Here is a 50,865-nt window from a genome sequence, read left to right on the forward strand (position 1 = left end):
CCAGGTCACCACCGCGGTGGCCAAGGGCGACCTGACCCAGAAGATCACCGTGGACGCCCGCGGCGAGATCCTCGAACTCAAGAACACCGTCAACACGATGGTCGACCAGCTCTCCTCCTTCGCCGACGAGGTCACCCGAGTCGCCCGCGAAGTGGGCACCGAAGGGAAACTGGGCGGCCAGGCCAAGGTCCGTGGCGTCTCCGGCACCTGGCAGGAACTGACCGACAACGTGAACTCGCTGGCCGGGAACCTCACCGGTCAGGTGCGGAACATCGCCCAGGTCACCACCGCCGTCGCCCGCGGTGACCTCACCCAGAAGATCACCGTCGATGCCCGCGGCGAGATCCTGGAGCTCAAGAACACCGTCAACACGATGGTCGACCAGCTCTCGTCCTTCGCCGACGAGGTCACGCGGGTGGCCCGCGAGGTGGGGACGGACGGCAAGCTCGGTGGTCAGGCGCAGGTGCGCGGCGTCTCGGGCACCTGGCAGGAGCTCACGAACAACGTGAACCAACTGGCCGGGAACCTCACCAGCCAGGTGCGGAACATCGCCCAGGTCACGACCGCGGTCGCGAAGGGTGACCTGACCCAGAAGATCACGGTCGACGCCCAGGGCGAGATCCTCGAGCTCAAGAACACCGTCAACACGATGGTCGACCAGCTCTCGTCCTTCGCCGACGAGGTCACGCGAGTCGCCCGCGAGGTGGGTTCCGAAGGACGGCTGGGTGGCCAGGCCACGGTGCGTGGCGTCTCCGGTACCTGGCGAGAGCTGACCGACAACGTCAACTCGATGGCCGGCAACCTGACCAGCCAGGTCCGCAACATCGCCCAGGTCACCACCGCGGTCGCCAAGGGTGACCTCGGGCAGAAGATCACGGTCGACGCCCAGGGCGAGATCCTCGAACTCAAGAACACCGTCAACACGATGGTCGACCAGCTCTCGTCGTTCGCCAACGAGGTGACGCGAGTCGCCCGCGAAGTGGGCACCGAAGGCAAGCTCGGCGGTCAGGCCGAGGTCCGCGACGTCTCCGGCACCTGGCGTGACCTCACCCAGAGCGTGAACATCCTGGCCGGCAACCTCACCACGCAGGTCCGCGCGATTGCCGAGGTCGCAACCGCGGTGACCCGCGGCGACCTGTCCCAGGCGATCGCCGTCGAGACGCAGGGTGAGCTCGCCGAGCTCAAAGACAACATCAACCAGATGATCGGCAACCTCAAGGACACGACCACCAAGAACGCCGAGCAGGACTGGCTCAAGTCCAACCTCGCGCGGATCGGTGCTCAGCTCCAGGGGCAGCGCGACCTGCGTCAGGTCTGCCAGATGATCATGAGCGAGATCACCCCGGTGGTCGACGCCCAGCAAGGTGCGTTCTTCCTGCTGGAGGCCACCCGCGAAGGGCTGCGGCTGCGGCTGGCGTCGTCCTACGGGTACGCGCCGAAGCGGGGCGAGTCGGTGCTCTCGCTGGGTGAGGGCCTGGTCGGCCAGGCGGCGGTGGAGCGGCGCTCGATCCGCGTCTCGGAGACACCGGCGGGGTACCTGACGATCGGCTCCGGTCTCGGCGAAGCGCCCCCTGCCGACCTGGTGATCGTCCCGGTGCTGTTCGAGGAGCGGGTGCTCGGTGTGATCGAGCTGGCCAGCTTCAAGAGCTTCTCCGACCTGCACATGAGCTTCCTGCAGCAGCTGGTCGACACGCTCGGCGTCGTGTTGAACACGATCATCGCGAACGCCCGCACCGAGGAGCTGCTGGCCCAGTCGCAGCGGCTCACCCAGGAGCTCCAGGCGCAGTCGATGGAGCTCCAGCGCACCAACGCCGAGCTGCAGGAGAAAGCCGCGCTGCTGTCCGAGCAGAACCGGAACATCGAGATCAAGAACCGCGAGATCGAGATGGCCCGGCTGGGTCTTGAAGAAAAAGCTGAACAACTCGCGCTGTCGTCGCAGTACAAGACCGAGTTCATGGCGAACATGAGCCACGAGCTGCGGACGCCGCTCAACTCGCTGCTCGTGCTCGCCCGGCTACTCGCGGAGAACACCGAGTCGAACCTGACCGGACGGCAGATCGAGTTCGCCCGGACGATCCACGACGCCGGCTGGGACCTGCTGACGCTGATCAACGACATCCTGGACCTGTCCAAGGTCGAGGCCGGAAAGATGGACGTGCACGCTGGCCGGGTGGCCCTGGACGACGTCTGCGGGTACGTGGAGCAGACGTTCCGCGCCCAGTCGGAGCTGAAGGGCCTGCGGTTCGCAGTGGATCGCGGGCCGGGCGTCCCGGACTACCTGTTCACCGACGAGCAGCGGCTGCAGCAGATCCTCAAGAACCTGCTGTCGAACGCCGTGAAGTTCACCGACGCCGGAACGGTCACGCTCTCCATCCACGTCGGCCCGGAGGACATGCTGTTCGCCAGCCCGACGCTGAACGCGGCGGACCGGGTGGTGGCGTTCGCGGTCAGCGACACCGGCATCGGCGTCGCCGCCGACAAGCTCAAGCTGATCTTCGACCCGTTCCAGCAGGCCGACGGCTCGACGAGCCGGAAGTACGGCGGTACCGGGCTGGGTCTGTCGATCTCGCGGGAGATCGCGCGGGTGCTCGGTGGGTCGATCACCGTGCAGAGCGACGTCGGGCGGGGCAGCACGTTCACGCTGTACCTGCCGGAGCGGTACCCCGGCGAGGTCGCCGACCCCGGCAGTGGCCTGGAGCGGCTCCACGAGGACGAGAACCAGATCTTCTCCGGCTCGACGTACTCCGGTCCGCTGCGCGCCTCACTGTCCGGCCCCACCAGCGCGCGGCCCAGCAGCATCGTCGACGCCGAGGAGATCGGCGCCGCGATCATCAGTCAGGGCGCGAGCGCTGCCCGGCCGACACCCCCGGAAGAGATCACCCGTCCCTCGACGCCCGCACCGCGTCAGGTGGAGCAGGCCCGGCCGATGCGCGGCAAGACCGGCCCGACCGTCGACACTTCGGTGCTCGCCGGACGAACCGTCCTGATCGTCGACGACGACGTACGGAACGTCTTCGCGCTGACGTCGGCGCTGGAGTTGCACGGCCTCACCGTGCTCTACGCCGACAACGGCGCGGCCGGCATCGCGACGCTCCAGGCGCACCCGGAGGTGGACCTCGTCCTGATGGACGTCATGATGCCGGACATGGACGGTAACGAGACGACAGCGGCGATCCGGAAGATGCCCGGCTTCAGCGAGCTGCCGATCCTGTTCCTCACCGCGAAGGCGATGCCCGGCGACCGGGACAAGAGCCTCGCGGCGGGCGCGAGCGACTACATCACGAAGCCGGTCGATCTCGATCGGCTGCTCCGGCTGATGGCCGGATGGTGCACGCGCGACGCGGGCGCGCCCGGACCTGCCGCGTGAGCACTGAACGCAAGCGGGCGAAGGTGCTGCTCGTCGACGACCGCCCGGAGAACTTGCTCGTCCTGGAAGCGATCCTGCAAGGGCTCGATCACGACCTGGTGACCGCACCGTCCGGTGAGGAGGCCCTGAAGCGCCTGCTCACCGACGACTTTGCAGTGATCCTGCTCGACGTCCAGATGCCCGGAATGGACGGTTTCGAGACCGCCGAACACATCAAGCGGCGGGAACGGACCCGGCACATCCCGATCGTGTTCCTGACCGCGATAGACCGGAAGCCGCACCACGCGTTCCGGGGGTACGCGACCGGGGCGGTCGACTACCTGGCGAAGCCGTTCGACCCGTGGGTGCTGCGGGCGAAGGTCAGCGTGTTCATCGACCTGTGGGAGAAGAACCGGCTGCTGCTGGAGCGGACCGAACTGCTCCAGCAGCGGGTGCACTCGACCGAGGTGGCGACCACCGAGCGGACGTCGGCGCTGGACCGAGCGCGGCTGCGCGTGCAGGAGGCGCTGGCCCGTTGCGAGGCGACCGACCCGGAGACGGCAGAGCTGCTCCGAGCGGCGCTGCACGACCTAGACAGCATCTGACCCCCGGGGCTCCGCGGGGCGCGCGGGGCGCATTTTCGGGAAGTCCGCCCTGCGGGCCGCCCGTGAGGTGGTTTTCGGGAAGGCCACCTCTGCGGGCCTTCTGAGGGGTGGCCTTCCGGGAAATCCGCCACGCGGCATGCCTGAGCGCGCCCGGTGAGACGGCGGGAGGTGGCGGGCGCGGCGTTGGGCCGGCCCGCCACCTGCGCTCAGCGGATCGTGATCGTGCGCGTCACGCTGTACTGGTCGATGTCGGACGTCCGCAGCGTGAACGTGAACTTCCAATCACCGACCAGCGGTAGATCCACCTGCCCCACCGCGTGGTTCTCGGTCAGCGGCAGCGCGACGACGTCCGTCGAGACGTTGCCGCTCGGCAGTTCAGCGGAGCCGCCCCACTCCTCCACCTTGACCGGCAACCCGTTCTTGTCGAACGCGGTCAGGTGCAGCTCGTTGGTGCCGATCCGGGCCGGGCTCAGGTCGATCTGCAGCACGTTCGGGCCGACGTTCACCTGGGCGGTGTACGGCAGGTTCGCGGCGGCTTCGGCGGCGTCGTCGGCGCTACGAGCGGGCGCGACCTGGACGAGCGCGGTGGCCAGCGCGAGCACGACCGCGCCGAGCAGCACCTCGATGCCGACTCGCGTCCGGAGCCTGCGCACCTCGTCGGCGGCGCGACCGGCGGCCGAGAAGTCGGCGGTCTCCGGCTCGGGCTCCCGCCCCTTCCGCGGCGCCTTCGAGGCGGTGGCGGTCGCCGCTCCCCCACGCTTCTTCGGCGCCGTCTCACCGCCGTCCTCGGCGGGCTTGGCCGGCGCCTTCTTGGCGGGGGCGCGCTTCGCCCCCTTCGGGCCGCCGTCCGGCGCCTCGTCGCCCGCCGTCTCAGCGGCATCGGCGTCGTCGGCGTCGCCCGCCGCCTTCGCCTGCTGCTTCTTCGGCGAACGCTTCCCCGCCGACGCCTTGCCCGCTTCCGCCTTGCCCGCGGTCGCCTTACTCGCGGCTGCCTTGCCCGACTCAGCCGCCTTGCCAGACCCGGGCTTCTTGCCCGACTCAGCCGCCTTGCCAGACCCGGGCTTCTTGCCCGGCTCCTCGGCGGCGAGCGCATACGCGACCGGCACCCCGAAGCGACGTCGGATCCACGCGCGCGCGTTGGAGGCGACCACCATGATCGCGCCGAGCCAGATCACCTTCGTCAGCACCAGCTGGCCGTAGGTCGTGTTGACCAGGCGGTCGAGCCCGGAGAACCCGCCGATCTCCAGGAACGTCTCGATCAAGCCGCTGAACACCAGCGCACCCACTGCCCAGAACGCCCAGCGCGACCAGACCGGCAGGATCACCTCCAGCTCCCGGTACCGCGCCCGCGGCAGCAGGTACCGGGCCAGCACGGCCAGCCCGCCGAGCCACACCGCCATCGCGCCGACGTGCAGCGTGATCGCCGGAATCGAGAGCAGGGGCGCGGGAGACTGCGCTGCGTGCCCCGCGTACGGGAACGTGATCAGCACCGCGACGCCGAGCACCGCCACCAGCGCGCGGTCGATCGGACCGGCCCAGCGCGGGTCACCGCCGTCCGCCGGTGCCGCCGGGCGCAGTACGCGGATCAGCACCGGGATCGCGGCGATCAGCAGGCCCAGCCGGGTCAGCAGCGCACGCCCCACGGTCTCGTCGAGCGTTCCGCCGATGCCGCTGAGCGTGACGTCGGCGAGCGTTCCGCCGCCCGCGTAGGGCTGTTGCAGGATCAGCGTCCCGAGCGTGCCGCCGACGAGCAGTCCCCACCCGGCCCAGGCCAGGCGTCGCGGGCCCAACGTGGCGAGGCGGCGCGGCCAGAGCCCGAGAAGGATCACCAGCGGACCGGCGAGCAGCGAGAGGCCCGCGTAGGCGGCGTACCGGCTGACCGACTGCGCCGCGCGGACACCGCCGTCGACCGATGCCGACTCGGCGCCCGCGCTGAGGTCCGCGGCGTTCGCGCCCAGCGCGGAGGGTACCCGCACGCTGAACGTGTAGCCACCGGAGATCGGGTGCCCGTCGGCGGAGATGACGCGATAGCTGACCAGGTACGTACCGTCGGCCAGATCTTTCTGCACCGGGATGCGCAGCCGGGTGCCGTTGTTCACGGTGGTCGGCTCGCCCTGCGCGACGTTCTTCCCGTCCGGAGCGACCACCTTGATCCGGCCGTCGACCGGCACGACCCGCTCACTGAAGTTCATCGTGATGACGGTCGGCGCGGTGTCTGCGATCGACCCCCGGGGCGGATCGGTGCCTTCGAGCGAGGCGTGTGCCCGGGCCGGAGAGGCGCCGAAACCGACCGCAACCAAGACGAACAGCCCGACGACGAGCACCCGCCTGATCACCCGGTGCAGCGGCTGGTGGCGCTGGACCTTCGGCACGCTTCTCCCCATCCTGTCGTTCGTCCTGCTCACTCGGTCACACCTGACCCGGCACGGTGCGGTCGGGCCCGCCTCCGGGGCCCTGCATCCTTAGTACGGTCTCCGGCGCCGATGGCGTTCGATCCGCGCGCGCCAGCAGCCAGACCAGAACCGCCTGCACACCCGCCAGCAGGTGGTTCAGCTCGTGCCCGACTTGCGCGACTCCCTCGACGACGTCGATCGAACTCGTCAGCAACAGACAACCAGCCAGCGCCACCGCGACCGGCACCAGGGCCCTGGCCCAGGCCGGACGCCCGGCGACGAAAAGGAATCCGATCGCGACTGCGACGTCGAACGACGCCATCTCGCGGCCGGTGTGCAGGGCCGCGTCGCTGGTGCCGGGGTCGGCGATCAGCCCCGGGAGCGCGAGCAGCAGCTGGGCCACCGCGGACAGGCCCAGGGCCCAGCGCAGGACGCCGGCGTGCACGAGCGGGCGCCTCTCCGGACTGCGGTGGTCACTGGCCGGGCGGGGAGCACCCCGGTCGGCGGCTACGGCGGCCAGCACCTGGGCGGTGAGGTCCGGCACGTCCGCCGCACTCCGCCAGCCCTCCCTGGCCACCGCGGTGGCGTCGGCGGCCGTCGCCTGCCACGCCCGGCACTCGGCACAGCCGGCGAGGTGGGCGTCGACGTCGGCCCGGTCCGTTCCGGGGTCCTCGCCGTCCACGAGCGCGGAGAGGGCGACCCTGATCTGAGCGCACTGCATATCGGGATAGTCGTCCGACGAGCGGCGATGGTTCCCGGCGGGTCGGAGGTTCCGCTCCACGCGGCCGTACGCTGGGTGCGTGCAGCCCTTCGACGACGTCAGTAACGACGACGTCACCGAGTGGGCGCTCCGGGCCCAACGGGGCGACACGCTGGCCACCGCCGCGTTCGTCCGGGCAACCCAGCCGGACGTCTGGCGGTTCTGCGCCTCGCTGGTCGACGTGGACGCGGCCGATGACCTCACCCAGGAAACGTATCTGAGGGCGTTCCGCGCGCTGCCCGGGTTCGCCGCGCGGGCCAGCGTCCGGACGTGGTTGCTCGGCATCGCGCGCCGGACCTGCGCCGACCACCTGCGCACGGTCGTCCGGAGGCGCCGGCTCGACGAGATGCTGCGGGCTCGGCTGGCGACCGGGTCCCCGATGCCGGACCCCTCGGCGACGTCGGGCGCCACCGACCTGCTGGCGCGGTTGCCCGCGGACCGGCGGTCGGCGTTCGTCCTCACCCAGTTGGTCGGCCTCTCCTACCAGGAGGCCGCGACCGTCGAGGGCGTGCCGATCGGCACGATCCGGTCCCGCGTAGCGAGAGCCCGCGACGACCTGATCGCCGCTCTCCACCAGGCTGCCGCGTCCTGATACCGAGAAAAGGCTGCCTGGGAGAGGGGCGTCTCCCAGGCAGCCTCGGACCTGCGGGACCGAAGTCACGCCGGTCGATCTGATCGCGGTACCTCGGGTATCGGGCTACTCCGAGGGTTTCAGCCGCGACCCGGGTCCCCTGTCTCCCAACCCGGGCCGCGGCCGCCACCGCTCCCACCCGCCATCCCGGGTCGCCCACCTCCGACGGACCGGTCTCGCGCTGCGGTGAACTCAGTTCACCAGCCCAGTGCCCCGATCGACACGGGATGCGGGCACCATTACGCACCGCTTAATGTCGGCTTGAGAGATCTCAGCCGCCGTCCGCACGGAAGTCGGAAACGGTCACAGAACACCCTCTCCCCACCGGACACAAGGGCCTCGTTCCGGCACATTTTTCCGCCCGGACGGGAACCGGCCGCGATCGCCGAACGACTAATGACCGATGTCCACGCCGCGAAGCGATCTCCCCCGCGAAGCCCAGGGCCGTGCTGCCCGTGGCTCGGTTGCCCTCCGCCGGAGAGCCCCCGCCTGGTGGCCGACCGCCCGGCCCTGGCTACCGCTCGTCGCCCGGCTGGTGCTCGGCGGCGTCTGGCTCTGGGCAGGCGGCGCGAAAGCCACCGACCTGGCCGCCTCGGTACGGGCGGTGCGCGCGTACCGCCTGCTGCCGGAGGGGGTCGCGACCGTGGTCGGCGCGGGTCTGCCGTGGCTGGAGATCGCGCTCGGCCTGCTGATCGTCGCCGGGGTCGCGGTGCGGTTCGGCGGCTTGTTCTCCGCAGCCCTGCTGGTGGTCTTCCTGATCGGCATCGTCTCCGCCGCGGCACGCGGACTCCGGATCGACTGCGGCTGCTTCGGCAGCGGCGGTGAGCTCGACGCCGGACAGAGCACCGCCTACACCACCGAGATCCTCCGGGACGGCGCGCTGCTGATCGTCGCGCTCGCGCTGGCCCGATGGCCGCGCGGCCGTCTCGCGGTCGACAACTGGATCTCTGATCCGGCCCCCCGCCCCGTCCAGGCTCGAGGAACGGAACGCCCCAGATGAGTGGAGAGTCGTCGAAGCGTGCCCGGCGCATCGCCGCCGAGCAGCTGGCCAAGCAGCGCGCCGCCGAGCGCCGCCGACGCACGCTGATCGTGTCGATCATCGCGCTGGTGGCCCTTGTCGTCGCGGCCGGTGTCGGCGTGACGTTCTACCTGTCCAATCAGCCGGAGAACGCCGCGCTGCCGAAGAACGCCACCCGCTCGGCCGTCATGATCGGGCAGACCGACGCGCCGGTCACGGTCGACGTCTACCTCGACTTCCAGTGCCCGGCCTGCAAGGCGTTCGAGGAGCAGAGCGGCGCCACGCTGCAGAAGTACGTGGACGACGGCACGGTGAAGATCCGCTACCACCCGGTGGCGTACCTCGACCGGTTCTCCTCCGGCACCGAGTACTCCAGCCGATCGTCAGCGGCGTCGGGATGCGCGTCGGACGCCGGGAAGTTCACCGAGTTCCTGGCCGCGCTCTACGACAACCAGCCCGAAGAGGGCGGCACCGGCCTCACCGACGAGACGATGATCAGCCTGGCGAACAAGGCCGGTATCACCGGGGAGGAGTTCGCCACCTGCGTCACCGACGAGAAGTACGCGGACTGGACGAAGGCGGTCACCGACGAGGCGTCGAAGGCCGGCGTGACCGGCACGCCGACGGTCGAAGTCGACGGTACGGCGCTGGAGAACCCCACCGCCGCCGCCCTCACCGAGGCCATCGAGGCGGCGAAGGGCTGAGGTCAGAGGGCGACCGACGGGTCGAAGCCGTAGGGCAGTTCGAGGCGGTGCTGCCGCATCAGGTCGGCGTCGAGCAGCAGCTCCGGCGTCGGTGCGTCCGCCACGACGACACCGCCGTCGAGCAGCACCGAGCGAGGACAGAGCTCCAGCGCGTACGGCAGGTCGTGGGTGACCATCAGCAGCGTCACGTCGAGGCTCCGCAGGATGTCGGCGAGCTCGCGGCGGCTGGCCGGGTCGAGGTTGCTCGAGGGCTCGTCGAGCACCAGGATCTCCGGCCGCATCGCCAGCACCGTCGCCACGGCCACCCGCCGACGCTGACCGAACGAGAGGTGGTGCGGCGTCCGGTCGCGGAACTCCGCCATGCCGACCGCGGTCAGCGCCTCGGTGACCCTTTCTTGGAGTGCGGTGCCGCGTAGGCCCAGATTCGCCGGCCCGAACGCGACGTCCTCGGCGACCGTGGGCATGAACAGCTGGTCGTCCGGGTCCTGGAAGACGATCCCCACCCGCCGCCGGATCTCGGCGAGGTTCTTCTTGGCCACCGGCAACCCGGCCACCCGGACGCTGCCCGCGCCGGCCGTGTGGATGCCGTTGAGGTGCAGCACCAGCGTCGTCTTACCGGCGCCGTTCGGGCCGAGCAGCGCGACCCGCTCCCCCTTCTGCACCGTGAGATCGACGCCGAACAGCGCCTGCCGACCGTCCGGGTAGGCGAACGCGAGGCCCTGCACTTCCAGGGAGGGGACTCCGGTTACGTGGTCAGCCACGCCGTAACGCTAACCGCCGCGGCCGCCGCCGGAATCGTCAGCGCGGCCGCCCACTGCTGCGCGGGCGGACGGGACGAAGCGGCCATCGGCAGCGCGCCGGTGTAACCGCGGGAGAGCATCGCCACGTAGACCCGCTCGCCCCGCTCGTACGAACGCAAGAACAGGCTGCCGATCGACGTCGCGAACGCCCGGACCTGCCAGAGGAAGCGCGGGTCGTGGCAGCGGGAGAGCCGGGCGATGCGCATCGCACGGGCGTTGCCGAGGATCACGTCCGCGTACCGGAGCATGAACGTCGCGATCTGGACGATCGGCGCCGGCGTCCGGAGCCGCTGCAGCCCGAGGAGCAGATCACGCCCGTTGGTCGTCGCGGCCAGCAGCAGCGACGCGAAGACGCCGAGCGTCCCCTTCGCGACGATGTTCCAGCCGGCCCACAGCCCCGCCTCGCTCAGCGCCAGCCCGCCGACGTGGACGACCGGTCCGCCCTCGAGGAACGGCAGCAGGAACGCGAGCACCACGAACGGCGTCTCGATCAAGCCGCGAGTGGCCAACCAGCCGGGCGGAATCGCCGCCACCGCGGCGACCGCAGCGAGCAGGGCCGCGTACAGGCCGAACGCCCAGACGGCTTCCCGCGGGGTGGCGACGACGCTGAGAACGAACGCCAGCGCGGCGACGATCTTCACCTCGCCCGGGAGCCGGTGGACCGGAGAGGTTCCGGGCCGGTGCAGCGCGTGGGTGTGGCCGGCCCCCATGCCTACCGCGCCCGAGCCGCGTCGGCGGCCTCGGTATCGACGTCGACGTCGACGTCGACCTCGGCCGCGCCGGGGGACCGTCGGCGCAGCGCCCAGAACATCCCGCCGCCGATCGCCGCGACCAGCAGGACACCCGCCACCCCGGACAAGCCGGTGGAGACGAACGAGTTGTCGATGCCGCGGATGCCGTAGTCGGCCAGCGGGGAGTCGCCCAGGTCGTGCTCCTTCGCGGACTTCGCCACGCAGTTGCCGCCGGTGATCTCGTCGTCGGCGTTGAACGTGCAGCCTTCGCGGGCGGTCGCGTCCAAGCCGTCTGGCTGTGAACTGGCAGCGGAGCTGACCACCCCGGCCAGCAGCAGCGACACCAGCAGACCGAGGACGAGGAAGACCGCGAGGCGGACCCGGCCCCGCCCGCCGGTGGTGGTGGGCGTGTCGTTGCTCATGCGTTGCTCCCCGCGATGGGCGCAGCCGTGTCGCTCGTCGACGGCGGGACGGTGGCGGCCGCTGTCACCAACAGCGGCTGACGGCGGTAGCGGCGCAGCGCGTAGACCAGGTCCGGTCGGACAGCGGCCACCGTCGCCACGGTCGTCGCGGTGATCAGGCCCTCGCCGATGCCGATCAGCAGATGGACGCCGGCCATGGTGAGCGAGATCTCCCCGAGCGCCTTGTCGACCTCCCCGCCGAGGGCGTACTGCGCGACGAACCCCTGCGACGCGACGACGACCGACACCGTCGCGGCGAGGAACGACGCGAGGACGATGCCCAGGCGGTTCTTCGGCAGCACCCGCAGCGCCAGCGCGACGACGCCGTACGCGACCAGCGTCGTGAGGATCGCCATGTTCGTGATGTTGAGGCCCAGCGCGGAGAGCCCTCCGTCGGCGAAGAGCAGAGCCTGGACGAGGAGCACGGTCGCGACGCAGAGCGTGCCCACCCAGGGGCCCACCAGGATCACCGCGAGCGCGCCACCCAGCAGGTGACCGCTGACGCCGGGCAGCACCGGGAAGTTCAGCATCTGGACCGCGAAGATGAACGCGGCGACCAGGCCGGCCATCGGCGCGAGCCGATCGTCGAGGTCGCGGCGGGCCCTGGCCAGGCTCAAAGCGATCCAGGTCACGGCTACGACGCCGAAGACGGCCGAGACCGGAAGATTGACGATGCCATCGGAGACGTGCATCGCGACGGGCGTACCCGTGGGCTCCACCGCTCCCCCTCGTTGTCGATCACGTGATGCGCGCTCGCATCATTGCTGTTGTTGCAACTTACCTGCAATAGCAGGAGAGCTGCGTTGGGTGGACGACACAGTCCACGGCGCACCTGCGGCACGTGACCTACGCTCGGGGCATGACTGCCGCGCCCCGACTCGCCCCCGGCGATCCCGCTCCCGACTTCGAGCTGTCCGACGACTCCGGCAACACCGTGCACCTCGCCGACCTGCGCGGACAGCGCGTCGTGCTGTACGCATACCCGTCCGCGATGACGCCCGGCTGCACCAAACAGGCCTGCGACTTCCGGGACTCGCTCGATGCGCTCAAGGCGGCCGGGCTCACGGTCATCGGCATCTCCCCGGACAAGCCGGAGAAGCTCGCCAAGTTCCGGGACAAGGAGTCGCTCACGTTCCCGCTGGTCTCCGACCCGGACAAGAGCGTGCTCTCCGCGTACGGCGCGTACGGCGAGAAGACGATGTACGGCAAGACGGTCACCGGCGTGATCCGCTCGACGTTCGTCATCGACGCCGACGGCAAGGTGGAGAAGGCTCAGTACAACGTCAAGGCCACCGGCCACGTCGCCAAGCTCCGCCGCGACCTGGGCCTCGACTGAGGTTCATTTCAGCTGGCCTCGACGCGCCGGGGCGGCGTACCCCTGCGTACGATGTCAGCCGAGCGGGAGTGGCGGAAAGGCTAGACGCGCCGGGTTTAGGTCCCGGTGTCCTCACGGACATGTGGGTTCGACTCCCACCTCCCGCACCGAAAATTCCCACACCGAGGGCTGCCGTCCGACGCGCGGCATGCCAGGTCACTGCGGCGGGTGCGGCCAGATCCAGGCGGTGGCGCCGAGCGTGGCGGCGGCGGCCAGCAGGAGGATCGCGATCGCGAGCACCCGCATCGGGGTCGTCTCGCGCACCCGGGTCTTCAGCCGGCTCTGCACCAGCGCGACCAGCAGCAGCACGAGGCCGAACGCTCCCAGGGCCGAGCTGAGCCAGTACAACGCCGTCCGCAGGGCGTCTGACATCGGGGTCCTCCTCCGCAGCCGGTGCTCATTCTGACGGCACCCCCGGACGCGCGAACGGGCGCCCTCCCCGCTCGAAGGGCGCCCGACGCACGACCGGTCAGGTTCGGTCGGCCTCCTCGGAGGGACCGGCGAACGCGGCGCTCCGCTCACGCCCATCGGCGGAGCCGCTGAACACACGCGCGTCGCGGCCGGCGTCCGGAACGTCGCCGGAGGCGCTGGCGCGACCCGCGACGCCGGCACCGGGCACCCGCCCGTCGCGCCCGTCACCGTCGACCTGCTCCGGAATCGAGCGGCCGTTGAGCCCTTCGACCTTGTCGATCCGCAGACCGGGAATGCCGGTGACGTCCGCGCGGGACCGGGGCAGCGCCTGCGGGTAGCTCTCCCGCAACCACTGGACCAACCGCTCCCGGACGTGACACCGCAGGTCGAAAAGCGTCGGCGCATCCTTCGCGGTGACCAGCGCCCGCACCCGGACCAAGCCGCCGATCGCGTCGGTCACCTGGAAGACGCAGGCACGGCCGTCCCACAGATCGGTGCCCTCGCAGATGTGGCGGAGCTCCCGACGCATCTCCTCGGTCGGCACCGCCCAGTCGACGTCGATCTCGACGGCCCCGAGCAGCGCCGACTCGTTCCGCGTCCAGTTCTGGAACGGCTTGGTGGTGAAGTACGACGTCGGAAGCGTCAGGCGCCGGTCGTCCCAGAGGTGCAGAACGACGTAGCTCAGCGTGATGTCCTCGACGCGTCCCCACTCGTTCTCGACCACGACGACGTCGTCGAGCCGCAGCTCGTCGCTGAACGCGAGCTGGATGCCGGCGAAGCAGTTGCTCAACACCGACTGGGCGGCCAGCGCGGCGACCACACCGACGATTCCGGCGGACGCCAGCAGGCTGGCTCCGGCGGCGCGGGCGGCCGGGAAGGTCACCAGCACCGCGCCGATCGCGACCACCACCACGACCGCGACCGTGACCCGCCGCACCACCATGATCTGGGTGTGCACCCGGCGGGCGGTCTTGTTGTTCTCCACGTCGGTGCGGAACCGGGAGAGCGCCGCGTCCTCCAGCACCAGCAGTAACGCGCCGACGACCCATGCGCTGGCCGCGATCACCGAAATCGTGACCCCGTGCAGCAACGGGCCGCGCCAGTCACCGGTGGCGGTCGTGGCGTGCAGAGTGCCTTGAACGGCTACCACCACCGCCAGGCACTGCACCGGCCGGTGCAGACGAGTGGCCAGCAGGTCGAAGAGCGGTGCGCGACGACCGATGCGCCGCACGACGACATGCACGATCTGGACGACGACGAGCGCGATGAAGGCGCTCACGGCCGCTATCGCCAGCGTCTTGACGACATCGGGCAGCTCGTCGAACACGAAGGACTCCTCACGAGGTCGGGTTCGGCTGCAGCTTCATGCATAGCCCCGTTACCCCGTGCTGAAAAGCGGAGAGCACTTCACATTCGTCATCACGAGGTGACAAGGGTTACAAATACGGTCGCGACGCGCGAGCAAGCGGCCGCAGACGGCTACATCCCCAGGCCTCCACGTGCCACTAAGCGGTCGTGAGGGTGGTCGCGAGGACCTCGGCCAGCGCTCGGAACGCCTTACCGCGGTGGCTGATCGCGTCCTTGTCGGCCGCGGTCATCTCGGCGGACGTCAGGACCGAACCCGACGGCAGGAAGATCGGGTCGTAGCCGAAGCCGTTCGTCCCGCGGGGATCCCGGACCAGCGAGCCCTCCATCCGTCCCTCGACGACGTGGGTCGCACCCGACGGCAGCACCAGCGCGGCCGCACACACGAACGCCGCGCCCAGCCGGGTGTCCGGCACGTCCGCCACCTGCTCCAGCACCAGCCGCAGGTTCGCCTCGTCGTCCTTGGCCCGGCCGGCCCAGCGCGCGGACAGCACGCCCGGCATGCCGTTGAGCGCGTCGACGGCGATCCCGGAGTCGTCGGCGATCGCAGGCAGCCCGGAGATCTCCGCCGCCTCCCGCGCTTTGAGCACCGCGTTCTCCGCGAACGTCGCGCCGTCCTCGACGGTGTCGGGGTAGGGCGGCACCTCGTCCAGCCCGACGACCTCGATCTGCGGCACCGCCACCGCGAGGATCCGCCGCAGCTCGGCGATCTTCTTCGCATTGCGGCTCGCCAGCACCACCCGGGTGAGGCTCACGATTCGAGCGCCTTCTGCTGCAACGTCGCCAGCTCCGCGCAGCCGGCGGTGGCCAGGTCGAGCAGCGCGTCCAGCGTCTCCCGCCCGAACGTGATCGCCTCGCCGGTGCCCTGCACCTCGACGAACTCGCCCGAGCCGGTACAGACGACGTTCATGTCGACGCCGGCCTTGACGTCCTCGTCGTAGTTGAGGTCGAGCCGGGGCTCGCCGTCGATGACGCCGACGCTGACCGCGGCGACCGAGTTCTTCAGCGCCTTCTTCGGGGACGCCGCCAGCGCGTGCCGGGACGCCAGCCACTGCACGGCGTCCGCCAGCGCCACGTAGGCGCCGGTGATCGCGGCGGTACGGGTACCGCCGTCGGCCTGCAGCACGTCGCAGTCGAGCGTGATCGTGTTCTCGCCCAGCGCCTTGAGGTCGAGGCAGGCCCGCAGGCTGCGCCCGATCAGCCGGGAGATCTCGTGGGTGCGACCGCCGATCCGGCCCTTCACCGACTCCCGGTCGCCGCGGGTGTGGGTGGCCCGCGGCAGCATCGCGTACTCGGCGGTCACCCAGCCCAGGCCACTGCCCTTGCGCCACCGCGGCACGCCCTCGACGACGCTCGCGGTGCAGAGCACCCGGGTCCGGCCGAACTCGACGAGCACCGAGCCTTCGGCGTGGTCGGACCAGCCGCGTTCGAACGAGACAGGGCGGAGCTGGTCGGCGACCCGACCGTCGGGCCGGTGACCGATCGTGAGCACGGTGGAGGAGTCCGTCATGGGCGGCAGCCTATCCCCCTCTGCGACCCCGTCGACGCGGGCGGATCGCCGCCCAGAACTCACGCGCCGCCAAACCCGCCAGGTACGGCACCAGGTCGGTGCCCCGATCGATGACCCAGCCGGTGCCCTTGGTCGCCAGCCACCAGACGTGCTCGAACGGACGCGTCGCCCGGCCACCGCTCGGCTCGGCCGACGGCATCCGCGGTACCGGGACACCACGGGCGGCGAGCGCTCCGGCGAACTCCCTGGCCATCACGCGGTGCCCGCGCTCGTTCGGGTGGAGTCGGTCGACGTGCCAGGCCGAACGGTCGGCGACGGCCGGGTGGCCGGCCAGGTCCACGTGGACGGTGCGGTGCCGGTCGGCCACCGCCTGGACGGCCGTGTTCAGGTCGTCGGTGCGGCGGCCGAGCGGGCGACGGAGCGCACCGGGCAGGCGCAGCATCCGGCCGGGGTCGGGCATGCGCGCGGTGAGCACGATCGCACCGGACGCGCACAGCGAGCCGACGACGCGGTCCAGCCGGTCTTCGATCTGAGCCGGGTCGAACCCAGGGCGCAGGACGTCGTTGACGCCGACGACCACGCTCGCCACCGTCGGCGCGAGACGTAACGCGGACGGCAGCTGCTCGTCGAGGACCCTGGCGGTGGTGGCTCCGCTGCTCGCGTAGTTGACGAACTCGACGCCCGGCCGCACGAGTGACATCGTGGGCGCGCCGACGGCCGACGCCTCCGCACCCGCTGCGAGCGGCAGGGACACCAGCGGCGGCGCGCGCCTCACGTCCGCCGAAGGCTGTTCGAACGCCTCGGCGAGCAACGCCGCCCACCCGCGCCAGCCACCGCCGGGCAGCGGATCACCCAAGCCCTCGGTCACCGAATCCCCGAGCGCCGCGAAGCGGACGCTCGCACGGTCGATCCCGGCCACGAGGCCACCTCCTCGAACGTCTCCAACGGCTCCAGGTTGTGCGCGGCGAGCATCCCGCTCACCGCCGTCGGCCAGTCGAAACGCTGCGCGCGCTGCCGCGCGGCCGACCGCCGGTCCGCCTCCGGACGCGCAGCCAGCTCCAGCACCGCCTCCGCGAACCGGATGCCTGCCGTGCCGGAGCTCGCAGTTCCCGGCACCGCGACCCCGGCGTCACCGATCACCTCACCGAGCGCGCCGTCCCCGGCCGCGACCACCGGCGTTCCGCAGGCCATCGCCTCCAGCGCGGCCAGCCCGAACGTCTCCGCCGGGCCGGGGGCGAGCACGGCGTCCGCGGTCGCCAGCAATCGGGCCACCAGGCCGCGGTCGGGGACGAAGCCCAGGAATCGCACCGGGAGGCCCCGGGCGCGCCGCTCCAGCGCCGGACGCCGCGGCCCGTCGCCGACCACGACGAGCACCGCGGCCACTCCCCGGGCGCGCAGCGCCGCCAGCGCGTCCACCGACCGCTCGACGCGCTTCTCCGGCGACAGTCGGCCACAGTGGACCAGCAGCAGTTCGCTCGGCCGGGCCAGCGTGCCCCGCAGCGCGACGTCGCGCAGCCCCGGGTGGAACCGCGACAGGTCGACGCCGAGCGGCACCTTGACCAGGCCCGCCGCGCCGATCCGGCGGAACTCCCCAGCGGCGAACTCGGTGGTCGCGACCACGGCGTCGAACGACGCGGCGGTGCGCTGGTTCAGCTGGTCGGCGACCCGCCGCGTCGGAGCCCAGGGCGGCAGCGCCATTCCCAGCAGCGCGGTGAGGTTCTCGTGCGACACCATCACCGAGGCGACGCCGTGCCGACGGGCCCAGCCGCCGGTCCAGCGCAGCGTGGTCCGGTCGGAGACTTCCAGGCGGTCCGGACGCAGCTCCTCCAGGAGCGCGGCGAGACGACGGCGGCCGACGACGACCCGGTAGCCGCCCATCCACGGCACGGTGGGGCCGGGCAGCGTGATCACCCGGCCCTGCGGCGTGTCCTCGTCGGTGGCGCGCGGGCCGGGGACGACCAGCACCGGGTGGTGCCCGGCCGCCCGGTAGCCGCGGCCGAGCTCGTGGAGCGCGGTACGCAGCCCGCCCGACCGCGGCCCGACGAAGTTCGCCAGCCGGACGATCGTCGCGGGGCCGGCGCCCGGCTCGATCACGCGGCGCGCTCCACCGGTGTAGTCATCGCCGCTCCACCGGCCACGTCGCGGTAGTGCTCGATCAGCGCGTCGCCGACCGCCGCCCAGCTGCGGCCGGCAACCGCCGCGCGGCCCGCCGCACCGAACTCACGGCGGAGCGCGGCGTCCTCGACCAGTGCACGCACGGCGACCGTCAGCGCGGACGCGTCCTCCGGCGTCACCAGGTAGCCGGTCCGACCGGAGCGGACCAGGTCGACCGGGCCACCGGCCGCGGGGGCGACCACCGGCAGACCGGACGCCATCGCCTCCTGCACGGTCTGGCAGAACGTCTCGTGCGCGCCGGTGTGCACGAACACGTCGAGGCTGGCGAACGCCGTCGCGAGGTCCTCACCGACCAGTTCGCCCAGGAACGTCGCCCGCGGCATCTGTTTCCGCAGCGCGGGGCCGGCCGGTCCGTCACCGATGATGACGACCTCGACGCCGGGCAGGTGCGTGACCGGCTCCAGGAGGTCCACCCGCTTCTCCGGCGCGAGCCGCCCCACATAACCCACCAGCACGTCGTCGGCGCCCCGGAACTCCGCGTCCCGGAATACCGCGTCCCGGAATACCGCCGAGCGCTTGTCCGGGTGGAACCGGACCGCGTCCACTCCGCGGGGCCAGAGGTGGATCGGTCCGATGCCGTGCGCGGCCAGCTCGGTCGCGGTCGCGCTGGACGGCGCCAGTGTCCGCGCGGTCACCCCGTGTACCCGGCGCAGCCAGCGCCAGGCCGCCGCGCGTCCGGCGCCGAGCTTGTAGAACCCGGCGAAGCCCGGCACGTCGGTCTGGTACACCGCGACCGCGGGCACGCCCAGCCGGGCAGCGGCGAACGCTCCCTGCGCGGCGAGCGCGATCGGAGACGCCAGATGCACGACGTCCGGCCGGTGGCGGCGCAGCGCCGCAGTCACCCGCCGGGTCGGCAACCCCACCCGGAAGCTCGGATACCCCGGCAACCCGACGCTCGGCACCCGGACGACCGGGATGTCCGGAAGCGCGCCGCGAGGGGTCCCTGTGCTCTCGGGCGCCACCACGAGCGGTTCGTGCCCTCGGGCGAGCAGATGCTCCACGGTGCGCAGCACCGAGTGGGCGACCCCGTTGACGTCCGGCGGGTACGACTCCGTGATGATCGCGACACGCATACGACTCAGCGTCGCGTGAGAGGCTTTTCCCCTGGTCACTACCGGATGGCCGGGAGTGGAACGAGCGGCCAAGGATGTCCGCACCCCGCGAAGTCGGCTACCTTCGGTGCACCGCGGTCGGCGACCAGGCAGGATGGCCCCACCGGGTTATCGCTGTGATCACCCGGACAGCGGAGGTGACGTGCCAACCGACACGCTCAGGTTGGGTGCCGACCTGACGGTGACTACCTTGTGTGACGCCGCCGGAACGTTTCCCGAACCTCTCGAGGAAGCTTTCCCCGACGCGGGGAACACCGGCCGATGGCCAATGCACGTGCATTGCCACCTGGTCCGGACGCCGACCAGGCTCGTGCTGGTGGACGCCGGCATCGGCCCGGTGTGGGCGCCGGCCGGAGGCTGGTTCGGCCGGCCAGGGCGGCTGCCCGAGGAGCTGGCAGCGCTCGGCGTGGGCCCCGAGGAGATCACCGATGTGATCATCACCCACCTTCATCCCGACCACATCGGCTGGGTGGTGGCCGACGAGGACGACCCGAAGCCGTACTTCTCCAACGCCCGCCACGTGGTGCAGGGCGCGGAGCTGAAGTGGCTGCGGGAGAACGGCGACGAGTGGGACGAGCTGTACGAGTCCCACGTCAAGCCGCTCGTCGACGCGCAGCTGCTGGTGGAGGTCGCCGGAGCGGCGACGCTCGACGAGCGGCTGGACCTGGTGCTCGCGCCCGGCCACACCCCCGGCCACCAGTGCCTGCTGGTCGACGCTCCGGACCGGCCGTTGCTGATCACCGGGGACGCGTTCGTGCACCGCGGCCAGATGACCAGCGCGGGGCTCGCGTACCGGTACGAAGAGGGAACCGACGACGCGGCGAAGACCCGTCGGCGGCTGCTCTCGGTCGCCGCCGAGCGGGGCGTGCTGCTGGCGCCGTGCCACCTGGACGAGGGCGTAGTCCTGGTCGAGAGCGCGAGCGAAGACTCGTTCCGCACCACCGCGATGGCCCGCTGCCCCAACTCGGTGGCCTGACCGCAGGGCGTTGCACATTTTTCGCCCCCACGAGGGACGAGAATGTGCAACGCCCCATCAAACCTCGTACGTCGCGCCTGCGTGGGCCAAGTGGATGGGGCCCGAGTACGCGCTGCGGGCTTCGGCCAGCGTCTTCTGCGGGTCACCCCAGGCCTGCACCAGGTGGGTGAGCACCAGGCTACGGGCCCCGGAGCGGGTGGCGTACTCGCCGGCCTCGCGGCCGGTCAGGTGCAGGTCCGGCGGGTGCGGAACGTCCTCTAAGTAGGACGCCTCGCAGAGGAACAGGTCGACGTCGCGAGCCAGCCCGATCAGGGCCTCGCTCCGGCCGGTGTCGGCCGAGTAGGCGATCGCGCTGTCACCGTGCTCGATCCGCACGCCGAACGTCTCCACCGGGTGGTTGACCCTCGCCGCGACGACCGCAAAAGGGCCGACCGCGAACCGCCCCGGCTGCAGCGTCTTCACGTCGTACACGTCCTCGACGCTGCCGCCGACGTAGTCCTCCGGCCCGTAGATCTGCGCTAGCCGCTCCCCCGCCCCCTCCGGGCCGTACAGCGGCATCGGGCGGTGCTTGCCTGCCGGATCGTACCGGCGGACCACCACGTACGAGCAGGCGTCCAGGATGTGGTCGCAGTGCAGGTGCGAGAGCACGATCGCGTCGACGCCGTGCATGCCCGCCGGATGCCGCTGCAACGCGCCGAGCGCGCCGGTGCCGAAGTCGAGCAGCAGCCGGAAGCCCTCGGCCTCCAGCAGGTACGCGGAGCACGGGGAATCCGGCCCCGGGAAGCTGCCGGCACATCCGAGCACGGAGAGCTTCATCCGGCCACCTCCACTGCCGTAAGGGAGCCCACCACGGCCGCCTCCGGCCCGAGGAACCGACGGCCCAGGCGTGCGAACGGCTCCGGATCGCCGGTCGCCAGGAACTGGTGCTCCGGCGGCCCTACGTCGTCGCCGCGCAGCAGGTCGCGGGCGGTGAGTGCCCGGTAGACGTCCTTCGCGGTCTCGTCCGCGCTCGACACCAGCGTGACTCCGTCCCCCATCACCAGACTGATCACTCCGGTCAACAAGGGGTAGTGTGTGCACCCCAGCACGAGCGTGTCGACCTCGGCACGCTGCAGCGGCTCCAAGTACGCCTGGGTGAGCCCCAGCAGCTGACGCCCGCTGGTGACTCCCCGCTCGACGAACGAGACGAACTCCGGGCACGCAACCGCGGTGACTTCGACGTCCGGCGCCGCGGCGAACATGTCCTGGTACGCGCCGCTGGTGATCGTCGCCCTGGTCCCGATCACGCCGACCCGCCCGTTGCGGGTCGCCGCGACCGCGCGTCGCACCGCCGGGAGCACCACCTCGACCACCGGCACGTCGTAGCGCTCCCTGGCGTCGGCCAGGCAGGCCGCGGACGCGCTGTTGCACGCGATCACCAGCATCTTGACGCGACGGGCGACGAGCTGGTCGAGCGCCTCCAACGCGAAGCGGCGGACCTCGGCGATGGGTCGGGGGCCGTAGGGCACGTGGGCGGTGTCGCCGACGTAGATCAACTGCTCGTTCGGGAGCTGGTCGAGCACGGCACGCGCCACGGTCAGCCCGCCGACCCCGGAGTCGAAAATCCCGATTGGCGCGTCCGTCACGGCGCCGAGCGTACGCGGCAGGGGTGGTGGTCTGTCTGTCCGGAAGCTAACTCGACGGCCAGTGTCATGACCGTCACCTGTTCGAGGCGACGACGGTCACCGCCGTTCGCCGGGGATTCCCCGAAGGCCACCTCTCCGGACGCGCGGAGAGGTGGCCTTCGGTGCGAATCGCTCGCTACGACGCGGTGGCGAGGCTCAGGCCGAATCGCTGGTCGTCGTCGGTCCACCACCGGGTCGGCTCGAAACCCGCGGCGGACAGTTCGGCGGCCACGCCCTCGGGGCGGAACTTCGCGGAGATCTCGGTGCGCACCACCTCGCCGCGCGCGAACTCCACCGTGAGGTCGACGGCGGGAATCCGCACGCGCATCGCGTGCCGGGCCCGCAGCCGCATCTCGATCCACTCCCGCTCGGCGTCCCAGATCGCGACGTGGTCGAACTCCGCCGGCTCGAAGTCGGCGTCCAGTTCGCGGTTGAGCACCCGGAGCACGTTGCGGTTGAACTCGGCGGTGACGCCGGCCGCGTCGTCGTAGGCGGGCACCAGGACGTCCGGCGACTTCACCAGGTCGGTGCCGAGCAGCAGCGTCTCGCCGGGGCGCAGCGCCCCCCGGACGTCGCCCAGGAAGCGCGTCCTGGCGTCCGGCGCCAGGTTGCCGATCGTCCCGCCGAGCAGCACCACCATCCGGTGGCCGGTGGCCGGTAACCGGTCCAGGTGACGCTCGAAGTCGGCGACCACCGCGTGCACCGCGAGGCCGGGGTACTCCCACAGCAGACCGGCCGCGCCGGTGCGCAGCGCGGCGTCCGAGACGTCGACCGGGACGTACGTCCGCAGGCGGTCGGTGGCGCGCAGCGCGTCCACCAGCAGGCGGGTCTTCTCGGCCGAGCCGGCGCCGAGCTCGACCAGCGTGGTCGCGGCCGACACGTCGGCGATCTCGGCGGCGCGGGCCTGCAGGATCGAGCGCTCGGCCCGGGTCGGGTAGTACTCCGGCAGCCGGGTGATCTCGTCGAAGAGCTGGCTGCCGCGGTCGTCGTAGAACCACCGCGGCGGCATCCACTTCGCCGGCGCGGAGAGCCCGGTGACGACGTCCTGGCGCAGCGTGCGCGCGGTGAAGTCCGGCGGCAGGTGGTTCTCGACCACCAGGGTGCTGGCCAGGGTTTGTGTCATCGGGCGGCCTCCGCAGTGAGTTCGAGTGTGTCGACGGTGACGCCGTCGGCGGTGGCGACCAGCAACGACCGGTCGGGGACGTCACGCCACCCGGGCCCGTCATCGGTTGGTTCGGACGCCACGATCACCCCGGCCGGGGACGCGCGGCGCCAGCTGAGCGTGTCGCCCCAGACCGTGGCCACGACCGTGGTGCCGTCGGTGGCGAGCATGTTCAACCGCGCGTCCGGCACGTCCACCGCCGTGACGGTCTCGGCCAACGCGACCGGCAGCGGGACACCGGCCGCCAGTCGCGACCGGGCGTAGGCCCAGAGCAGCGCGGAGTCGGTCGGCGCCTCCAGCCGGACCAGCGCCTCCGGGGGCAGGGCGGCCGCCAGGCCGTGCAGCGACCCGGGCCAGCCGGGTACCGCGCCGTTGTGGCTGAACAACCACTTTCCGGACGCGAACGGCGCGGCCGCCGCCTCGGCGAAGCCCATTCCCTCGGTGCCCGACCGCACCGCCGCGAGCACGGCGCCGGAGCGGACCACCCTGGCCAGGTCGAGCAGGTTGGGATCGCCCCACATCGGGCGGTCACGGCGGTACCGGGCCGGGACGGGGTCGCCGGTCGCGTACCAGCCGACGCCGAACCCGTCGGCGTTCACCGTGCCGTACCGCTGCCGCCGCGGCGCCCACGATTGGCGGAACAGCCCGTGCTCCGGCTCGACCAGGAGTTCCTGCAGCGTCAGCGGGGGGCCGAGGTAGGCCAGGTGCCTACACATCGGCGTCCTCGGGGCGAGCGTTCCGGGCGCAGCGGAAGCCGGCGAAGATCTGCCGCCGGATCGGGTAGTCCCAGTTGCGGAACGTCGTCCGGCAGGCGCTCGGATCGGTGGCCCAGGCGCCGCCGCGCAGCACCTTGTAGTCGCTGCCGAAGAAGACCTCCGAGTACTCCGGGTAGGGGAACATCGCGAACCCGGGGTACGGGGTGAAGTCGCTGGAGGTCCACTCCCAGACGTCCCCGATCAGCCCGCGGACGCCGAGCGGCGAGACGCCGTCCGGATACGCCCCGACCGGTGCCGGCTGGAGGTGCGCGCCGGCGAGGTTCGCGTGCGCGGCGGTCGGGTCGTCGTCGCCCCACGGGTAGCGCAGGCTCCGACCGGTGGCCGGGTCGTACCGGGCTGCCTTCTCCCACTCGGCCTCGGTGGGCAGACGCTTCCCCGCCCAGCGGGCGTAGGCGTCCGCCTCGTACCAGCAGACGTGCTGCACGGGCTCCTGCGGTGGTACCTCTTCGACGTGTCCGAAGCGGGTACGCCGCCAGGTGTCCCCGTCCCGGTGCCAGAACTGCGGTGCGGCCAGCCCTGCGGCCTGCCGGTGGGCCCAGCCGGCCGGCGTCCACCAGCGCTCGTCGTCGTACCCACCGGCCTCGACGAACGCGATGTACTGCGCGTTCGTGACCGGGTCGGCGTCGATCCAGAACGGCTCGACGCCCACCGCGTGGGCCGGCCGTTCGTTGTCGAGCGCCCAGGGCTCGAGGTCGGTGCCCATCAGGAACATGCCGCCGGGGACGTAGACCTCGTCGCTGGCCGGGGCCCGTCCGGGCGGCGGGGCGGGCGCGTCCAGTACCGGGGCGCCGACCCGCAGCTGATGGGTGGCGAGCATCGTCTCCACGTGCTGCTGCTCGTGCTGGACGATCATCCCGAACGCGAACCCGGCCTCGGTGAGCCGGCGGCCCTCCAGCGGCGTCCGCTCCAGGACGTCGAGCACCTTGCGCCTGACCTCGGCCACGTAGGAGCGGGCCTCGTCCGGGCCGAGCAGCGGTAGCGACGGGCGGTCGGCGCGCTTGTGCGCGAATGCGTCGTAGAGGTTGTCGATGTCCTCCCGCACCGGCTCACGGCCACCGACGTCCCGAACCAGCCACAGTTCTTCCTGGTTGCCGATGTGGGCGTAATCCCACACCAGCGGCGACATCAGCGGTGAGTGCTGCCGGACCAGGTCCTCCCGGTCGACGGCGTCGGTGAGCGTGATGCTGCGGTTGCGCGCGCGGTCGAGCTCTTCGGCGATCCGGACCCGCAGCTGTTCGGGAGAGTGGCGAAGCGTTTCGATGGCGGTCATCGGCCCTCCTCCGGGGTGGCGTACGTCTCGTCGGTGGGTCGGTCCAGGTCGTGCGTCCGGGCGAAGTGGTCGAGCTGGTCGTCGGCGGGCGTCCGGCCGCGGAACGTGTAGCGCTCCGCGAACCGGGTGACGCGAGCGATCGTGTCCCGCGGCAGGCCCGCTGCGGCCGCCCCTTCCAGCGCGACCGCGAGGAGCTGCGACGCCGCACGGGCCAGTGCCGGATCGGTGAGACCGTCGCGGGCCGCCCTGGCCCATGCCGTCGGCCAGATGGCTTCGCCGAGCGGCTCGACCGCGGCGAGCGCGGCGTCCCGGCACTTCGACGAGGAGAGCAGCGTCCAGAGGACGGCGGGCGGTACCTGCCAGTCGTCACCCGCCTGCGCGTCGAGGTACCGCACCTCCAGGTAGCCCTTCGCACGCACCGGCGGAAACAGCGTGCTCAGGTGGTACTCGAGGTCAGCGAACGTGGCCGGACGGTCCAGCGCCCCGTCGATCCAGTCGGCGAACGTGACGCCCGGCGGAGCGTCCCAGCGATCGGTCTCGTTCGGCAGGCAGAGCAGGCGGGCGTCGAGCGCGGCGGCCGCGTAGGCCGCGCGCGGGTCACCGGCGATGCCGGACACCTGGGTGCGGCTCGGGTCCAGCCGGATCCAGGCCCGTTGCCGCGCGGAGTACCAGCCGGTGGGTGCTCCCGCGTAGATCGGCGAGTTCGCGAACAGCGCGACGAGCGTCGGCCCGATCGCGTGCAGTGTCCGCCATCGCTCGGCCAGCGCATGGTCGCCGGTCTCGGTACCGACGTCGACCGAGAGCTGCACCGAGGCGGTCGAACCCATCATCAGCCGGCCGGCGGCACCGTCGCGGTCGAAGTACCGCTCCATCGCGGCGTACCGGGCCTTCTCGACCACGCGGGTCGCCGGTCGGTGCGCGTCGATCCCGGAGTGGCCGACGGCGAGACCGGAGCGGGCCAGCGCGGCCCGGAGCACGTCGGCGTCGGTACCGGCGGCGGCCAGGCAGTCGGCGAAAGTGCCCCAAGCCCGGGTGGAGAGTTCGACCTGCCCACCGGGTTCGACGGTGATCGACGAACCGGCGGGGAGGGGGACGCCGAGCGCCGTCGGATCGGCGGTCGGTGCGGTGAGGATGGGAGGGCTCCAGCGTCCGAGTGCGGAGGCGAGCCGCTCTACCGGGATGAGCGCGGTGGGATCGGTCGGGTCGTAGATCAGGCGTTCCAGCTCGATACCGGCCAACCGCGGCGGACCGATCTTGAAACAAATCTTCGCCACGAACGCCTCGGCGTCCGCGCGGGTGTGGATCGGCTCGGCGAGCGGCTCCTGCGCCGCTGTGACCGTGCCGATCGGCCTCGTCGTCGTCTCGGACATGTGTTCCACCTCCGCTGTCGCACTCGGGGAAGCTCCGGGCCGGTCCGCGACCCGACGGACCGGACCGAAGACCGACCCGACTGGCCATGCTCCCTCGGAATCGGCCGACCTGCATCCGGCGCCGCTCGACGCGGAGATGCATACTTCTTGACAAAGAGGGAAAACGGCGCTGCCGTTCGGGCTAGGTCGCCCTCGACAAAAGGGCCGATTCTGGCGGGTTCCGCCGCCCACGCCGCTTCCGAACCCCGCGCTGCGTATGCTCCGCCGTACGTGACGGATGTGATGGACGTTGTTGACACTGACAAGTGTCAACGCAGAACGCGGAGCAATGATGGCTCGCGGTCGACACCGCAGTGCACAAGTCAGCCGACGGTCGGCGGTCGAACGAGTTGCCGGCACCGGACCCTCGCGACGGACCAAAGCGATCGCCCCGTGGGTGATCGTGGCGATCGTTCTGGCAACGGTGGTCAGCGGAACTACTTTCGGTTACCTGTGGGTCACCGCCCGCTGTAGCGGTACGCCGGTCGAGCTGTCGATCGCTGCCTCACCCGACCAGGCTCCGGTCGTGGAGTCCCTGGCCGAGAAGTGGCAGGAGGACGCACCCGAGATCGACGGCCGGTGCGCCGAGATCAGCGTGCGCGCGGTGCAGTCGGCAGAGGTGGCGAGCTCGCTGACGCCGAACTGGAAGGCGGACGCCGAAGACCCGCGGATCGACGTCTGGATGCCGGACTCGAAGGTCTGGATCGACAGCGCCAAGACCCGCCAGGAAGTCCGGGAGATGGTCTCCGGCCCGTCCACCACCGTCGCGCGGTCGCCGGTCGTGATGGCGCTCCCGAAGCCGATGGCCGAAGCACTCGGCTGGCCGGACAAGGTGATCTCCTGGGCCGAGCTGTCCAGGGCTCGGGTCGCCGGTACCACCTGGGCGAAGTTCCAGCACGGCGACTGGGGTCCGCTCAAGATCGGCATCGGCGATCCGCGCGCCTCGTTCGCCGCGCTCGGCACGCTGCTCTCGGTAGCCGACGCGAACGGTGACAACAGCGTCGCCGAGGCCGAGCTGGGCAACGCGCTGGTGCTGGCCCGCGCGTCGACCGTCGAGCTCGCCACCTCCGACGCGTTCCTCAGCAAGATGAGGCAGGTCGTCAACACCGGCGCGCTGAAGGACGCGGGACCGTTCCCAGCGACCGAGGCCCAGGTGGCCGCGTACGACAACGCGAAGCCGAAGGTGGAGCTGGTCGCGATCAACCCGGACGAGGGCACGGTCATCGCGAACTACCAGTTCCTGGTGCTCAAGGCCGACTGGGTCGACTCGGTGCGGCAGAAGGTCGCCGCAGAGTTCCTGAAGTTCCTGCGGGGCGAGGAGAGCAAGAAGGCGTACGGCGCGGCCGGCTTCCGCGACCCGCAGCTCTCGACGCAGTACGCGGTCGGGCTCGACACCGAACTCGGCATGGGCAGCCCGCCCACCTCCACGGCGCGTGAGTTGCCCAAGATCGAGTCGGTCACCCAGACCGTGGGCTACTGGACTGCGCTGCAGCGCAAGGCGAACCTCCTCGCGGTCATCGACAGCTCCGGTTCGATGGAGGAACCGGCGCCGGACGGCAGCGGGACCCGCATGCAGGTCGTCCAGCAGGCGTGTCTGCGGGCCGACTCGCTGTTCAACCCGCAGTCCTACGTCGGCAGCTGGCGGTTCTCCACGAACCTCGACGGCGACAAGGACTACGAGGAGATGGTGCCGATCGGGCCGGTCGGTGGCCGGCTGCCCGACGGCACGCTGCGGAAGGACGCGCTGGACGCGTCGATCTACAACGACCTCGACCCGGAAGGCGCCACCGGGCTCTATGACACGCTGCTCGCCGCGTACCTGTTCATGCAGGAGCACTGGCTCGGCGAGAACCGGCTCAACCTGTTGGTACTGATGACCGACGGCAAGAACGAGGACCCGGACGGCATCTCCCAGGCCGAGCTGATTCAGAAGCTCAAGGCGGCCGCCAACCCGGACAAGCCCATCCAGGTGCTGATCATCGGGTACGGCCCGGATACCGACCTGACCGAGCTCAAGACGATCACGAGCGCGGTGGGCGGTAACGCGTACCCGGCGCGGACCGGCGCGGACATCGAAAAGGTGTTCCTGGCCACCCTGATCGGCAGCGAAGGCTAGATCGGGCACACAAGACCCCCGCGCGGTGCGCGGGGGTCTTGTCGTTCTCCGGCTCACTTCACTTCGTGGTGGAGGACGCGGAGCACACCACCGACGAGCGGCAGCAGCACCCAGAACGCCACCGACACCGCGAGCCGCGTCCAGTCGTCTCCGTGCATCGACGCGGTCAGCAGCGGCTCGGTGGTGGTGCCCAGGTCGAGCCACCCGGCGACGTCCTTCAGCGCGGTCACGGTCGACCCCAGGATCGACCACACCGTCGGGATCACGAAGTACAGGACGATCGCCAGTCCGGACGCGAGCAGCAGCGCCCCGAACGCGACCCCCATCAGCATGTTGACGAGCTGGAACAGCAGCGCGTTGAAGACCGCGCCCACGCTCAGGTCCCAACTCCCGCCGCGGTTCAACAGGTCCGCCGCCAGGTTGCCCAGCACCGCGACGCCCAGCGATGCCACCACCGACAGCACGGTGATCACCACCGCGGCCAGCAGCTTCGCCGTTAACACCCGGTGCCGCCGCGGCACCAGCGCGAACGTGGTCAGCGCGGTGCGCTGGTTCCACTCGCTGGTCACGGCGAGGATGCCCAGCACCGGCAGGAGGATGCTCACCCCGCCGGTGGCGAACGTCAGGAAGTTCTCCAGCGTCCGGGTGTCCGACGGGCCGGCGAAGACCCGCACGGTCACCAGTGCGATCACGATCAACCCGACGCTCGCCAACAGCCAGCGGCCGGCCCGGGTGTCGGCCATTTTGCGCAGTTCGACGCCGGTGAGCCGCCCCATCGACGGCGCCGTGGGCTTCGCCGACTGCTGGGTCAGGTACGAAGGGCTCTCGGCCACTGTGGTCATGCCGCCACCTTCTCGGATTGAGCAGCGGTGAGCTGCAGGAACATCTCCTCCAGGCCGCTTCCGTCGGCCGGGCGGAGCTCGGTGAGGACGACCCCGGCCGCGGCCGCCACGCGGCCCACCGCCTCGGCGTCCGCGTCGACCGAGAAGCCACCGCCCGGGGCGCCGGTCGTCGGCAGACCGGCCGCGTCGAGCGCTGCCCGCAGCGCAGCGGGGTCGGTGGACCGCACGCGGACGCCGGCGGCGCTGAGCAGATCGGCCTTGCTGCCCTGGGCGACGATCCGGCCGCGGCCGATCACGATCAGGTGGTCGGCGATCACCTCGACCTCCCGGAGCAGGTGCGAGGAGAGCAGCACGGTGCCGCCCCGGTCGGCGAACTCGCGGAGCAGGCCGCGCATCCAGAAGATGCCCTCCGGGTCGAGCCCGTTGGCCGGCTCGTCGAGGATCAGCACCGCCGGGTCGCCGAGCAACGCGTGCGCCAGACCGAGCCGCTGCCGCATTCCCAGTGAGTACGCACCCACCCGTCGCCGTGCGGCCTCCGGCGGCAGCCCGACCCGATCGAGCAGCGCCTGCACGTGCTTCCGGTCGACGCCGAGGATCCGAGCCGAGACGGCGAGGACCTCGAAGCCGGTCCGGCCGGCGTGCTGAGCACTCGCGTCGAGCAGCACCCCGACCTCGCGTCCGGGGTTCGGCAGGTCGCGGTAGGGCAACCCGTTGACGGTCGCGCTGCCGTGCGAGGGCGGAGTGAGCCCACAGACCATCCGCAGCGTCGTGGACTTCCCGGCTCCGTTCGGGCCGAGGAAGCCGGTGACGCTACCTGGTTCGCAGCGGAACGAGACGTCGTCCACCGCTTTGTACGCGCCGTACGTCTTGGTCAGTCGGTCAACAGCGATCATGGGACGAGCGTCGCGGTGGACGGCGTCCGGACGCGTCGCCCGGAAGGCTACGGCCGGTGACCGAAGTAGCGTCACCTATCAACTTTGGTCGGTATCCGACCGGCTCGCGACGGTCGTAGCCTGGTTCCATGGGGTCGGCGGTGGACAAGCGTGCGGCGCACGCCGATCCGGCCACCAACGAGGCGATGCTGACGTACCTGGCGGACCGCCCGGAGCCGGACCAGTCACCCCTGCGGCAACGCGCGGTCGACGTGATCTGCGTAGTGGTGTCGGCGGCTCTCCCGGTCGGCTTCTGGATCGCGCTGGCGACCGGCCACACCGAGGTCGAAGAGCCGCTCCAGTGGGTCGACCTGATCATGGCCACGCTCTGTGCCCCACTGGTCTGGTGGCGCCGTCGCTGGCCGACGACGATCTCGGTCGTCGTCTCCGTGTTGGCCACCGTCGCGACACTGGCCAGCATCGCGCAGGGCATCACGCTGCTCACGGTCGCGGTCCACCGACGACCACGCGCGGTGTTCTTCGCCGCGGCGGTGTTCGTCGCGACCGGCGCCATTTACAACGTGGTGCGGCCGAGCCCGGACGTTCCGTACTGGGTCACGTTCCTCATGGTGAATCTGCTCGCCGCCGGTCTGGTGGCCTGGGGAAGCTTCATCAAGGCCCGGCGCGCGCTGATCGCCTCGCTGCGGGACCGAGCCCGCCGCGCCGAGGAGGAGCAGCACCGCCGGGTCGAGCAGGCCCGCCAGTTGGAGCGCACCCGGATCGCCCGCGAGATGCACGACGTCCTCGCTCACCGGATCTCGCTGCTGAGCCTGCACGCCGGCGCCCTGGAGTTCCGCCCGGACGCCCCGCCCGACGAGATCGCGCGCGCCGCCGGCGTCATCCGCACCAGCGCTCACCAGGCCCTCCAGGAGCTGCGCGACGTCATCGGCGTGTTGCGGGCCGACGGCGGTGAGGCCGAGCGCGACCGGCCCCAGCCCACGCTCGGCGACCTGCCCGCGCTGGTGACCGAGGCGCGTCGGGCGGGCGCCACGATCGACCTCGACGTCCGGGTGGACGACCCGGACACGGTGCCGGACATCGTCGGCCGGACCGCCTACCGGGTGGTGCAGGAGGGGCTGACCAACGCCCGTAAGCACGCGCGCGGCGCGGCGGTGCGGGTCACGGTGAGCGGTGACCGGGGGGAAGGGCTGACCGTCGAGGTGCGGAACTGGCTGCCGCTCCGGAGTGCGGTGGTCACTGGTAGCGCCGACCAGATCCCTGGTACCGGCACGGGCATCATCGGGCTCGGCGAGCGGGTCGGCCTCGCCGGTGGGCGCCTGGAGCACGGCCCCTCGACGGCCGGCGACTTCCGCCTGACAGCATGGCTGCCGTGGGATTGAGGGAGTCTCCGAAGTGAGCATCGCAGGGAGTCCTAGCGACCGAGGAGCGGAGCGGAGGAGGCGACCGGGAGACACAGACCGCATGACCCGGGTATTGATCGTGGACGACGACGCGCTGGTGCGCGCCGGCCTGACGATGATCCTGTCCGGCACCGACGACCTGCAGGTGGTCGGCGAGGCGGCGGACGGCACGGAGGTGNGCGCGCCGGCCTGACGATGATCCTGTCCGGCACCGACGACCTGCAGGTGGTCGGCGAGGCGGCGGACGGCACGGAGGTGAACGCCGCGGTCAGCGCGCTGGCGCCGGACGTCGTCCTGATGGACATCCGGATGCCGCGACTGGACGGGCTGGCCGCCACCGAGGCGCTGCGGCGACGTCCGAACCCGCCCGAGGTGATCGTCCTGACGACGTTCGACGCGGACGAGTACATCCTGCGGGCACTGCGGGCCGGGGCCGGCGGCTTCCTGCTCAAGGACACACCGCCGGCCGAGATCGTCCGGGCGATCCGGGCGGTCGCCGACGGGGAGCCGATGCTCTCCCCCACTATCACTCGGCAGCTGATCGCGCACGTCGCCGAGGGCGGCGTCGACGCCAGGAAGGCTCGCGCGGCCGAGTTGCTCGGGCAGCTCAGCCCGCGCGAGCTGGAGGTGGCCGAGGCGGTCGGACGGGGCGCCTCGAACGCCGAGATCGCCGGCGAACTGTTCATGAGCGTGGCCACCGTCAAGGCGCACGTGTCACGGATCCTCACCCGGTTGGGGCTGAACAACCGGGTGCAGCTCGCGTTACTCGCCCATGACGCCGGCTCGTAGTCGCTGTGCCGCCGCCTTCGGGTCCGCGCTGTCGGTGATCGCCCGGACGACGACGACGCGGGACGCGCCGGCCGTTCTGACCGCTTCGAGCCGGGTCTCGTCGATGCCCCCGATCGCGAACCAGGGCCGGTCCGGGGCGGCCCCGGCCACGTGCCGCACCAGGTCGAGACCGGGGGCGGGACGGCCGGGCTTGGTCGGCGTCGGCCAGCACGGACCGGTGCAGAAGTAGTCGACGCCGGGTTCCCAAGCGGCGGCCGCGGCCTGCTCCGGGGAGTGGGTGGAGCGCCCGATCAGGACGTCGTCGCCGACGATGCGGCGTGCCCAGGTCACCGGAAGATCGTCCTGGCCCAGGTGCAGGACGTCGGCGTCGACAGCCAGCGCGACGTCGGCCCGGTCGTTGACCGCGAGCAGCGCACCGTGCCGCTCGCAGGCGGCTTTCAGGATCTCCAGGCGCTGGAGCTCGACGCGCGCCTCGATGCCCTTCTCCCGCAGCTGGACGATGTCGACGCCGCCGGCGAGGGCGGCGTCGACGAACTCGGCGAGGTCGGGGCGGTCGGGCGTGCACAGGTAGAGGCGCGCGTCCGCCAGCCGCGCGCGGCGGCTCCGCCCGGCGTCCACGGTGCGGCCGGACGGCCCGGGGCTGGTCACTCCGGCACCGGGGGCGACGAGGCCTGGGCGTACCAGCGACGCGGCACCCGTCCGGCCCGGTACGCCAACCGTCCGCTCTCCACCGCGAGCCGCATCGCGGTGGCCATCGCGACCGGGTCGCGCGCACCGGTGACGGCCGTCGCGAGCAGCACACCGTCGCAGCCGAGTTCCATCGCCAGCGCGGCGTCGCTGGCGGTGCCGATCCCGGCGTCGAGAATGACCGGCACGGTGGCCTCCTCCACGATCAGCGCGATGTTGTGCGTGTTCCGGATGCCGAGGCCCGACCCGATCGGCGAACCCAGCGGCATCACCGCCGCGCACCCCACCTCGGCCAGCCGCCGAGCCAGGATCGGATCGTCGTTGGTGTACGGCAGCACCGTGAACCCGTCAGCGACCAGCTGCTCCGCTGCGGTGAGCAGTTCGACCGGGTCCGGCAGCAGCGTCCGGTCGTCGGCCACCACCTCGAGTTTCACCCAGTCGGTCTCGAGCGCCTCCCGGCCGAGCCGCGCGGTGAGCACCGCCTCGGCGGCCGTGCGGCATCCCGCCGTGTTCGGGAGCGCCTCGATGCCGCACTCCCGTAAGAGCTGGAAGACGCCCGTGCCGGTCGTGGCATCGACCCGCCGGAGCGCCACCGTCGTCAGCACGGTGCCGGACGCCCGGAGTGCCTCCCCGAGGACGGCGAGGCTGATCGAACCACCGCCGGTACCCATCACGAGCCGGGACGCCAGCGGCTTCCCGGCGATGACCAGTGCATCGGTATACGTCATGGGGCTATCCACCTTGTACCGCCGTGATCACTTCCACGGTGTCGCCGTCGACGAGCTGGGTCCTGGCCCAGCCGCCGCGCGGCACCACCTCTCCGTTCACCGCGACCGCCACGCCCTGCGCGAAGCCGGCCGGGCGTTGCGTCACCTGCTGGACGACCGCGGCAACCGTGACCGACTCCGCGACCTCGACCGGCCGTCCGTTCACCCGCAGCGTCGTCATCGCGTCCCTCCGCCCGTCGGGTGCGCCGCTCGTCGCGTTCCGGACGCGAAGCGGTCCGGGGCGAACGCGCGGACCACCTCCGCGTCCGGAGCTCCCCCAACGCCGGTCACCAATTGCGTGACCAGCGCGGCCGTCAGCGGCGCCAGCAGGATTCCGTTCCGCCCGTGTCCGGTTGCAACCACCGTGTCGTCCGAGATCCACCCCACCAGCGGCGCGCCGTCCGCGCTCATCGGGCGTAACCCGGCCGACGTCTCGGCCAGCGCGTACTCGTCGATCGTCGGCAGCGCTCGGCGGGCGTCGGTGAGCAGCCGGTGGATCCCTCCGGCCGTGACCGTCCGGTCGAAACCGACCTCGTCCTGCGTCGCGCCGACGACGAGTTCGCCGGTGCTCCGCGGCACCAGGTACACGGCCCGACCGTCGACCAGCGCACGGACCGTTCGGGTGAGTACCGGCGTGTGCCGCCCGGCGGTCAGCCGGACGTTCTCCCCACGGGCCGGCCGGACCAGGTCGGCGAGTGCCGGGACCAGGAGTGGCGTCCAGGCGCCCGCGGCGACCACGGTGACGTCGGCGCCGGTCGTCTCCCCGGTTCCCTCGGCGACCACCCGTACCCCGGCGACCGCCACGGCCGCCTGCAGCCCACGCAGCACCGCACGGTTGTCGACGCTGTGGTCGCCCGGCACGCTCAGCCCGCCCCGGACGCCCGGGGCCAAGGCGGGCTCGTAGCGGCGGCACGCCGAGCCGGTCAGCCGCTCGACGTCGATGCCGAGCGTGGCCAGCCGGGCGGCGAGCTCCTCCAGCGCCGCCAGGTCGTCCGCGCTGTACCCCACGACGAGCGTGCCGGTCGTGGTGTATCCGGGGTCGATGCCGGTGTCCGCGAGCTCCGCCGCGAACTGCGGCCAGGCGTCCACCGAGAGGCGGCCGGTGGCGAGCAGGCCCGGCTCGGTCGGGTGCGCTTCGGTGATCGGCGCCAGCATGCCCGCGGCGATCCGGCTCGCACCCTGCTCCGGGTCGAGCTCGACGAGCGTCACGTCCGTCCCCGCCCGCGCGAGCCGCCAGGCACACGACAGCCCGATCACCCCGCCGCCGATCACCGTGACTCGGGTGCGGCGGGCCGAGCCGGTCACGGCGTTGCTCCCGCCCGCGCCGCCACCACCTCGTCGCCCGCGGCCGAGGCACGCACCGGCTCGTCGGCCGGTGGGTGACCGACCGGGCCGTGCCCCGCGCCGACCGAGTAGCTGGTGGCCACCGCGCGGGTGACGTACCGCTTGGCCGCTCGGACCGCGTCCGGCAGCGAGTCGCCACCGGCCAGTCGCGCGGCGGTCGCGGCCGCCAGTGTGTCGCCGCTCCCGTGCGTGTTGCCGGTCTCGATCCGCTCGGCGTCCAACCAGATCTCGGTGACGCCGTCGGTGAGCAGGTCACGGCTGCGCGGCCCGGTGCCGTGCCCACCCTTCACCAGCGCGTGCTCCGCCCCGAGTGCCAGCAGCGCCCGGGCGGCGTCGCGCTGATCCCGGGTGCCGACCAGCAGCTGTGTCTCGTCGAGGTTCGGCGTGACGACGGTCGCCAGCGCGAACAGTCCTCGCAGGGCGTCCAGGGCGTCGGGCTCGAGCAGCGGGTCGCCGTGCATCGACGCGCACACCGGGTCGAGCACCAGCGGGATCGTTCCGCCCCGCCCGATGCCGTGCTGCCGGAACGCGGCGCCGATCGCCTCGATGATCGGCGCCGACGCGAGCATCCCGGTCTTCACGGCGGTGGGCCGCAGGTCCTCGACCACCGCTCCGATCTGGTCCGCGACGATCTGCGGCGGTATCTCGTGGACGCCGGTCACGCCGACCGTGTTCTGCACGGTCACCGCGGTGACGGCGGTGGTGCCGTGGACGCCGAACGCGGCGAACGTGTGCAGGTCGGCTTGGAGACCGGCCCCGCCGCCGGAGTCCGACCCCGCCACGGTGAGCGCGACCGCCGGCCCGCTCACGCGTCCACCACCGGTAGGTAGATCTGCCCGCCCGCGGCCCGGAACTCCGCTGACTTGGCGTCCATGCCCGCTGCCGCCGCGTCCGCATACGTCGTTCGCAGATCGTGGCTGATGCGCATCGAACAGAACTTCGGACCGCACATCGAGCAGAAGTGCGCGGTCTTCGCCGGCGCAGCCGGCAGCGTTTCGTCGTGGTACGACTGGGCGGTCTCCGGGTCCAGCGCCAACGCGAACTGGTCGGCCCAGCGGAACTCGAATCGCGCGTCGGAGAGCTGGTCGTCGTGCGCCTGCGCACCCGGGTGGCCCTTGGCGACGTCGGCCGAGTGCGCCGCGATCTTGTACGCGATCACGCCCGCTTTGACGTCGTCGCGGTCCGGGAGTCCCAGGTGCTCCTTCGGCGTGACGTAACAGAGCATCGCGGTGCCGTGCCAGGCGATCATCGCGGCGCCGATCGCCGACGTGATGTGGTCGTAGCCGGGAGCGACGTCGGTCGCCAACGGGCCGAGCGTGTAGAACGGCGCCTCGTCGCACCACTCCTGCTGGAGCTTCACGTTCTCGGCGATCTTGTCCATCGGCACGTGCCCCGGGCCCTCGATCATCGTCTGGACGCCGTGCGCCTTCGCCACCTGCGTGAGTTCGCCGAGCGTCCGCAGCTCGGCCAGCTGGGCCTCGTCGTTCGCGTCGTAGACCGATCCGGGGCGCAGCCCGTCACCGAGGGAGAACGTGACGTCGTAGTCGCGCAGGATCTCGCAGAGCTCGGCGAAGTGCGTGTAAAGGAAGTTCTCCTGGTGGTGCGCGAGGCACCAGGCAGCGAGGATCGACCCACCGCGGGAGACGATGCCGGTCTTGCGGCCGACGGTCAGCGGGATGTACTCCATCCGGACGCCGGCGTGGACCGTCATGTAGTCGACGCCCTGCTTGCACTGCTCGATCACGACGTCGCGGTAGACGTCCCAGGTCAGCTTCGTCGGGTCACCGTTGACGCGTTCGAGCGCCTGGTAGATCGGGACCGTGCCGATCGGCACCGGAGAGTTCCGCAGGATCCATTCGCGGGTCTCGTGGATGCGGGGGCCGGTGCTCAGGTCCATCACCGTGTCGGCGCCCCAGCGGGTCGCCCAGACCATCTTCTCGACCTCCTCGGCGGGCGAGGAGGTGACGGCCGACGTGCCGATGTTCGCGTTGACCTTCACCAGGAAGCGCTTGCCGATGATCATCGGCTCGCACTCCGGGTGGTTCACGTTCGCCGGTAACACGGCGCGACCGGCGGCGATCTCGTCCCGGACGAGCTCGGCCGGGAGGTGCTCGCGGGCCGCGACGTACGCCATCTCGGTGGTGATCTCGCCGGCCCGGGCGGCCAGGAGCTGGGTCGGGTGGTTGCGTGGCCAGGTCTTCCGGAGTTTCGGAAGCCCGTTGTCGAGGTCGGGGCGGAAGTCGGATTCGGTGTACGGACCGGACGTGTCGTAGCGCTCGACCACCTGGCCGGTGGTCAGTTCGATCTCCCGCGTCGGAACGCGGAGGTCGCCCCGGTAGGCCTTGCGGCTTCCCGGCAGTGGGCCGGTGGAGACGGCTTCTTCCCGCTCGGCGGATCGCTCCGGAGGCGCGTCGGAGCCCTCCGGCCGATTCGGAGCATCAAAAACGGCACGGCTCATGGCGTGCTCCCTTTTCCCTACGCCGGCATTACCCGGTCAGGTTCGAGCGGTCGGCGGCACCGTCCGTTTCGGACAGCCGCCCTCTCAGCCCGCTTTCGGCGCGAGCTCCCGCGTTCAGTGACGCGGCCACCATAACCCGCGGCCCGCGATCCGGAACAGCCCCGTCCGATATACGAGAAGTCATACGTTGATCGCGCAGCGTCACACGCGCGTGCGCGAGGGCGCACACACCCGGTCGGCGGGCTGAAGGTCGTCAGCGTGCGGCAACGCGGTCGGGAAGGTGCACGGAGGGGACGACCGCCACCGCCAGCACCGCCGCGCAGGCAGCGGCCGCGAACGCCACCGGGTAGCCCGCGTGGGTCACGACCGCGCCGAGCACCGGCGCGGTCAGCGCGGCGACCGCGTTCTGGCCGGTGTTGTGGATGCCCAGCGCCCGCCCGGCCCAGCCCGGACCGGCGTACTCGGCCACCGCCGTGAACGACAGCCCGTTCGTCGACACCGACACCACCGCGGCGGCGACCAGCGCGGTCACCGCGATTCCCGGCACCCCGGCGGCGCCGACCGCGAGCAGCGCGACGATCACCCCGGTGACGCCCGCGAGCACCCGCATCGGCCCGGTACGGGTCCCGGCGCGATCCGACCACCAGCCGGCCAGCAGCCGCGCCGCCGCACCGCCGAACGCGGCCACCGCGAGCAGCCGCCCAGCCGACGCCGCGTCCCACCCCTCTGCGTCGACCAGGAAGACCAAGCCGAACGTCGCGACCGCGAACTGCGGGAACACCAGCAACGCCCCGGCGCTGTGCACCCGCCAGAGCACCGGAGTGCGGTAAGGGCTCCCGGCTTCGAACGCTCCGCCCGACTCGACGCGCGCCGGATCGCGCACGACGACCGCGATCAGCACCGCGGTCACCAGGCAGGCGGCAGCCAAGAACAGCAGCGCGGGGGCGCGGTCGGACGCGCTGAGCACCGGCACCTCTACCGCCGCCACCGCGACACCCAGCGGCTGGGCCATCTGGCGGATGCCCATGGCCAGCCCGCGCTCGGCGGCGCCGAACCAGCCCAGGACCAGCCGCCCGCTGGCCGCGTTCACCGAGCCCGCGGCGGCACCGCCGACGACCAGGCAGGCCCCGAGCGCGATCGGGCCGGACACCGCGGCGGCGGCCAGCAGCGCCACGCCCGCCCCGCCCAGCCCCAGCGCGATGACGCGGCGCTCGCCGTACCGGTCGGCCAGCCAGCCCCACACCACCAGCGTCGCGAGCAGCCCGAACGTCGGGCACGCGACCAGGGCGGCGGCCTGCGTCAACGACAGGCCGTCCGCGCGGAGACGCGGAAGCAGGTACGGCAGCCCGTAGAGGAACGCGCAGCCGGCCGTCATTCCGGCCAGGCCCGCCGCCAGCACCACCCATCGCCGCTGTGATTCCATATTTCGAGACTAGTGTCCCACATTGCGGGAACTCCGCCGGGTTCCGGGGATGATGTGGCGGAAGGCTCGTGATAGCGAGCCCGGCGCTACATCATTCCGGCGACAGCCCTCCGCGGCGTGGCACGCTGTAGGCATGGACGCTGAGCCGGTGACGCTCGCAGCACCGCGGCCGATTCGGCGGGCGATCATGACCCAGTGGTGGCGTGACCTGGCCTTCCTGCACTGGCCGGTGGACCCGGCGGTGGTGGCGCCGCTGCTGCCGGCGGGCACGCGTCCGGACACGCTCGACGGGGTGACCTACGTCGGGCTGATCGGCTTCCGGATGGACCGCGTGGGGCTGGGCGTCGGCGTCCCGTACTTCGGTCAGTTCGCGGAGACGAACGTCCGTCTCTACTCGGTCGACGCCGCCGGGCGACGCGGCGTCGTGTTCCGTTCCCTGGACGCGGCGCGACTACTGCCGGTAGTGATCGGGCGGGCGGTGTTCGGGCTGAACTACGTGTGGTCGCGCATGCGTGTCACGCGCGCCCCGGACGGCTCGTACACGTACGCCAGCGTGCGGCGCTGGCCCGACGCGGGGCCCCGCAACGCGTTCACCGTGGTACCGGGCGATCCGGCCCCAGCCGATCCGCTCAACGAGTTCCTGACCGCCCGCTGGGGCCTGCACACCACGCATCGCGGCCGGACGTACTACCTGCCCAACGAGCACCCGGTCTGGCCACTACAGAGCGCGACGCTCACCGACCTCGACGAAACCCTGCTCGCCGCCGCCGGCCTACCCACCCCCGACGGCCCCCCGCCGAGCGTGCTTTTCAGCCCCGGCGTCCCCGTGCGATTCGGCGCGCCCCTAGCGTCCGCGCCGCCATCAAGCCCACAACTGGCCTTCTAGGGCGGCTTCGGCTTCGGCCAAGGTGCCGGCGTAGGCGCCGGTGGAGAGGTACTTCCACCCACCGTCGGCGACGATGAAAACGATGTCGGCGCGCTGCCCGGCCTTCGCCGCGCGGTGCGCGGTCGCCAGCGCCGCGTGCAGGATCGCGCCGGTCGAGATGCCGGCGAAGATCCCCTCCACCTCGATCAGCTGCCGGGTCCGCAGCAGCGCGTCGCGCGGGCCGACCGAGAAGCGGGTGGTCAGCACGCTGGCGTCGTACAGCTCCGGGACGAACCCCTCGTCGATGTTGCGCAGGCCGTACACCAGCTCGCCGTAGCGCGGCTCGGCGGCGACGATCTGGACGTCCGGAACCTTCTCGCGCAAGTACCGCCCGGTACCCATCAGCGTGCCGGTCGTGCCCAGACCCGCGACGAAGTGCGTAATCGTCGGGCAGTCCCGCAGGATCTCCGGCCCGGTCGTCTCGTAGTGCGCACGCGCGTTCGCCGGGTTGCCGTACTGGTAGAGCATCTTCCAGTCGGGGTGCTCCTCGGCCAGCTGCTTCGCCATCGCGACGGCCTGGTTCGAGCCGCCCGCGGCCGGGGACGAGATGATCTCCGCGCCGTACATGCCCAGCAGCTGCCGCCGCTCGATCGACGTGTTCTCCGGCATCACGCAGATCAGCCGGTAGCCCTTGAGCTTCGCCGCCATCGCCAGCGAGATGCCGGTGTTGCCGCTCGTCGGCTCCAGGATCGTGTCGCCGGGACGGAGCCGACCGTCGCGCTCGGCCTCGGTGATCATGTAGAGCGCCGGGCGGTCCTTGACCGAACCGGTCGGGTTGCGGTCCTCGAGCTTCGCCCAGAGGCGGACGTCGTCGCTCGGGGAGAGCCGCGGCAAACCGACCAGGGGCGTGTCACCGAGCGCGTCGAGCAGTGAGTCGTACCGGGCCATGGTCGGTCTCCTTCTCTACCGGGTCTACCGCGGACCCGGGCCTCACACCGAGGCCCGGGTCACTCACGGGCTCAGCAGCCGCCGGCCACCGCAGGCAGCACGGTCACCGAGTCGCCGTCCTTGAGACCGGTCTCGAGGGCACCGGTGAACCGGACGTCCTCGTCGTTGACGTACACGTTCACGAAGCGGTGCAGCGTGCCGGTGTCGGTGACCAGCCGGCCGCGCAGACCGGGGTACTTGCCGTCGAGGTCGGCGATGAGCGCTTCGAGCGTCTCGCCCTCGCCCTGCACGGTCTTCTCGCCACCGGTGTAGGTGCGGAGGATAGTCGGAATGCGAACTTCGATCGCCATGGGTACTCGAGCCTCCTGGGAGTGACTGGATAACAGCCGGCGGGGGCCCGGCCGATCACCGACCGGAGTCACCAGAACACGCCGGGCGGTGAATCCCCGCGCGCCGGACCGCACAGGCCGCGGTCGGCACGGGTTGGACTCAGCGGCAACGACAGTCGTAGACCACCTCGGCCGGAGTATGGCCGAAGAGGTACGACTGCGTGGGGCGTCGCCGAACCGTCATCGCGTGGCCTCGTCGGCTAAATCCGCCGATGCGGCGATCTCGACCGGCTCCTCGGTGACCACACCGTCGACGATGCGGAACGAGCGGAACTCGACGGTCTCCTCGTCACGGGTGGAGACCAGGACGTAGTGCGCGCCCGGCTCCTGCGCGTACGAGATGTCGGTTCGCGACGGGTACGCCTCGGTCGCGGTGTGCGAGTGGTAGATGACGACGGGCTCCTCGTCCCGGTCGTCGAGCTCCCGGTAGAGCTTGAGCAGGTCCATCGAGTCGAACTCGTAGAACGTGGGCGACCGGGCGGCGTTCAGCATCGGGATGAAGCGAACGGGGCGGTCGCTGCCGGCCGGACCCGCCACCACGCCACACGCCTCATCGGGGTGGTCGCGGCGGGCGTGCGCCACGATGGCGTCGTAGATGGCCCGGGGAAGCGTCAACACGACTCCCAGCGTACCCAGCCCATCCCGGAGGACGGCAGATCCGGTCACCAGACGGGACGCGCATCACTCCGCGAAGCCACCGAACCACGCCGATGGCGTCCGCCCGGCGGTTACGCCTCGGGATCGATCGCGTCGACCAGGCTGGCCTGCAACCCGGTCAGGAACTGGTAGAGGGAGAGTCCCAGCACCCGCGCGCCGGTCGGATCCGCACCGGCGGCCGCCTCGAGCTCGGCCAGCGGGTCGGTTTCGGCCTCGATCTCCAGCGCGGTGCCGAGCATCAGGCGAGCGTCGTTGAGCGCGAGCAACCACGCCTCCGCCCGGTCGGCGTCGAGCCGGATCTCGCCGCCCTCGAACGGCAGGTCGTCGAGGATGACGCCGGCGTTGCCGATCTTCTGCTCGCGCAGCGAGGACTCGGTGAGGCTGCGCAGCTCGGCCGCGGCTTCCGGATCGTCCCGGTACCCGTCCGGGAAGAGTCTCGCGAGTACCGGATCGGCGCTCGGACCGGCCACGCCGACGGCGTCCACGCCGTCGTCCACCAACTCGACCTCGAGGTCTTCGGGCTCGGGCTCGATCCGGTCGAAGTCGTCGAAGACGTCACCCGGCTGGGGCGCCACCGACCGGCCGCCGACGTCGAACGGGTCGCGCCCGAACGAATCGGAGCGGCCGAGCGACGAGGGGCCCAGGTCGAGGCTCATCACGCCACGCCGGTCGCCCGCCTGGATCAAGCCGGCGACTTGTGCCACCACCAGCCCGACCGCTTGCGCCTCTTCGGCGCTCAGCCGCAGCGTGTAGGCGTTGTTCGTGCGCGTGAAACCGTAAGTCATCTCAGTCCTGCTGCAGAGTGGCCCAGAGCCCGTGCGAGTGCAGCCGGGCGACGTCGTGCTCCATGCGTTCCCGGCTGCCGGTCGACACGACGGCTCGTCCCTTCTGATGTACGTCGAGCATGAGCTGGGTGGCCTTGGGTTTGTCGTACCCGAACAGCTTCTGGAACACGTAAGTCACGTACGACATCAGGTTGACCGGGTCGTCCCAGACGACCGTGACCCACGGCCTTTGCTGCTCGGGCCTTTCGGTGGTGCTCGGTGTCTCCGCCGGAGCGACCAGGGGAGCGGTCATGCGTCCCATCGTGCCATCGCTGGAGGTTCTCGCAACAACCCCGGGCAACATGGTTCCCGTCCCAGGCCCGGGCCAGGGCGAACGATCGGCTGCTCGTAGGCTGGGGCCATGGGGACAGCACTGCTGACCGACCACTACGAGCTCACGATGCTGGCCTCCGCGCTCCGCGACGGATCCGCCCACCGCGAGTGCGTCTTCGAGGTCTTCGCCCGTCGGCTGCCGAAGGAGCGCCGCTACGGCGTCGTCGCCGGCACCGGACGGCTACTGGACGCACTGGTCGACTTCCGGTTCGAGGCCGAGGACCTGGACTACCTCCGCAGCGCGGGCGTGGTGGACGCGGAGACCGCCGAGTGGCTGGCCGCCTACCGGTTCAGCGGCGACATCGACGGCTACCCCGAGGGCGAGTTGTACTTCCCCGGCTCGCCGATCCTGTCGGTCCGCGGCACGTTCGCCGAGGCCGTACTGCTCGAGACGCTCGCGCTGTCGATCCTCAACCACGACTCGGCGATCGCCACGGCGGCCGCGCGCATGGCCGTCGCGGCGAGCGACCGGCCGCTGATCGAGATGGGCTCCCGGCGGACGCACGAGGAGTCGGCGGTGGCCTCCGCGCGCGCCGCCTTCCTCGCCGGTTTCACCGCCACGTCCAACCTCGAAGCGGGTCGGCGCTACGGCATCCCGACCACGGGCACCAGCGCACACGCGTTCACGCTGCTGCACGACACCGAGAAGGCCGCGTTCTCCGGACAGCTCGCCGCGCTGGGCGTCGGCACCACGATGCTGGTCGACACGTACGACATCACCGCCGGGATCCGGACGGCGATCGAGGTGGCCGGCCCGTCGCTCGGCGCCGTCCGGATCGACTCCGGTGACCTGGGCGTGCTGGCCGTCCAGGCCCGCCAGCAGCTGGACTCGCTGGGCGCCACCGACACCCGGATCGTCGTCTCCGGCGATCTGGACGAGTTCGCGATCGCCGCGCTGGCCGTCGCCCCGGTGGACGCCTACGGCGCCGGTACCGCGGTCGTCACCGGCTCCGGCGCCCCGACCGCGGGCATGGTCTACAAGCTGGTCGAGGTCGAGGGCCGTCCGGTGGCCAAGCGCAGCGAGAACAAGGCGTCCCGGGGCGGACGCAAGGCCGCGATCCGCCGCTACAAGCCCACCGGCACCGCCATCGAAGAGGTGATCCTTACCGGCGCCGGCGCTCCCGAACTCGGTGAGTGCGACCGGCCGCTGCAGATTCCGCTGGTCCGCAGCGGGGACCGGGTGCCAGACGCGCCGACGCTCCGGGATTCCCGGGACCACCTGGCGAAGGCCCTCGTGACGCTCCCCTGGGAAGGTCTGAGCCTGTCGGCCGGCGAGCCGGCCGTCCCCGTTCTGTTCTCGAGCTGAGAGGCATCCTCATGGCCCGCGCGTTGATCGTCGTCGACGTCCAGAACGACTTCTGTGAGGGCGGTTCGCTCGCCGTCACCGGTGGCGCCGGCGTCGCCACCGCCATCTCCGCGGCACTCGCCGCCGACGCCCGGCAGTGGGACCGGGTGGTCGCGACCCGCGATCACCACATCGACCCGGGCCACCACTTCTCCGACCAGCCGGACTTCGTCGACACCTGGCCGGCGCACACCGTCGTGGGCACCGACGGCGTCGAACTGCACGCGAACCTGGCGACCGAGCGGGTCGAGGCGATCTTCGACAAGGGTGAGTACGCGGCCGCATATTCGGGATTTGAGGGCCGTAACGCTGACGGACTTGATCTCACAGGTTGGCTGCACGCGCACGACGTGACCGAAGTGGACGTCGTCGGCATCGCCACCGACCACTGCGTCCGGGCGACCGCGCTGGACGCCGCCCGGAACGGTTTCACCACCACGGTCCTGCTCGACCTCACCGCGGGCGTGGCCGCTCCGACCACCCAACGCGCGCTCCTGGAGCTCGAGCAGGCCGGGGTCTCGCTGGTCGGCGAGCCGGTCGTCGCCGCGTAGCTCAGGCTGCCTTGCGCTTGGGGAAAACGGTGTAGGTCGCCGCGACGATGCCCCAGATGATCACGACCTTGGGCAACACGGCGAGCGTGCCGTCCAGTTGGGCGGTGCGCTCGCCGTCGTCCACCAGCCGGACCGCCGCGAGCAGTAGCGCGCCGGAGATCCCGCACGCCACGACCGCGCGGAACCACAGCTTCCACTCGTAGCTGGCCCGCGCAGCACCGTACTTCGGCGGCTTCGTCGGCGCAGGACCCCCGGCGAAGCGGTACGCGAACCGCTGGTCCGCCCAGCGCACCAGCGTCGGTCCGAACGCCACCGAGAACCCGATGTACAGCGCGGCCAGTCCGTGCTGCCAGCTGGCGGTCGCCCCGCCGCGGAGGTCGATCACCGCCGCGGCGAGCGCGATCAGATCGACGACCGCCGTCGCGACGAGCAGCACCGCGCCCAGCCGCGGCATCCGCAGGAGGTATCTCGCCGCCAGCCCCGCGACCAGCACGACCCAGAACCCGATTTCGCACGCGATCAGTACCCCGAGCATCATGGTTCCAGCGTCGCGTCAGAACCGTCCGGCGGCGTCCGCCTGCGCGGGGAACTGCCCGTACGCCGTCCGACCGACGTTCACCGCTTCCCCCCGTACATCCTTCGGTGGACGCCCGGCAGCGGCCATCCGTCGCCGAGCGGACGCCGTTCGCGGGCCGCCGTGGTCGAATCGGGACGTGGATTCGGGCTGGCGGCGACTCGGGCTGGCCGTCGGGACGTTCGTCGGCGGCCTGGCGCTGTTCGCGCTGGGCTGGCCGCTGGACAGCTGGATCGGCGTGGCGACGTTGGGCGCCTCGGCAGTGTCGCTGCTGTTCCTCCGCAGCCACCCGTGGCTCAGCCTGGCGATCGCCTACGCCGCGCTGACCGTCGACTGGATCGTCGGACCGAACCTGGTGACGATCTTCGTGCTCGCCAACGCGCTCTGGGACATCACCGAGCGGGGATCGGCGCGCACCGGTCGGGTGCTGATGATCAGTTCGGTCGGAACGGTCCTGGTCTTCACGGTGGTGGGGCTGGTCGTCGAGCGTGACGTGCAGGGCGTCCTGCTGGGGGTGCAGGCAGCGCTGTTCACCGTGGTGCCGGTCGACACCGCGATGACGGTCCGGCGGCACCGGCAGACCGCGGCGGCCGAGCGGGAGCGTGCGGAGCAGACCGCCCGGCTCGCCGAGCTGGACCAGCGCGCCGCGGTGACCGCCGAACGCACCCGCGTCGCCCGGGACCTGCACGACCTCGTCGCCAACGACCTGAGTGTGATCGCGCTGCACTCCACCGCCGCGCTCGCGCGTCCGGACGACGCCGAAGCCGCCCAGCAGGCGCTCCGGGTCATCCGACAGCACAGCGTCAGCGGGTTGACCGAGATGCGCCACCTGATCGACGTCCTGCGCGCCGACGGCCACTCCGACTCCCCCGCCGAGGCGCGCCTGGACCAGCTGGCGGCCCTCGTCGAGAAGGCCCGTGCGGACGGGCAGGACGCCACCCTGCGCGTGGTCGGTGAGGGCCGCCCGCTGGCGCCCGCGATCGAGCTGGCCGGCTACCGGATCATCCAGGAGGCGCTCACCAACGCCGGAAAACACGCGACCGACCAGCCGGTCGAGGTGGTCGTGGCGTACCGCTCGGACGCGCTGACGCTGACCGTGGAGAATCCGGTGCCGGGCTCCGACGTCCCGTTCCCGTTCCCCGGCGGGGCGGGTCTGGTCGGGATGGCGGAACGGGCCACGCTCGTGGGGGGAACGCTCGACGCGGGCCTGGAGGAAGGACGGTGGCGAGTGCACGCGGAGATCCCGCTGTGACCGGAGACGTGCGAGTGTTGGTCGCCGACGACCAGGCCGCGGTACGGACCGGTCTGGTGCTGATCCTCGGCGCGGCGTCCGGGATCGAGGTCGTCGGCGAGGCCGGGGACGGCGAGGAGGCGGTGGCGCTCGCCCGTGAGCTGCGCCCGGACGTCGTCGTGATGGATGTGCGGATGCCGAAGCTCGACGGGATCGCCGCGACCGCGGCGCTGACCGTGGAGGGCCTCGCGGACGTCCTGGTGCTGACCACGTTCGATCTGGACGAGTACGTGTTCGGCGCCCTCCGGGCCGGCGCCGCCGGCTTCCTGCTGAAGGACGCGGAGGCCGCCGACCTGATCGCCGCGGTCCGGCTGGTGGCCGCCGGAGAGGGCATGGTCGCGCCCCGGGTGACCCGTCGGCTGATCGACGCGTTCGCGCGCGGACCGGTGCACAGCACGGAGCCGCCGCCCGGGCTGGAGAAGCTGACGCCCCGGGAGCGGGAGGTCCTCGACCGGCTCGGTCAGGGGCTCTCCAACGCGGAGATCGCCGAGACGCTGGAGATGGCCGAGGCCACCACCAAGACCCACGTCAGCCGGATCCTGGCGAAGCTCGGGCTGCGCAGCCGAGTCCAAGCCGCAGTACTGGCCCGCGAACTGCAACCGTGAGCCGCCCGCGCGCGTCACACCCGCATGCGATGGCTGATGGCGGTGACCGCGCTCGGCGCGCTGGCCGCGCTGATGTTCGTCGTGAGCCGTGACCCGACCGGACCCCGTGGCTGGGCGCAGCCGACCCTCACCTGCCCGAAGCCCAACGAGGCCGACTGGGCACCGCCGAACATCGTGGACCGCGACGACCCCGAGGCGCTGCCGGACGACGTCTCCGCCTTCGTCCTCTGCCCGCGCCCGCTTCCGTGGGACGAGACGGCCGGCAGCCCGGTCGTCGTCGCGTCCGGCAGCGCCCGGTTCAACGAACTGGAGACGCTGATCTCGGCCGAGGACGAGCCCTTGCCCAGGGGCTACAGCTGCACAGCGGTCAGCGAGGACTCCCGGGTGCTATGGGCACGCGTGGGGTCGCGAGTCTTCCTCGTCCACCTGCCCACCGACGCTTGCGGCCACTACCGGTCCGAGCTGGAGTCCCTGCTGGACGAGATCCTGCCGCGCTCCGAGACGCCGTCGCCGACCCCGTCCTAAAGCTCCTCGGCCTCGTCGATCTCGTCGATCTCGTCGCGGGGGACGCCGAGGAAGAACAGCACCGCGTCCAGGTACGGCTGGTTCAGCGCGGTGTCGGCCACCTCGCGCAGCGCCGGCTTCGCGTTGAACGCGATGCCCAGCCCGGCGGCGGCGATCATGTCGATGTCGTTCGCGCCGTCGCCGACCGCGACGGTCTGCGCCATCGGGACGCCGGCTGCTTCGGCGAACCGGCGCAGCGCGACCGCCTTGCCCGGCCGGTCGACGATCTCCCCGATGACGCGCCCGGTGAGCACGCCGTCGACGACCTCCAGCGTGTTCGCGGCGGCGAAGTCGAGCCCGAGCAGCTCGACCAGGTGATCGGTGACCTGCGTGAAGCCCCCGGAGACGATGCCGCAGCGGTACCCCATCCGCTTGAGCGTCCGGACCAGCGTGCGCGCGCCGGGCGTCAACCGGACCTCGTTGCGCACCTTCTCCAGCACCGCCGCGTCGAGGCCCGCCAGCGCCTCCACCCGCTGCCGGAGCGAGTCGGCGAAGTCCAGCTCCCCGCGCATCGCGGCCGCGGTGACGGCGGCGACCTCGGCTTCCCGGCCGGCGTGGGCCGCGAGCATCTCGATCACCTCACCGGTGATGAGCGTCGAGTCGACGTCGAAGACGACCAGCCGCTTCGCCCGCCGGGACAGGCCGCTGCGCTCCACCGCGACGTCGATCAGGTGCTCGATGGCGAGCGCGGACATCGCGGTCCGCAGCGGCGCGCCGTCGACGCCGGACACCCGCAGTTCGAGGCTGGTGATCGGGTACTTCGACAGCCGGGTGATCGCGTCGATGTTGCCGCCCAGCTCACTGATCCGGGACGCCATCGCGGCGACCGCGGACGCGGTGAGCGGACGCCCGAGCACCGTGACGTGGTGGGGTTTCTGCTGGCGGCGGGTCATCGCCGCCTCGCCGGACGGCGCCAGCGCCACCTCGATCCAGACGCCGAGCGCACGCCCGAGGTCGGTGACCTTCTCCCGGACCTTCACCAGGTCGTCGGCGGACGGCAGCTCCACCGAGACGCCGAGTAGCAGCTGCCCCCGGATCACGACCTGCTCGACGTCCCGGACCTCGAGGTCGAGCGTGGCAAGTGCGGAGAACAGTGCGGCGGTGACGCCGGGGCGGTCGGTTCCGGTGACGGTGAGCAGGGCGCGCGTGCTGTGGGTCATCGCTCCGGTTCCGCGGCTGGAGAAGAGGAGGTAACGCTCACCCACCGTAGAACGAACACGCTCGTCGGATGACACCCGACCCGCCCCGTGTGAGCGACCCCACCCTGCACGGCCCGCCCAGAACGGCGCTGACAGGCGAGCGCGCCTCCTTTATGACGGGCCCCTTGATGTCACGACGTCGGCGCGCTCGACTGCCAGCGCCGCCCTGGACGGGCTCCACCGCCGTTGTGAGCGGCGACTGCCCCGCCGCGCTTTCGCGGGGCGGGGCAGTCGGAGCACGGCTATCAGCGTCGTTGTGGGCGGGCCGCCCACTCAGGCCGAAATGGTCGGCTGTTGGGGGTTCTTGACCTCGTGGGCCCAGGGGGCGAGGTGCGGGAACTTCACGTCGAACGCCGGACGCTCGGAGCGGATCCGGGGCAGCTCGAGGAAGTTGTGCCGCGGCGGCGGGCAGGACGTCGCCCACTCCAGCGAACCACCGTAACCCCACGGGTCGTCGACGTTCACGACCCGGCCCAGCTTGTAGGACTTCCAGATGTTCCACATGATCGGCAGCGTCGAGATGCCGAGGATGAACGCACCGATCGTCGAGATCGTGTTCAGCGTCGTCCAGTTGTCCGAGGGCAGGTAGTCGGCGTACCGCCGCGGCATGCCCTCGTTACCCAGCCAGTGCTGCACCAGGAACGTGGTGTGGAAGCCGATGAACGTCAGCCAGAAGTGCAGCTTGCCGAGGCGCTCGTCGAGCATCCGCCCGGTCATCTTCGGGAACCAGAAGTAGATCCCGGCGAACGCGGCGAACACGATCGTCCCGAAGAGCACGTAGTGGAAGTGCGCCACGACGAAGTAGCTGTCCGAGACGTGGAAGTCGATCGGCGGGCTGGCCAGCAGCACACCGGTCAGGCCACCGAAGAGGAACGTGACGAGGAAGCCGACCGAGAAGAGCATCGGCGTCTCGAACGTCAGCTGGCCGCGCCACATCGTGCCGATCCAGTTGAAGAACTTCATCCCGGTCGGCACCGCGATCAGGTACGACAGGAAGCTGAAGAACGGCAGCAGCACCGCGCCGGTGACGAACATGTGGTGCGCCCACACGGTCATCGACAGCGCCGCGATCGAGATCGTCGCGCCGACCAGACCCTTGTAACCGAACAAAGGCTTCCGGCTGAACACCGGGATGATCTCGGTGATGATCCCGAAGAACGGCAACGCGAGGATGTAGACCTCTGGATGGCCGAAGAACCAGAACAGGTGCTGCCAGAGGATCGGGCCGCCCGTGTCGGCGTCGTAGACGTGCGCCCCGAGGTGCCGGTCAGCGAGGAGACCGAAGAACGCCGCGGTCAGGATCGGGAAGACCAGCAGCACCAGGAGGCTGGTGATCAGCATGTTCCA

52 protein-coding genes and 1 tRNA gene (1 of these 53 cut by a window edge) are annotated in these 50,865 nt (G+C 71.4%); 17 read left to right on the forward strand and 36 right to left on the reverse strand.

The annotated features are described in order from the left end of the window. A protein-coding gene (locus tag ABEB28_RS11295) for a HAMP domain-containing protein (RefSeq protein ID WP_345727979.1) crosses the window boundary here: on the forward strand, positions 1-3,367 show its 3' portion. Its footprint begins 878 nt before the window's first position; 3,367 of the gene's 4,245 nt are visible here — the last part of the coding sequence; its start codon lies beyond the left edge, outside the window; it ends in the stop codon at positions 3,365-3,367. Continuing rightward, on the forward strand, positions 3,325-3,951 hold the full coding sequence (locus ABEB28_RS11300) for a response regulator (RefSeq protein ID WP_376981398.1): 627 nt from the start codon (positions 3,325-3,327) through the stop codon (positions 3,949-3,951). Before ABEB28_RS11295 ends, ABEB28_RS11300 begins: the two co-directional genes overlap by 43 nt. 206 nt (positions 3,952-4,157) lie before the next feature. On the opposite strand, the gene ABEB28_RS11305 is transcribed toward ABEB28_RS11300, so the two are convergent. Both ABEB28_RS11305 and ABEB28_RS11310 read right to left on the reverse strand, forming a co-directional pair. Further along, the gene (locus ABEB28_RS11305) at positions 4,158-6,323 is read right to left on the reverse strand and encodes a copper resistance CopC/CopD family protein (RefSeq protein ID WP_345727981.1); all 2,166 of its coding nucleotides are present in this window, start codon (positions 6,321-6,323) and stop codon (positions 4,158-4,160) included. A 37-nt stretch (positions 6,324-6,360) separates the two neighbouring features. After that, a complete protein-coding gene (locus ABEB28_RS11310; protein ID WP_345727982.1) occupies positions 6,361-7,065 on the reverse strand; it encodes a zf-HC2 domain-containing protein in 705 nt (234 codons plus the stop codon). A gap of 79 nt (positions 7,066-7,144) precedes the next feature. On the opposite strand from ABEB28_RS11310, the gene ABEB28_RS11315 reads away from it, so the two are divergent. The 3 genes from ABEB28_RS11315 (at position 7,145) to ABEB28_RS11325 (ending at position 9,457) form a co-directional block, all read left to right on the forward strand. Continuing rightward, complete coding sequence (locus ABEB28_RS11315; protein WP_345727983.1) at positions 7,145-7,696, forward strand: sigma-70 family RNA polymerase sigma factor; 552 nt, start codon at positions 7,145-7,147, stop codon at positions 7,694-7,696. Positions 7,697-8,138: 442 nt separating this feature from the next. Beyond that, the gene (locus ABEB28_RS11320; RefSeq protein ID WP_345727984.1) at positions 8,139-8,735 is read left to right on the forward strand and encodes a DoxX family protein; all 597 of its coding nucleotides are present in this window, start codon (positions 8,139-8,141) and stop codon (positions 8,733-8,735) included. Beyond that, positions 8,732-9,457: a DsbA family protein gene (locus tag ABEB28_RS11325; RefSeq protein WP_345727985.1), complete on the forward strand. Its 726-nt coding sequence runs from the start codon at positions 8,732-8,734 to the stop codon at positions 9,455-9,457. The genes ABEB28_RS11320 and ABEB28_RS11325 overlap by 4 nt, the downstream gene beginning before the upstream one ends. Positions 9,458-9,459: 2 nt before the next feature. On the opposite strand, the gene ABEB28_RS11330 is transcribed toward ABEB28_RS11325, so the two are convergent. From ABEB28_RS11330 to ABEB28_RS11345, 4 genes are read right to left on the reverse strand one after another with little or no spacing between them, the layout of a single operon-like run. Then, entirely contained in the window at positions 9,460-10,218 is a 759-nt protein-coding gene (locus ABEB28_RS11330) for an energy-coupling factor ABC transporter ATP-binding protein (RefSeq protein ID WP_345727986.1), read from the reverse strand. Continuing rightward, on the reverse strand, positions 10,203-10,967 hold the full coding sequence (cbiQ, locus tag ABEB28_RS11335; RefSeq protein ID WP_345727987.1) for a cobalt ECF transporter T component CbiQ: 765 nt from the start codon (positions 10,965-10,967) through the stop codon (positions 10,203-10,205). Before cbiQ ends, ABEB28_RS11330 begins: the two co-directional genes overlap by 16 nt. 2 nt (positions 10,968-10,969) lie before the next feature. After that, positions 10,970-11,410, reverse strand: coding sequence for a PDGLE domain-containing protein (locus tag ABEB28_RS11340; protein ID WP_345727988.1), 441 nt, complete (start codon positions 11,408-11,410; stop codon positions 10,970-10,972). Then, complete coding sequence (locus ABEB28_RS11345) at positions 11,407-12,141, reverse strand: energy-coupling factor ABC transporter permease (RefSeq protein WP_345727989.1); 735 nt, start codon at positions 12,139-12,141, stop codon at positions 11,407-11,409. The genes ABEB28_RS11340 and ABEB28_RS11345 overlap by 4 nt, the downstream gene beginning before the upstream one ends. Positions 12,142-12,308: 167 nt before the next feature. Between ABEB28_RS11345 and bcp the strand changes: the two genes are divergently transcribed. Further along, complete coding sequence (gene bcp, locus ABEB28_RS11350) at positions 12,309-12,785, forward strand: thioredoxin-dependent thiol peroxidase (protein WP_345727990.1); 477 nt, start codon at positions 12,309-12,311, stop codon at positions 12,783-12,785. A 62-nt stretch (positions 12,786-12,847) separates the two neighbouring features. After that, positions 12,848-12,931: transfer RNA gene (locus tag ABEB28_RS11355), tRNA-Leu, on the forward strand. A gap of 49 nt (positions 12,932-12,980) precedes the next feature. Here ABEB28_RS11355 and ABEB28_RS11360 read toward each other — a convergent pair. From ABEB28_RS11360 to ABEB28_RS11390, 7 genes are all read right to left on the reverse strand, one after another. Then, complete coding sequence (locus ABEB28_RS11360; protein ID WP_345727991.1) at positions 12,981-13,196, reverse strand: hypothetical protein; 216 nt, start codon at positions 13,194-13,196, stop codon at positions 12,981-12,983. A gap of 97 nt (positions 13,197-13,293) precedes the next feature. Then, positions 13,294-14,550, reverse strand: coding sequence for a mechanosensitive ion channel family protein (locus ABEB28_RS11365; RefSeq protein ID WP_376981402.1), 1,257 nt, complete (start codon positions 14,548-14,550; stop codon positions 13,294-13,296). Positions 14,551-14,740: 190 nt separating this feature from the next. Further along, complete coding sequence (gene rdgB, locus ABEB28_RS11370; protein WP_376981400.1) at positions 14,741-15,358, reverse strand: RdgB/HAM1 family non-canonical purine NTP pyrophosphatase; 618 nt, start codon at positions 15,356-15,358, stop codon at positions 14,741-14,743. Continuing rightward, complete coding sequence (gene rph / locus ABEB28_RS11375) at positions 15,352-16,110, reverse strand: ribonuclease PH (protein ID WP_345727994.1); 759 nt, start codon at positions 16,108-16,110, stop codon at positions 15,352-15,354. The genes rdgB and rph overlap by 7 nt, the downstream gene beginning before the upstream one ends. A 10-nt stretch (positions 16,111-16,120) precedes the next feature. Continuing rightward, complete coding sequence (locus ABEB28_RS11380; protein WP_345727995.1) at positions 16,121-17,029, reverse strand: SGNH/GDSL hydrolase family protein; 909 nt, start codon at positions 17,027-17,029, stop codon at positions 16,121-16,123. Continuing rightward, a complete protein-coding gene (locus tag ABEB28_RS11385) occupies positions 16,975-18,204 on the reverse strand; it encodes a glycosyltransferase (protein WP_345727996.1) in 1,230 nt (409 codons plus the stop codon). The genes ABEB28_RS11380 and ABEB28_RS11385 overlap by 55 nt, the downstream gene beginning before the upstream one ends. Next, positions 18,201-19,358: a glycosyltransferase family 4 protein gene (locus ABEB28_RS11390; protein WP_345727997.1), complete on the reverse strand. Its 1,158-nt coding sequence runs from the start codon at positions 19,356-19,358 to the stop codon at positions 18,201-18,203. Before ABEB28_RS11390 ends, ABEB28_RS11385 begins: the two co-directional genes overlap by 4 nt. Before the next feature lie 307 nt (positions 19,359-19,665). Here ABEB28_RS11390 and ABEB28_RS11395 point away from each other — a divergent pair, with 307 nt between their 5' ends. Beyond that, on the forward strand, positions 19,666-20,373 hold the full coding sequence (locus ABEB28_RS11395; RefSeq protein WP_345727998.1) for an MBL fold metallo-hydrolase: 708 nt from the start codon (positions 19,666-19,668) through the stop codon (positions 20,371-20,373). Positions 20,374-20,430: 57 nt separating this feature from the next. On the opposite strand, the gene ABEB28_RS11400 is transcribed toward ABEB28_RS11395, so the two are convergent. The 6 genes from ABEB28_RS11400 to egtA form a co-directional block, all read right to left on the reverse strand. After that, positions 20,431-21,189 (reverse strand): MBL fold metallo-hydrolase, encoded by a 759-nt coding sequence (locus ABEB28_RS11400; RefSeq protein ID WP_345727999.1) that lies wholly within the window; start codon positions 21,187-21,189, stop codon positions 20,431-20,433. Then, positions 21,186-21,998 (reverse strand): glutamate racemase, encoded by an 813-nt coding sequence (gene murI, locus ABEB28_RS11405; RefSeq protein WP_345728000.1) that lies wholly within the window; start codon positions 21,996-21,998, stop codon positions 21,186-21,188. Before murI ends, ABEB28_RS11400 begins: the two co-directional genes overlap by 4 nt. A gap of 175 nt (positions 21,999-22,173) precedes the next feature. After that, positions 22,174-23,160, reverse strand: coding sequence for an L-histidine N(alpha)-methyltransferase (gene egtD / locus ABEB28_RS11410; protein ID WP_345728001.1), 987 nt, complete (start codon positions 23,158-23,160; stop codon positions 22,174-22,176). Further along, on the reverse strand, positions 23,157-23,915 hold the full coding sequence (egtC, locus tag ABEB28_RS11415; RefSeq protein ID WP_345728002.1) for an ergothioneine biosynthesis protein EgtC: 759 nt from the start codon (positions 23,913-23,915) through the stop codon (positions 23,157-23,159). The genes egtD and egtC overlap by 4 nt, the downstream gene beginning before the upstream one ends. Continuing rightward, a complete protein-coding gene (gene egtB, locus ABEB28_RS11420; protein ID WP_345728003.1) occupies positions 23,908-25,245 on the reverse strand; it encodes an ergothioneine biosynthesis protein EgtB in 1,338 nt (445 codons plus the stop codon). The genes egtC and egtB overlap by 8 nt, the downstream gene beginning before the upstream one ends. Beyond that, on the reverse strand, positions 25,242-26,615 hold the full coding sequence (egtA, locus tag ABEB28_RS11425; RefSeq protein ID WP_345728004.1) for an ergothioneine biosynthesis glutamate--cysteine ligase EgtA: 1,374 nt from the start codon (positions 26,613-26,615) through the stop codon (positions 25,242-25,244). Before egtA ends, egtB begins: the two co-directional genes overlap by 4 nt. Positions 26,616-27,057: 442 nt before the next feature. Here egtA and ABEB28_RS11430 point away from each other — a divergent pair, with 442 nt between their 5' ends. Then, entirely contained in the window at positions 27,058-28,770 is a 1,713-nt protein-coding gene (locus tag ABEB28_RS11430) for a substrate-binding and VWA domain-containing protein (RefSeq protein WP_345728005.1), read from the forward strand. Positions 28,771-28,823: 53 nt separating this feature from the next. On the opposite strand, the gene ABEB28_RS11435 is transcribed toward ABEB28_RS11430, so the two are convergent. Both ABEB28_RS11435 and ABEB28_RS11440 read right to left on the reverse strand, forming a co-directional pair. Then, complete coding sequence (locus tag ABEB28_RS11435; RefSeq protein WP_345728006.1) at positions 28,824-29,612, reverse strand: ABC transporter permease; 789 nt, start codon at positions 29,610-29,612, stop codon at positions 28,824-28,826. Then, the gene (locus ABEB28_RS11440) at positions 29,609-30,505 is read right to left on the reverse strand and encodes an ABC transporter ATP-binding protein (RefSeq protein WP_345728007.1); all 897 of its coding nucleotides are present in this window, start codon (positions 30,503-30,505) and stop codon (positions 29,609-29,611) included. The genes ABEB28_RS11435 and ABEB28_RS11440 overlap by 4 nt, the downstream gene beginning before the upstream one ends. Positions 30,506-30,633: 128 nt before the next feature. Between ABEB28_RS11440 and ABEB28_RS11445 the strand changes: the two genes are divergently transcribed. Beyond that, positions 30,634-31,884 (forward strand): sensor histidine kinase, encoded by a 1,251-nt coding sequence (locus ABEB28_RS11445; protein ID WP_345728008.1) that lies wholly within the window; start codon positions 30,634-30,636, stop codon positions 31,882-31,884. A 216-nt stretch (positions 31,885-32,100) separates the two neighbouring features. After that, the gene (locus ABEB28_RS11450) at positions 32,101-32,694 is read left to right on the forward strand and encodes a response regulator (protein WP_345728009.1); all 594 of its coding nucleotides are present in this window, start codon (positions 32,101-32,103) and stop codon (positions 32,692-32,694) included. On the opposite strand, the gene thiE is transcribed toward ABEB28_RS11450, so the two are convergent. The 7 genes from thiE to ABEB28_RS11485 form a co-directional block, all read right to left on the reverse strand. Next, positions 32,668-33,342: a thiamine phosphate synthase gene (thiE, locus tag ABEB28_RS11455; RefSeq protein ID WP_345728010.1), complete on the reverse strand. Its 675-nt coding sequence runs from the start codon at positions 33,340-33,342 to the stop codon at positions 32,668-32,670. The genes ABEB28_RS11450 and thiE overlap by 27 nt on opposite strands. Next, positions 33,339-34,109, reverse strand: a complete 771-nt coding sequence (gene thiG, locus ABEB28_RS11460; RefSeq protein WP_345728011.1) for a thiazole synthase — start codon at positions 34,107-34,109, stop codon at positions 33,339-33,341. The genes thiE and thiG overlap by 4 nt, the downstream gene beginning before the upstream one ends. A gap of 4 nt (positions 34,110-34,113) precedes the next feature. After that, complete coding sequence (gene thiS, locus ABEB28_RS11465) at positions 34,114-34,329, reverse strand: sulfur carrier protein ThiS (RefSeq protein WP_345728012.1); 216 nt, start codon at positions 34,327-34,329, stop codon at positions 34,114-34,116. Then, positions 34,326-35,453 (reverse strand): glycine oxidase ThiO, encoded by a 1,128-nt coding sequence (thiO, locus tag ABEB28_RS11470; RefSeq protein ID WP_345728013.1) that lies wholly within the window; start codon positions 35,451-35,453, stop codon positions 34,326-34,328. Before thiO ends, thiS begins: the two co-directional genes overlap by 4 nt. Beyond that, on the reverse strand, positions 35,450-36,301 hold the full coding sequence (thiD, locus tag ABEB28_RS11475; RefSeq protein WP_345728014.1) for a bifunctional hydroxymethylpyrimidine kinase/phosphomethylpyrimidine kinase: 852 nt from the start codon (positions 36,299-36,301) through the stop codon (positions 35,450-35,452). Before thiD ends, thiO begins: the two co-directional genes overlap by 4 nt. Beyond that, a complete protein-coding gene (thiC, locus tag ABEB28_RS11480) occupies positions 36,298-37,950 on the reverse strand; it encodes a phosphomethylpyrimidine synthase ThiC (protein WP_345728015.1) in 1,653 nt (550 codons plus the stop codon). The genes thiD and thiC overlap by 4 nt, the downstream gene beginning before the upstream one ends. Positions 37,951-38,203: 253 nt before the next feature. After that, on the reverse strand, positions 38,204-39,373 hold the full coding sequence (locus ABEB28_RS11485) for an MFS transporter (protein ID WP_345728016.1): 1,170 nt from the start codon (positions 39,371-39,373) through the stop codon (positions 38,204-38,206). 133 nt (positions 39,374-39,506) lie between these two features. Here ABEB28_RS11485 and ABEB28_RS11490 point away from each other — a divergent pair, with 133 nt between their 5' ends. Next, positions 39,507-40,259 carry a YqjF family protein gene (locus tag ABEB28_RS11490; RefSeq protein ID WP_345728017.1) on the forward strand — a complete coding sequence of 251 codons (753 nt, stop codon included), beginning with the start codon at positions 39,507-39,509 and terminating at the stop codon, positions 40,257-40,259. Here ABEB28_RS11490 and ABEB28_RS11495 read toward each other — a convergent pair. The 5 genes from ABEB28_RS11495 to clpS form a co-directional block, all read right to left on the reverse strand. Further along, positions 40,236-41,186, reverse strand: a complete 951-nt coding sequence (locus ABEB28_RS11495) for a PLP-dependent cysteine synthase family protein (RefSeq protein ID WP_345728018.1) — start codon at positions 41,184-41,186, stop codon at positions 40,236-40,238. The genes ABEB28_RS11490 and ABEB28_RS11495 overlap by 24 nt on opposite strands. A gap of 71 nt (positions 41,187-41,257) precedes the next feature. Then, positions 41,258-41,536: a MoaD family protein gene (locus ABEB28_RS11500; RefSeq protein WP_345728019.1), complete on the reverse strand. Its 279-nt coding sequence runs from the start codon at positions 41,534-41,536 to the stop codon at positions 41,258-41,260. A 219-nt stretch (positions 41,537-41,755) separates the two neighbouring features. Further along, entirely contained in the window at positions 41,756-42,193 is a 438-nt protein-coding gene (locus ABEB28_RS11505) for a M67 family metallopeptidase (protein WP_345728020.1), read from the reverse strand. 110 nt (positions 42,194-42,303) lie between these two features. Then, the gene (locus ABEB28_RS11510) at positions 42,304-43,017 is read right to left on the reverse strand and encodes a DUF2017 family protein (protein WP_345728021.1); all 714 of its coding nucleotides are present in this window, start codon (positions 43,015-43,017) and stop codon (positions 42,304-42,306) included. Between the two features lies 1 nt (position 43,018). Further along, the gene (gene clpS / locus ABEB28_RS11515) at positions 43,019-43,309 is read right to left on the reverse strand and encodes an ATP-dependent Clp protease adapter ClpS (protein ID WP_345728022.1); all 291 of its coding nucleotides are present in this window, start codon (positions 43,307-43,309) and stop codon (positions 43,019-43,021) included. Positions 43,310-43,417: 108 nt separating this feature from the next. Here clpS and ABEB28_RS11520 point away from each other — a divergent pair, with 108 nt between their 5' ends. Next, positions 43,418-44,695, forward strand: a complete 1,278-nt coding sequence (locus tag ABEB28_RS11520) for a nicotinate phosphoribosyltransferase (RefSeq protein WP_345728023.1) — start codon at positions 43,418-43,420, stop codon at positions 44,693-44,695. A gap of 11 nt (positions 44,696-44,706) precedes the next feature. Next, complete coding sequence (locus ABEB28_RS11525; RefSeq protein ID WP_345728024.1) at positions 44,707-45,285, forward strand: isochorismatase family protein; 579 nt, start codon at positions 44,707-44,709, stop codon at positions 45,283-45,285. 1 nt (position 45,286) lies between these two features. On the opposite strand, the gene ABEB28_RS11530 is transcribed toward ABEB28_RS11525, so the two are convergent. Then, the gene (locus tag ABEB28_RS11530; RefSeq protein ID WP_345728025.1) at positions 45,287-45,823 is read right to left on the reverse strand and encodes a hypothetical protein; all 537 of its coding nucleotides are present in this window, start codon (positions 45,821-45,823) and stop codon (positions 45,287-45,289) included. A 175-nt stretch (positions 45,824-45,998) separates the two neighbouring features. Between ABEB28_RS11530 and ABEB28_RS11535 the strand changes: the two genes are divergently transcribed. From ABEB28_RS11535 to ABEB28_RS11545, 3 genes are read left to right on the forward strand one after another with little or no spacing between them, the layout of a single operon-like run. Continuing rightward, positions 45,999-47,111: a sensor histidine kinase gene (locus tag ABEB28_RS11535; RefSeq protein ID WP_345728026.1), complete on the forward strand. Its 1,113-nt coding sequence runs from the start codon at positions 45,999-46,001 to the stop codon at positions 47,109-47,111. Further along, positions 47,108-47,755 (forward strand): response regulator, encoded by a 648-nt coding sequence (locus tag ABEB28_RS11540; protein ID WP_345728027.1) that lies wholly within the window; start codon positions 47,108-47,110, stop codon positions 47,753-47,755. The genes ABEB28_RS11535 and ABEB28_RS11540 overlap by 4 nt, the downstream gene beginning before the upstream one ends. Before the next feature lie 24 nt (positions 47,756-47,779). Beyond that, the gene (locus ABEB28_RS11545; RefSeq protein ID WP_345728028.1) at positions 47,780-48,280 is read left to right on the forward strand and encodes a hypothetical protein; all 501 of its coding nucleotides are present in this window, start codon (positions 47,780-47,782) and stop codon (positions 48,278-48,280) included. On the opposite strand, the gene serB is transcribed toward ABEB28_RS11545, so the two are convergent. After that, positions 48,277-49,479 (reverse strand): phosphoserine phosphatase SerB, encoded by a 1,203-nt coding sequence (gene serB, locus ABEB28_RS11550; protein ID WP_345728029.1) that lies wholly within the window; start codon positions 49,477-49,479, stop codon positions 48,277-48,279. The two genes, ABEB28_RS11545 and serB, sit on opposite strands and share 4 nt — an antisense overlap. Before the next feature lie 312 nt (positions 49,480-49,791). Continuing rightward, positions 49,792-50,865: cytochrome c oxidase subunit I (locus ABEB28_RS11555; RefSeq protein WP_345728030.1), on the reverse strand; the 1,074-nt coding region annotated here is incomplete at its 5' end.

Source organism: Cryptosporangium minutisporangium, assembly GCF_039536245.1.
GTDB lineage: Bacteria > Actinomycetota > Actinomycetes > Mycobacteriales > Cryptosporangiaceae > Cryptosporangium > Cryptosporangium minutisporangium.

Bases quoted from the DNA above. Each gene is read 5' to 3' on its own strand.
- ABEB28_RS11495 (WP_345728018.1), bottom strand. From the start codon at position 41,186: ATGGCCCGGTACGACTCACTGCTCGACGCGCTCGGTGACACGCCCCTG.
- ABEB28_RS11395 (WP_345727998.1), top strand. From the start codon at position 19,666: ATGCACGTGCATTGCCACCTGGTCCGGACGCCGACCAGGCTCGTGCTG.
- rph (WP_345727994.1), bottom strand. From the start codon at position 16,110: ATGACGGACTCCTCCACCGTGCTCACGATCGGTCACCGGCCCGACGGT.
- ABEB28_RS11300 (WP_376981398.1), top strand. From the start codon at position 3,325: ATGGTGCACGCGCGACGCGGGCGCGCCCGGACCTGCCGCGTGAGCACT.
- cbiQ (WP_345727987.1), bottom strand. From the start codon at position 10,967: ATGGGGGCCGGCCACACCCACGCGCTGCACCGGCCCGGAACCTCTCCG.
- ABEB28_RS11320 (WP_345727984.1), top strand. From the start codon at position 8,139: ATGTCCACGCCGCGAAGCGATCTCCCCCGCGAAGCCCAGGGCCGTGCT.
- ABEB28_RS11510 (WP_345728021.1), bottom strand. From the start codon at position 43,017: ATGACTTACGGTTTCACGCGCACGAACAACGCCTACACGCTGCGGCTG.
- thiS (WP_345728012.1), bottom strand. From the start codon at position 34,329: ATGACGACGCTGCGGGTGAACGGACGGCCGGTCGAGGTCGCGGAGTCG.
- ABEB28_RS11520 (WP_345728023.1), top strand. From the start codon at position 43,418: ATGGGGACAGCACTGCTGACCGACCACTACGAGCTCACGATGCTGGCC.
- clpS (WP_345728022.1), bottom strand. From the start codon at position 43,309: ATGACCGCTCCCCTGGTCGCTCCGGCGGAGACACCGAGCACCACCGAA.
- ABEB28_RS11400 (WP_345727999.1), bottom strand. From the start codon at position 21,189: ATGAAGCTCTCCGTGCTCGGATGTGCCGGCAGCTTCCCGGGGCCGGAT.
- ABEB28_RS11500 (WP_345728019.1), bottom strand. From the start codon at position 41,536: ATGGCGATCGAAGTTCGCATTCCGACTATCCTCCGCACCTACACCGGT.
- ABEB28_RS11325 (WP_345727985.1), top strand. From the start codon at position 8,732: ATGAGTGGAGAGTCGTCGAAGCGTGCCCGGCGCATCGCCGCCGAGCAG.
- egtC (WP_345728002.1), bottom strand. From the start codon at position 23,915: ATGTGTAGGCACCTGGCCTACCTCGGCCCCCCGCTGACGCTGCAGGAA.
- ABEB28_RS11435 (WP_345728006.1), bottom strand. From the start codon at position 29,612: ATGACCACAGTGGCCGAGAGCCCTTCGTACCTGACCCAGCAGTCGGCG.
- thiC (WP_345728015.1), bottom strand. From the start codon at position 37,950: ATGAGCCGTGCCGTTTTTGATGCTCCGAATCGGCCGGAGGGCTCCGAC.
- ABEB28_RS11310 (WP_345727982.1), bottom strand. From the start codon at position 7,065: ATGCAGTGCGCTCAGATCAGGGTCGCCCTCTCCGCGCTCGTGGACGGC.
- ABEB28_RS11545 (WP_345728028.1), top strand. From the start codon at position 47,780: ATGCGATGGCTGATGGCGGTGACCGCGCTCGGCGCGCTGGCCGCGCTG.
- ABEB28_RS11345 (WP_345727989.1), bottom strand. From the start codon at position 12,141: ATGCACGTCTCCGATGGCATCGTCAATCTTCCGGTCTCGGCCGTCTTC.
- thiG (WP_345728011.1), bottom strand. From the start codon at position 34,109: ATGACGTATACCGATGCACTGGTCATCGCCGGGAAGCCGCTGGCGTCC.
- ABEB28_RS11360 (WP_345727991.1), bottom strand. From the start codon at position 13,196: ATGTCAGACGCCCTGCGGACGGCGTTGTACTGGCTCAGCTCGGCCCTG.
- ABEB28_RS11490 (WP_345728017.1), top strand. From the start codon at position 39,507: ATGGACGCTGAGCCGGTGACGCTCGCAGCACCGCGGCCGATTCGGCGG.
- ABEB28_RS11485 (WP_345728016.1), bottom strand. From the start codon at position 39,373: ATGGAATCACAGCGGCGATGGGTGGTGCTGGCGGCGGGCCTGGCCGGA.
- ABEB28_RS11530 (WP_345728025.1), bottom strand. From the start codon at position 45,823: ATGATGCTCGGGGTACTGATCGCGTGCGAAATCGGGTTCTGGGTCGTG.
- egtD (WP_345728001.1), bottom strand. From the start codon at position 23,160: ATGACACAAACCCTGGCCAGCACCCTGGTGGTCGAGAACCACCTGCCG.
- egtA (WP_345728004.1), bottom strand. From the start codon at position 26,615: ATGTCCGAGACGACGACGAGGCCGATCGGCACGGTCACAGCGGCGCAG.
- serB (WP_345728029.1), bottom strand. From the start codon at position 49,479: ATGACCCACAGCACGCGCGCCCTGCTCACCGTCACCGGAACCGACCGC.
- ABEB28_RS11390 (WP_345727997.1), bottom strand. From the start codon at position 19,358: ATGCGTGTCGCGATCATCACGGAGTCGTACCCGCCGGACGTCAACGGG.
- ABEB28_RS11525 (WP_345728024.1), top strand. From the start codon at position 44,707: ATGGCCCGCGCGTTGATCGTCGTCGACGTCCAGAACGACTTCTGTGAG.
- ABEB28_RS11450 (WP_345728009.1), top strand. From the start codon at position 32,101: ATGATCCTGTCCGGCACCGACGACCTGCAGGTGGTCGGCGAGGCGGCG.
- egtB (WP_345728003.1), bottom strand. From the start codon at position 25,245: ATGACCGCCATCGAAACGCTTCGCCACTCTCCCGAACAGCTGCGGGTC.
- ABEB28_RS11440 (WP_345728007.1), bottom strand. From the start codon at position 30,505: ATGATCGCTGTTGACCGACTGACCAAGACGTACGGCGCGTACAAAGCG.
- ABEB28_RS11445 (WP_345728008.1), top strand. From the start codon at position 30,634: ATGGGGTCGGCGGTGGACAAGCGTGCGGCGCACGCCGATCCGGCCACC.
- bcp (WP_345727990.1), top strand. From the start codon at position 12,309: ATGACTGCCGCGCCCCGACTCGCCCCCGGCGATCCCGCTCCCGACTTC.
- ABEB28_RS11340 (WP_345727988.1), bottom strand. From the start codon at position 11,410: ATGAGCAACGACACGCCCACCACCACCGGCGGGCGGGGCCGGGTCCGC.